Source organism: Mesorhizobium sp. M4B.F.Ca.ET.143.01.1.1, from assembly GCF_004792275.1.
Classification (GTDB): Bacteria; Pseudomonadota; Alphaproteobacteria; order Rhizobiales; family Rhizobiaceae; genus Mesorhizobium; species Mesorhizobium abyssinicae.
The window spans coordinates 451,907-506,868 of sequence record NZ_SRSR01000001.1 but is presented as its reverse complement, the minus strand read 5'-3'; the positions used below and the strand labels follow the sequence as shown (position 1 = coordinate 506,868).

Below are 54,962 nucleotides of genomic sequence, written 5' to 3'. Positions count from 1 at the left end.
CAATTCTGTGCGCGTCGCCGCGCTGTACAAATTTGCCCGGCTCGACGGCTTCGAGGCGCTGCGCGCGCCGCTCGCGGCGTTCTGCTGCGGGCGCGGCATCAAGGGCACGCTGCTGCTTGCGCATGAGGGCATCAACGGCACGGTTGCCGGCAGCGAGGCCGACATCGCCGCGCTGGTCGACCATCTGAACTCCATCGAAGGCCTCGCCGGCCTCGAGGTCAAATACAGCGCCGCCGCCGACATGCCGTTCCACCGCATGAAGGTTCGGCTGAAGCGCGAGATCGTCACCATGGGCGTCGAGGATCTCGATCCGGCGACCAGCGCCGGCACCTATGTCGCGCCCGCCGACTGGAATGCACTGATCTCGGACGAGAACACCATCGTCATCGACACCCGCAATGCCTATGAAGTGTCGATCGGCACCTTCAGGGGCGCGGTCGATCCGGCGACCGCAAGCTTCCGCGAATTCCCGGCCTGGGTCGAGCGGCATCGCGACCAACTCGAAGGCCGCAAGGTGGCGATGTTCTGCACCGGCGGCATACGCTGCGAGAAGGCGACGGCCTATGTGAAGTCGCTCGGCTTCGAGGATGTGTTCCATCTGAAGGGCGGCATCCTCAAATATCTGGAACAGGTGCCCGCCGAAGAGAGCCTGTGGCAAGGCGAATGCTTCGTCTTCGACGAACGTGTGTCGGTGTCGCATGGCCTTGCCGAAGGCGAGGCCGAACTCTGCCGCGCTTGCCGGCATCCGCTGACGGTCGAGGACCGGCTGTCGCCGCGCTATGCGGCCGGCGTGTCCTGCCCGCATTGCCACGAGGTCCGCTCCGACGAGGATCGCGCCCGCTACACCGAACGCCAGCGACAGGTCGAACTGGCCACCGCGCGAGGCAAAGGCCCGCATATCGGCAGCTAGCACCGCTGCCGACCTTCGTCGCATCACCACGCGACGGAGTAGCGGTCGATGACCCACAGCCACGTGCCATCCGCTTGCCGGCGGGCGACCTCGGTGGTGATGGTGCCGTCGGGAAGCCGGGTCGAGGTGAGCGCCAGGTCGCCATTGATCGCCGCGGGCCGCTGTTCGCCGCGCTGGAATTTTCGCCCCGTCGCGATGATCTCGGCGAACAGCGCGCGGATGGCCTCGCGGCCACGCGTTAGATCCTTCTCGCCGCTGTCGATGACGGCGTCGGGCGCGAACAGCGCCACCATGCCGTCGATGTCGCCGGCCCATTGCCGGGCGATCAAAAGACGTTCCAGGTCCTGCGGATCACGCGCCGGCTGGCGGTCCTGCTCATTGGCCATTGCAAGGCTCCTCTCCTCGACAGAACCCAGACTAGGCCAGACCGAGGCCGGTTTCGACACATCGGTTCCAACTTCGAGGCGCGCCCGCATTTGTCGCAAAGCGCCTGCCCGTCATTGTAATGTCAGCATGCGGGACCTACGTCTGCGACGTCCAAACCTGCTCGTCCATGTTTCGGCGCGGGCCCAATTCTGGAGGCATTGATGTTCGATCCCAAGAAGCTTCTCGACGATCTGCTCGGCTCGCAGGTTCCCGGCACCAGCGGCACCGTCCGCGACAAGGCCGGCCAGGCCGTGCAGATGGCCAAGGACAATCCGCTGGCCGCCGGCGCGCTGGCCGCGGTGCTGCTTGGAACGGGAACCGGCCGGCAGGTGACGGGCACCGCCATCAAGCTCGGCGGGCTGGCCGCGATCGGCGGCCTCGCCTACAAGGCCTACCAGAACTACAAGGCCGGCAACGCGCCGGCCGAGACGCCGGCTGCCGGCGAGCCCGAACTCTTGCCGCCGCCCAAGGATACCGCCTTCCACCCCTCGCAGGCCCCGCAAGGCGAGGAGGAGTTCACGCTGACGCTGGTGCGGGCGATGATCTCGGCGGCGAAGGCCGACGGCCATGTCGATGACGAGGAGCGCCAGAAGATCGCCGGCAAGCTGCAGCTCGCCGGCATCGGCACCGAGGCGGAACAATTCCTGATGGCGGAGCTGGAGAGCCCGCTCGACCTGGATACGCTGGTCGCCGGCGCCCAGACCGACGCGCAGAAGCTCGAACTCTATACGGCCTCGCGCCTTACCATCGATCCCGACACGCGCGCCGAACGCGGCTATCTCGACCTGCTTGCTGGCCGTCTCGGCCTGCCGGACGCGCTGGTCGACCACGTCGAGGCGACGGTGTCGGCGGCCAAGGTGCCGGTTTCCGACAAGCCCGGAACCTCGCCCAATCCACGCTGGTGAGGCGGAGGCGGAACAGCCGACGCCGCGCACGGTAACGTCTCGTTAACCGAGGAAGCGCATCATTCTAAGCAGTCGGACCGGCTTTTCCTCCTCCCAAGCCCGGTTCAGATCAGGGCGGTCGCCAATGACCGCCCTTTTTGTCGGGCCTGATGGCTGACAGTTGGCTTGCCATCGCTTGCGTCATTTGCGATGCCAAGTTGCAGCGATGACCGGAGGACACCGATGACTGCCATGACAGAGAAAACCGCCATCGTTACCGGCGCCGGCACAGGCATCGGCAAGCGCGTCGCCACGGCGCTGCTCAGGAACGGCTGGAACACGGTGTTCTGCGGACGCCGCAAAGCGGTGCTGGAGGAAGCGATCGCCGAGGCCGGCAAGACCGAGGCCAAGGCGCTGGCGGTTGCCTGCGACATCAGCAAGGCCGATCAGGTCGACGATCTGTTCGAAACGGTGGTCGAAGCCTTCGGCCGCGTCGACCTGCTCTTCAACAATGCCGGCATGGGCTACAAGTCGACGCCGATCGACGAGATCCCGGTCGAGGTCTGGAACGATATCGTCGGCGTCAACCTCACCGGCTCGTTCCTGTGCGCCCGCGCCGCCTTCGGCGCCATGCGCCGGCAAAAGCCTATGGGCGGCCGCATCATCAACAACGGCTCAGTGTCGGCCTATGCGCCGCGTCCTGGCTCGGTGCCCTACACGGCGACCAAGCACGCCATCACCGGGCTGACCAAGACGCTGGCGCTCGACGGCCGGCCCTACGACATCGCTTGCGGCCAGATCGACATCGGCAATGCGCTGACCGAGATGGCGCAGCCAATGACGGTCGGCGTGCCGCAGGCCAACGGTTCGATCGCCGCCGAGGCGGTGATGGATGTCGAGCGCGTCGCCGACGCCGTCGTCCACATGGCCAGCCTGCCGCTCGACGCCAACGTGCTGTTCATGACGGTGATGGCGACGAAGATGCCGTTCGTCGGGCGCGGGTAGCGCCCGACCTTCCCGCGAGGGAAGCGAGGTCACTTCTTCAGGAAGGTCTCGAGCCGCTCCAGCGCGCGCAAGATGTTCTCCTCGGAATTGGCGTAGGAGAGCCTGATATAGCCTTCGCCGAGAATGCCGAAATCGGGACCGCCGATCAGCGCCACGCCGGCGTCCTCGAGCAGTGCCGAGGCGAGCTTCTTGGCCTTCCAGCCGGTCTTCGAGACATTGGGGAAGGCATAGAAGGCGCCCTTCGGCGTGATGCAGGAAATGCCCGGCAGCGCGTTCAGCCCCTCGACCACGATCTTCCTGCGGTTGTCGAAGGCGCGCATCATCTTTTCGACATCGTCCTGCGGGCCGTCGATCGCGGCGATGCCGGCATACTGGCTCGGCGCGTTGACGCAGGACCAGCAATTGACCGCCAGCTTGCGCACCTTGTCGTAGAGATGCGCGCCCTTGTCGCCGTTCGGCCAGATCGACCAGCCCATGCGCCAGCCGGTCATCGCCCAGGTCTTCGACCAGCCGTTGAGCACGATCAGCCGGTCGTGGATCTGCGGGAAGTTGAGCAGCGAAAAATGCGTCTCGCCGTCATAGGTCATGACGTCGTAGATCTCGTCGGAGAGGATGGCGACATGCGGATGCGCCTCCAGCCCCTTGACCAGTCTCTCGATCTCGGCGCGCGGGGTGACGCCGCCGGTCGGGTTGGCGGGCGAGTTGAGGATCAGCAGCCTGGTCTTCGGGGTGATCAGCGCCAGCGTCTCGTCGGCAGAGAAGGCGAAGCCGTTTTCCTCGCGGATCGGCACCGGCACCGGGGCGGCGCCGGTGAACTCGATCATCGAGCGATAGATCGGAAAGCCGGGATCCGGATACAGGATCTCGGCGCCCGGCTCGCCGAACATCAGGATCGCCGCGAACATGGTCGGCTTGCCGCCGGGCAGGATCATCACGTTCTCCGGTGAGACCTCGACACCAGTGGTGGTCAGCGTGCGGCGCACGACCGCCTCGCGCGTCGCCAGCAGGCCGTTGGCCGGCGTATAGCCATGGTGGCCGTCGCGCAGCGCCTTGATCGCCGCCTCGACGATGTGCTGCGGCGTCTTGAAGTCCGGCTGGCCGATGCCGAGATTGACGATGTCGTGGCCCTGATGGGCAAGTGCGGTGGCGCGCGCCAGCACCGCGAAGGCATTTTCCTCGCCGAGCCGGTCGAAAGCCGCGATCGTGTGGAGCATTTTTCCCGTTCCTGTGGTTCTTACTGTGGGCGAGCGTTTTTGTGAGCGTCCTTCGGCAAAAGTCAAACGGATTGGAGTTTTCGGTGTCGGAAAATCTCAAGGATTGGCAGCCGCGCCCGCGCCCCGAGCGCAAGGTGCTGGAAGGGCGCCATGCCAGGCTCGAACCGCTGAGCGCCGCAAAGCACGGCGACGGCCTCTACGAGGCCTCTTCGGTGTCCGATATCGGTGGCCGCTTCGCCTGGCTGCCCGACTATCCGCCGGAAACCCGCGACGCTTTCCAGCCGTGGCTGGACAAGGTCGAGGCCAGCGAGGATCCGCTGTTCTTCGCCGTCATCGACAAGGCGAGCGGCAAGGTCGCCGGGCGGCAGACGCTGATGCGCATCGACCCTGCCTATGGCGTGATCGAGATCGGCAACATCTATTGGGGGCCGCTGATCTCGCGCAAGCCGGCGGCGACCGAGGCGCAGTTCCTGTTCATGAAATACATCTTCGACGATCTCGGCTATCGCCGCTACGAATGGAAATGCAACAACCGCAACGAGCCGTCGAAGCGCGCCGCCGAGCGTTTCGGCTTCAAGTTCGAGGGCATTTTCCGCCAGCACCTTGTGGTCAAGGGAGAAAACCGCGATACCGCGTGGTACTCGATCATCGACAAGGAATGGCCGGCGCTGCGCGAAGCCTACGAGGCATGGCTCGATCCGGCCAATTTCGACGATGAAGGCCGCCAGAAGCGGCGGCTCGAGGATTTCCGCGCCGCGTCCGGCGCGTAGCAGGAGTTCCGCGATGGCGCACAGCCACGATCATGGGCCTGGAGGGCATGGCCACAGCCATGGCGCGGGCCATGTGCATGGCTCGACCGACAAGAAGCGGGTGCTGATCGCCGCCTGCCTGACCGCCGGCTTCATGGTCGCGGAGGCTCTCGGCGGCCTGCTGACGGGATCGCTGGCGCTGCTTGCCGATGCCGGCCACATGCTTGCCGATGCGATCGCGCTCGGGCTCGCGTGGTATGCCTTCCATCTCGCCGGCCGCCCGGCCACGGTTCGCCTGACCTACGGGTTCGGCCGGGTCAAGACGCTGGTCGCCTACACCAACGGCATCGCCATCTTCGCCATCGCGCTGTGGATCGTCTACGAAGCCTGGGGCCGCCTGATGGCGCCGGCGCCGGTGCTCGGCGGGCCGATGCTGGTGGTCGCGACCGCCGGCCTGCTGGTCAACATCGCCTCTTTCTTCGTGCTGCATGGCGGCGACCGCGAAAGCCTCAACATGCGCGGCGCCATCCTGCATGTGCTGGGCGACCTGCTCGGCTCGGCCGCGGCCATCGCGGCGGCCCTGGTCATCCTGGCGACGGGCTGGACGCCGATCGATCCGATCCTGTCGGTTCTGGTCTCGCTGCTGATCCTGTGGACGGCGTGGTCGCTGATGCGCGAGGCCGCCCATGTGTTGCTCGAAGGCGTGCCGGCGAGCCTCGACCGCGACGTGATCGCCAAGGATCTGGAGGTCGCGGTCAAGGGCGTGCGCGAGGTGCACCACATGCATGTCTGGTCGCTCGACGGTTCGAGCAACATGGCGACGCTGCACGCCTGCCTGAATGACGGGGTCGACGCGCACAGCGCGGTCAGCGCCATCAAGAAGCGGCTCGCCGCCGAGCACGGCATCAGCCATGCCACCGTCGAACCGGAATTCGGGCATTGCGCCGACGATGATGACGATCACGATCACGACCGTGATCACGCGCATCATGCGGCGCCGCATCGCGGTCACTATCACTGATGGATCGCGATACACGCAATGCGGCGCTTGGCGCGTTCTGGGTGCTGCTCCTGTTCGGCATCGCCGCCTATTTCCTGCCGCGGGTGATGCTGGCAGCCGGCAGCGTCTCGACCATCCTGGCCGCCGCCATCGCGGCCGTCTTCATGGTGGCGATTTTCGTGGTCTTCTGGCTGCGTGGCCGCAGCCAGCGCAAGAAGGATCCTTGAGATGCGCGTGTTGATTACGGGCGCCGCCGGCATGGTCGGCCGCAAGCTGATTGCCCGGCTGGCCAAGGACGGGCAGCTGCGCGGCCGCAAGATCAGTGCGCTCGAGCTGCACGATATCGTGGCGCCTGAAGCGCCCGCCATGCCGGGGGTCGATGTCTCCCTCCACACCGGCGACCTTGCCGCGCCGGGCGCCACGGCAAGCCTGCTCGCGGCGCAGCCGGACGTGATCTTCCATCTGGCCGGCATCGTGTCGGGCGAGGCGGAAGCCAATTTCGACCTCGGCTACCGGGTCAATCTCGACGGCACGCGCGCGCTGTTCGACGCCGTGCGTCTGGCGGGGTTTGCGCCGCGCCTCGTCTTCACCTCGTCGATCGCGGTGTTCGGCGCGCCGTTCCCGGATGTCATCCCGGACGAATTCCACCCGACGCCGCTGACCTCCTACGGCACGCAGAAACAGATGAGCGAGGCGCTGCTCGCCGACTATACGCGGCGCGGCTTCTTCGATGGCATCGGCATCAGGCTGCCGACCATCTGCGTGCGGCCAGGCAAGCCGAACAAGGCGGCCTCGGGGTTCTTCTCCGGCATCATCCGGGAGCCGCTCGCCGGCCAGGAGGCGATCCTGCCGGTGCCGCGCTCGGTGCTGCATAGCCACGCCAGCCCGCGCTCGGCGGTGAACTTCCTGATCCACGCGGCGGAGATCGACGGCGCCGCCGTCGGGCCGCGCCGCAACCTCACAATGCCCGGCGTCGCCGTCACCGTCGGCGAGCAGATCGAGGCGCTGGAACGGGTCGCCGGTTCAGATGTGGCGAAGCTGATCCGCGAGCAGCCCGACGACACCATCTGGGCGATCGTCAAAGGCTGGCCGACACGGTTCGAGGCGAAGCGCTCAAGGGAACTTGGGTTCGCCGCCGAGACGAGTTTCGACGAGATCATCCGCGCCCATATCGAGGACGAGCTGGGTAACAAATTGGCGGGTTGATTCGGCGTCAGACGCCGCCGGTCAGGCCGGCCGACAGCAGCAGCAGTCCGACCACGAAGATGAACGCCGCGCCGCCGATCTCGACGAAGGAATGGATGCGGTTGCCCATGCGACCGTCGCCGGCGAAATAGACCGCCCAGTTCTTGGCGGTCACCGCAAGCGTCGCCAGGGCAGAGACGGTGATCGCGGTGCCGATCGACATGGCGAGCACCGACAGCAGGCCGCCCAGCCAGAGCCCGTTGAGCAGGGCAAAGCTCAGCACGATCAGCGCACCGGAGCAGGGGCGGATGCCGACGGCGGCCACCGCCGACCACGCCGTCCGCCAGTCGAAATGGTCGCCCGACAGCAGCGCCGGATCGGGAGCGTGCGAATGGCCGCAGGTCTCGCACACTTCGCCGTCGGCGTGGTCATGATGGTGGTGATCGTGCGCGTGATCGTGCGCGCCGTGGCCATGCGCGTGCGAATGGTGGGCCGCGTGGTCGTCCTGGTCGTGCGTGTGAAGCGCGGCGTGCGAATGACCCGCATGTGAATGCCCTGCGTGCGAATGGCCGGCATCCGAGTGTCCTGCATGCGAGTGACCGGCATGGGCCGCCGAGAGGCTGTAGGCCGTGTCGGCGCCGAACAGGCGGCGGATGGCGGGACCCGCCTTGCGACAGAGCAGCCAGGCGCCGAACAGGGTGACCAGCACGTAGCTCGAGATTTCCAGGAACCATGCCGCGTCGGTCATCGACACCGCGGTGCCGCGCAGCACGAAATAGGCGAGCATCATGACCACGACCGCCGTCAGCCCCTGCAGCAGCGCCGAGACGAAGGACAGCATGATGCCGCGCTTCAGCGCCACCTCATTGGCCACCATGTAGGACGAGATCACCGCCTTGCCGTGTCCGGGGCCGGCGGCGTGGAAGATGCCATAGGCGAAGGAGAGGCCGATCAGCAGCCACAGCTTGCTGCCGTCCTGGCGCATCGCCTTCATCGCGCTAGCCAGCGCATGGTAGAATTCCTGCTGGCGCAGGTTGATCCACATCAGGATATGGGCGAACGGACCGCTGGCGGTGGGCGCCATGCCGTCATTGGTGCCGATGCCGAGCGAGCTCTGCGCATGGGCGACGCCCGGCAGATGGATTATCACCAGGGTGGCGGCCGCAAGGCCGAGCGCCAAGCGGATATTCGTGGGGTATCCCACGAATATCCGCCTAGATTCCCTTGTTTGCCGCAGGTTCCGATCGCAAAACCGCAGGACACTTTTGCGGTACCTGCTTGCGCGCAGCGACGGTTTCATCACCGATCTATCCTTCCGGCGGGCAGTTCAGTTCGAGCTTGGTGGCGAAGATCTTGCTCATGTCGGTGCCTGTCGGATCGTTGAAGAAGGCTTCCGTCAGGGTCTTCTGGTTCTGGGCGATCGCCTCGTCCGGGTCGGGGCGGACGACCTTCCTGGTGCAGGTCGAGGGCAGGCCCTCGACGGTCAGGTTCGAATCGTCGGTGAAGTCGATCGCGGTGTAGAAGGTCGGGTCATAGACGCCGATGTCGATCTTGCCGGTGAGCTTGATCGGGGCCTTCGGTTCGGATTCGAACAGGATGATCAGCTGGTCATTGTCGAAATTGGCCATCAGGTGCGGCGGCGGGGTCATCGCCACATCCTTGCCGTCCTGGGTGACGAGCTGGAAATAGTTGAACTCCGCCAGCGAGGAATGGACGGTGTCGGCCACTTCCTTCAGCTCCTTGTCGTCAAGCTTCAGGTCGGAGTTCTTGTCGAACTCCATCATCACCGTACTCGAAAACAGGTCGTCGAAACGCCAGAGATGGCGCAACGCCTTCACACTTTGGTGATCCTCGCTGAGGATGACGTCGAGTCGCGCTTCGGCGAAGACGTGGGGATGCACCTCGGCCGGTCCGACCGCCGCGAACGTCGCCGCCAAGGCGGAAGACAGCATGATTGCTTGCCGTTTCAGGTGCATTTGCGGATGGCGATTCCGTGGCTTTGGATGGTTGCCCGAGAGTTACCAAAAAGGGGGCGAAATTGGGACCGCGTCGGCTGCCGGCGTGTCAGGCGCTTTCTCGCGTCTTGAACCACTGCACCAGGAAATCGACGAAGACGCGCACCTTTGCCGGCAGATAGCGCCGGTGCGGATAGACGGCGAAGATGCCGCTGCCGGAGAGCAGGCGGTCGTCCAATGCCGTCACCAGACGGCCGCTCTCGATCTCGGGGATGGCGATGAAATCGGGCAGCATGGTGAAGCCAAGGCCGGCAACGGCGGCAGCCCGCGCGGTCATCGGGCTGTTGACCTCGATCGGGCCGGATACCGACACGCTCATCGTCTCGCCGGCGTCGCCCTTGAACGGCCAGTTGGTCAGCCAGCGGCCATTGGTGTCGATGATGCAGGGGATGCGGGCGAGGTCCTGCGGACGCATCGGCATGCCGTGCTTGGCGATTAGGTCCGGAGATGCGCACAGCCTGACCGAAAAGGGCGCAAGGCGCCTCGCGATCAGCGAGGAGTTCTCCAGCCTGGAGATGCGCACGGCGAGGTCGAAGCCCTCCTCGACCAGGTCGACGAAACGGTCATCGAGATGGATGTCGAGCACGATGTCGGGATGCTCCTTGGCGAAGTCGATCAGCGACTGGCCGATCGGCGCGTCGGCGAAGGTACGCGCCGCCGAAAGCTTGATGCGGCCGCGCACATCGCCGGAGGATTCGCGCACCGCATCGGCCAGGCTGTCGACCTCGCGCACGATCTCGGAGGCGCGCCTGTAATAGGTATGGCCGGCCTCGGTCATCGAGAACTGCCTGGTAGTGCGGTTCAGGAGCAAGGCGCCGAGCTCGTCCTCCAGCTCGCGCACATATTTCGACAGCAGCGCCTTGGAGCGGCCGATCTTGCGCGCGGCGGCCGAAAAGCCTTCGGCCTCGACGACGTCGATGAAGGCGCGCATGCGGGTCAACGTGTCCATGGCTCAGGCCTTTCGTGCGGCGTCGAGGAGTTTTCGGCCGAGCCGTATCAGGGCGACATCGCTCCCGGAAGGGCCGAGCAGCGACAGGCCGAACGGCGCGCCGTCGACCGATCCGAGCGGCAGCGTGATCTGCGGGAAGCCGGAGAGGCCGGAGAGGCACAATAGATGCAGCGCCCTTTCGCGGTAGGTCTGCAGCTGTTCCGGCGCGCTGTTGACGAGCGGCGCCGCGCCCGGAACGGTCGGCAGGACGAGAAAGCCATGGCTGCCGAGCAGGGCGGCGAGCTCGGCACGGAAGGCCAGCCGGCGGGTCGTCTCGGTTTCGACCGTCCTGGCATCGACGGCACGGCCAAAAGCAAAACGCTCGTCGACGCCCGGCCCGAGACCGCGCTCGCCGCTGCTGATCCAGTCGCCATGCTCCTGCCATGCCTCGAAGGCCTGCAGGCGGCGAAAGCACCAATAGAGCTCGTCGGGGAAGGAGGTGAAACTGTACTCCACCTGCGCATGCTCGCCGATGACGGAAGCGGCGAGCGCCTTCATCCTGGCATATTCGGCGGCCTCGGCCGGACCCGACACCAAGGCGTCCAGCCAGCCGATCGACAGTGGCAGGTTGAGCGCATGCTGATGCGGGTCGCGGCCGAGCAGCAGCTTGCCGACCGCCTCATAGGTTTCGATGTCGTCGGCGAACCAGCCGAACGTGTCGAAGCTCGGGGCGAGCTTCATGGCGCCGTCGAGCGATATGCGGCCATGCGTGGCGCGCAGCCCGATCAGGCCGCAAAAACTCGCCGGCGCGCGGATCGAGCCGCCGGTGTCGGAGCCGGTGGCGATGTCGGCGAGCTTGCCCGCCACCGCCGCCGCCGATCCCGATGATGAGCCGCCGGTGACGCGCTCGGGCGCGGCCGGGTTCACCGGAAACGGAAAGTGCGCGTTCTGGCCCATCAGCGAGAATGCGAGCTCGTCGGTCTGGGTCTTGCCGACGAATCGCGCGCCGGCATCGAGAATCATCTGCACCGCGGGAGCGGTCCGCGACGCCGCGTGAGCCGCTGCGAACTTGCCTGGATTGCCGCAGCCGGTGCGATAGCCGGCGACGTCGTAGATGTCCTTCACCGCCAGCCTGAGACCAGCCAGCGTGCCCAATTGCGCATGCGCGACAGGCATTTGGCGAAGGTTCAGGAAGGCGTTGAGCGGTCCGTGCGTGCCTGTCATCGTTCGATATCCGGATACGGTAATCCGTAGATTGTTCGATGCCGGAAATTTTACAACCGCAGCTTACGATTTTTATTGATTGTGAAATCCTACGCTCTTATATCGCGCTTGCCCAAAGTCGCACGTGCCTGTGGGTGTCCGCCGATCCTCGAATGGTGAGGGCAATCGGTAAGGTAACTGGAGCCAACCACTCCAGTCGGTCAGTGGCCAACCACAAGATCGAGGACACCTTGAAGCAACGACGGTGCGGGCCTTTCTGGTTCTTTTCCGGTTGTCCAAAGACCGGGGTTACTAAAGAGGCACACCTTCATTGCCGGCAGTGCGGACGGGTCTCCCATCCAAGCCAAGGCAGACAAAGCGAACCGAGGCCGGGCAAGGCCAAGGTTCACCGCCGCGAGACGGCATTTCATGGTTCCGGGGTCTCCACCGGCTGGTTCCATGGATATTCCGTCCCGCCTTTGTCCACCGCGTGTTCGCGAGGCCGACAGCCCGCGTCCCGCAGCCTTATTGCGCGCCGAAAGGCGTTATGGAGAGACCCCGATGGCCACCCAGCGCATCCTTGACTTCCTCGCCACCCGACGTCCGAACGGCCCATGCCTCGTCGTCGACCTCGATGTCGTGCGCGACAATTTCCGCGCCTTCGAGAAGGCGTTGCCCGATTCCAAGATCTACTATGCGGTGAAGGCAAACCCGGCGCCGGAGATCCTGCGCCTGCTTGCTGCGATGGGCTCGTCCTTCGACACCGCATCGGTTGCCGAAGTCGAGATGGCGATGGACGCGGGTGCGCCCGCGGACCGCATTTCCTTCGGCAACACCATCAAGAAGGAGCGTGACATCGCGCGCGCCTTCCATCTCGGCATCCGCCTGTTCGCGGTCGACTGCGTCGAGGAGGTCGAGAAGATCGCCCGCGTCGCACCCGGCGCGCGCGTGTTCTGCCGCGTGCTGACCGACGGCGAGGGCGCCGAATGGCCGCTGTCGCGCAAGTTCGGCTGCGTCCCGGCGATGGCGGTCGACGTGCTGCGCCACGCCAAGGCGCTCGGCCTCGACGCCTATGGCGTGTCGTTCCATGTCGGCTCGCAGCAGACCGATCTCACGGCCTGGGACCGCGCGCTGGGCGATGCCAAGAAGGTGTTCGCGACGCTCGCCGACGAGGGCATCGTGCTCAAGATGGTCAACATGGGCGGCGGCTTTCCGACCCGCTACCTGAAGGACGTGCCGGTGGCGCAGGCCTACGGCCAGGCGATCTTCTCGGCGCTGCGCAAGCATTTCGGCAACGCGCTGCCCGAGACGATCATCGAGCCGGGCCGCGGCATGGTCGGCAATGCCGGCGTCATCAAGTCGGAAGTCGTGCTGATCTCGAAGAAGGCCGACAATGACAATGTGCGCTGGGTGTTCCTCGACATCGGCAAGTTCGGCGGTCTCGCCGAGACCATGGACGAGGCGATCCGCTACCCGATCGTCACCGCGCATGACGGCAGCGAGACCGCGCCTTGCGTGCTCGCCGGCCCGACCTGCGATTCGGCCGACGTGATGTACGAGAAGACGCCCTATCCGCTGCCCCTGTCGCTGACCATCGGCGACGAGGTGCTGATCGAAGGCACCGGCGCCTACACGACGACCTACTCCTCGGTCGCCTTCAACGGCTTCGAGCCGCTCCGATCCTACGTGATCTGACCGGTTCGCAAGGACCGTTCAGATCATCCCAGGTGGGCGCCTGTCGCCCACCCGGGCTCGCTTGTGGAACAGATCTCCGCTCGTGAAGGATCGCGGACATGGACTACCTGATCAAATCGGCCATTGCGGACACCGACATTGCCCCCTCATCCGGCCCTTCGGATCAGCTCTTCTTCGCGGGGGAGAGGAGCCCGATGGCAGCGCTTGCGCCCTCCCTTGCCCAATGGGCACAGGCTGGCTCGCGCGGCGAGCCGGGTGAGGGGGCCTCACAGGCTCCGGCATTCGCCATCGTGGCCGAAAGCGCCGGCGATATCGAAGCGCGCGAGGACCTGCTCGACCGTGCCATGGGGCCTGGGCGGCGCAGGAAGTCGTCGGAGAAGTTGCGGCGCGGCCGCCGGCCGTCGGAAGGCCTGGCCTTCGTCGCGCGCGATGCCTCGGGCGCGGTGCTCGCCACCGTGCGGCTCTGGGATGTAAGCTTGGGCGAGGGCGGTGCGGCGGCACTGCTGCTTGGCCCGCTGGCCGTCGATCCCGCGCTCAAGGGCGCCGGTATCGGCTCGGCGCTGATGCGCCATGCTGTCGCCGAGGCGGCGCGCCTCGGCCATGGCGCGATCCTGCTCGTCGGCGATGCGCCCTACTATGGGCGCTTCGGCTTCTCGGCGGCGAAGACCGGCGCGCTGGCGATGCCCGGCCCCTATGAGCGGCACCGGCTGCTGGCGCTGGAGCTGGTGGAAGGCGTGCTCGACGGCGCGCGCGGCACGCTGAAGGCTGCCGGGCGCAAGCTCAAGTCGCTGCCACTGGTGGCCTGAGACAGAAACGCCGCCCAGCGGGGCGGCGTTTTGCTTGGTTTTTCGAGAAGGTCAGCCGAGCAACTGGCTGAGCGCCATGGCGACGGTCATGTCGCCCTCGATCTTTATCTTGCCGGACATGAAGGCCATGGTCGGGTTGAGGTCGCCGGCGATCAGCGAATCCAGATCGTCGAGCGAAAGCTTGACGGTGCAGTCGGTCGGCGCGTCGGTGGTCGAAACGCTGGCGCCGTCGATGACGATGACGCCGTCGCTGCCGGTATCGAACTTCACCGAATGCTCGAAGCCCGCGCTTGCCACGCGCGACTTGATCCTGTCGGCAATCTCCTGAACGCTCACGGCGGTTCTCCTCATCTCGTTGCGTTTGATGCGCGGCGGCGCTTTGCCCGGCGCATGTCGCGATCACGGTCGCTGACGCATATAGCTTCGCATTGACGTTTACGTCAACGTGGTGGCGATGCGTCATCTCGCATCACCTCGGCAGACCTGTAGGCCGCCGTGCCTCGGCGAGCGATCAATGCTCCGCCTGGAAAGGCTTGGTCATTGCTTGCGCGGTCTCGCCGGCATTCTTGCGGCGGCGCAGCGCGTTGTCGCGGATCTCGTCCTTGGACAGGAAGTTGACCTGGTCGACCAGGACGTCGTGCACCAGCTCGACCCCGACGCGGGCGTTGATGGTGTCGTGGATCGCCTTGCGGAAAGTATCGAGATCGATCGTGTCCTTCTTGGTGAAATCGATCTGCGGGTTGGAATAGAGATAGGAATAGACCTGGTCGGTGATCAGCGCCTGCGCCGGGATCGACAGTTTCTTTATCTGCTCGGGCTCGACCGTGTAGACGAGCTTGGTGAGAAAATAGCCGTCGATCCTGCCGTCGCGGATCAGCGGCACCGAGATGATGTCGGTCTTGACGTAGTCGAGGCCGCCCAGCATCGGCTTCGGCGTCTCGCCGACGCCGGCCTTGCCGGCCGCCTGGAACGAATAGAACACGGCGCCGAGCGTCGCTGCGCAGATCCAGATCGCGGCGGCGATAAACTTGATCACCGGTCGTTTCCCCGCATGGGCCTCGCGGCCGAAGTCATGCCCGGGCCCAGCCGAATTCGCCGGCCGAATAGGTGCCGTCGGCCTCGGCGCGCTGGATGGCGTTCTTCAAGAGATTGGCGACCTCGTTGACGGCGTTGAGATGGGCAAGGATCGCCGCCTCGTTCTTGGCCAGCTTCTGGCGCAGCCGCGCCAGCCCCTCGCGATGCTGCTCCAGGAATTCGATCTCGTTGGCGCCCTTCATGGCACGGGTCAGCTCATAGAGGTAGCGGCTCTTGCGGGCGTTGGAGGCCTTGAGGTCGTAACCTGTGCTGGCGCGGATGCCCGCCGTCTCCTCGTCGACCGCTTCCTCGATGCGGCCGATGATGGCGGCGAGGTTTCCAGGTCGCGCGAACTGGACGGGCGCTTCCGAGGTCCGCGCCGGCAGGTTGGAGAGTTCGGATTGGTCGGCCATGAGGATCCTAAATTTTCGTCTCGGTTTCTATGGTCGTGTCGTCGCCGGTCATCGACCGCGCGGCCTGGCGCTGCAGCTCCTGCACCATCGAGGTCGACAGCCGGGTCTGCTGGTCGACCTCGGTCTTTTCCGGCCCGCCCGAAACCGGGCCGACAGGCACGGTGCGCTTGCCGTCCATGTAGTGGTCGGCAAGCAGCGATCTGGCGATGCCGATGCCGCCGCGCGCGGCCATCGCATTGGCCATCTGCTCGGCCATCTGCGATTTCCACATGTCGCCGGCGAGGCCCTTGCCGTAAACGCCCTCGGTGTCCTTGGGCATCATGTTCTGGATGAAGGTCTGCAGCACCATCGCCTCGAAGCGCTGGAACTTCTTCTCCGGATTTGCCGCCTCGGCCTTGTCCGCCGTGGCGCGGGAAAGCATGGTGCCGGTCGTGGCGACCGAAAACGCGTCGGAGGCGCCGCCGGTGCGTTTCGCCAGTGCGGCCCGCGCGGCCTCGACATCCGTCGGCTCGGCGGCGCGGGCAACGTCCAGAACGATGTCGCTGGGTGGAGAGATTGCCAAAAAAGTCCGCCTCTTGCCGATTTTCGTGGCACGGACAATGGCGCAACAAGCTTGCGGCAGGCTTGCGGAGAGCGAGGCGACGCGATCGGCGCCGGACCGATACGCGCTCGGCCAGAATCCCTCTGCCGGCCAACGCCGCGACACGGCTTCAAGTCTTATTTTTCGAAGTATTAATACGTTAACGGCGCTGCCTCGCTAACGGCCAAATTGGGCAGTTTAGAAACCGCTCATTAACCCGCTCCCCTCATCCTCAAATCCACGCACTGGAGACGTTGATCGTGAAACGCGATGTCGCGCTGATCGCATTCTTGCTGTCGCTTGCCTGCCCGTTCGCTTCCCAGGCCGGGACGATCATGGAAACCAGCGGCAAGGCGTTCGCGCCGCCTGCCTTCTTTTCGTTCTGCAGTCGCCAACCCAGCCTGTGCAGCACCGCCGGGGGAAGGAAGGTCGTTGTCCTGCAGCCGGGACTGAGTTCCGAATTGAAGCAGGTGAACCGCTCGGTCAATTCGCGCATAACAGAGCTCAGCGACCAGGCCACCGTCGGCAAGGAAGACGACTGGCGCGTGCCGACCGTCTCCGGCGATTGCGAGGACATCGCGATCCTGAAGAAGCTCGAACTGATGAAGCGCGGCTGGCCGGCTTCGGCGCTGCTGCTGACCGTGGCAAGCTATCACGGCGAAGGGCATACGGTGCTGACGGTGCGCACCAGCGAGGGCGACCTGGTGCTCGACAATCTCACCAACTCCGTCCGCGACTGGTCCAGCACCCCATACAGCTATTTCGCCCGGCAGGCGCAGGGCAATGGCAAGCGCTGGGAACGGATCGGTGCAGCCAGGCCGGTCAAGGCCACCGCGACGGGCGGCTGACGCTTCTCAGGGCGCCGTCCAGCGCCAAGGCGGAAGCCACCGCTATTCCTGTTCCCGTTTCTGGGCGATCAGATCAAGCCGCTCGCGGTCGGAGCGTTCGCGCTCGTCGCGGCGGCGCACGTCCTTGTAGGCGCGCTCGACCATGTTGGTGCGTGCAGTCGCCGTGGCGATGAGGCCCGCTTCCTGCCTGGCACTTTCCAGGCTGGCCTCCTGGCGCACCAGGGCATTGGCGATGCGGCGATGGTAGAGGTCGGGGAACAGGCCGGCCAGCGACTGGTCCGCGTCGAAATGCTCGACCAGTTCCCTTGCCTCGGCCTCGGCGGTTCCCGCCGCCGCCACGAATGTCGCATGGCGCGTCTCGTGCAGAGCCTTCAGCTGCTCCTGCACCTTGACCAGTTTCCGCAATCGCTCCTTGCGCGTGGTCATCGCTTCACCGGGCGAGCGTCAGTTCGACAAAGCCATCGACGAACAGCGACAGCAAGGTGCCGATGGCGAAATAGAAGATGATCAGCCCGCCGGCGATGACGAAGGGCAGCGAGATGAAATAGACCGGGATCTGCGGCGTCAGCTTGTTGACGAAGCCGATGGTCAGGTTGACCAGGATGGCATAGGCGACGAAGGGGCTGCCGAGGCGGATGACCAGGAAGAAGGCGTCCGACACCGTGTCGGTGACATCGACGAGCGCTGCCTGCGGGTTGAAGAAAACATTGACCGGCGCGACCGCATAGGAGGCGACCAGGGCGCGCACGATCTCGTGGTCGAAATCGAAGACGAAGAGCAGCAGCAGCGCCGAGAACGAGATGATGGCGGCAAGTGCCGCCTGCGGTTCCGGCTCCTCGATCGCCGGCCCGCCCGAGCCGCCATAGCCGATCAGCATGGCGATGGCCGAGCCGATGAAGCGCAGCGCCTCCATGTAGAGCCTTGTCATGGCGCCGATCAGCCCGCCGACCAAAAGCTCGGAGACGATCATCGGCGCCAGGATCTGCGGACGCGGATCGACATAGGGGTAGATGCGGTCCCAGAGGAAGGCGAGCAGGCCGCCGGTGGCGGCGACCGACACGAACAGCCGGACCTGGATCGGCACGCGGGCGCTCGACAGGCCCGGCATCAGCATGAAGCAGGCGCCGATGCGGCAGAAGGCGAGGAAGGCGGCGATGACGACGCCTTGCGAGAGCGCGCTCACGAGATCGTCCCGAGCACCTTGATCTCGACGCCCTTGGCGATCTCGACATGGGAGAGAACGGGGAGCGTGGTGAACAGGCGCTCGATGATCATGCGCACATAGGGCCGCGCGTCGGGCGCGGTGACGAGGACAAAGCGCTCGCCGGCTTCGAGATGCTTGCGGATCGCCTTGGTCGCATCCTGGCCGAATTCCTCGAGCTGGCGCGGGTCGATGTCGAACTCGCGCACCTCGCCCTTGGCGTCGCGCTTGAGGCTCTGGTGGAAGGCGAGGTCCCAGCGGTTGCCGAGGCGCAGCACCTTGAGCATGCCACCCTCGGAAAGATCGCCGCAGATCTGCTGCGCCATGCGGATGCGGACGTGCTCGACGATCTGCTCGGTGCGGCGCACGTGCGGCGCGATCTCGGCGATGGCCTCGATGATCAGGTGCAGGTTGCGGATCGACACGCGCTCGGCAAGCAGGAGCTTCAGCACCGCCTGCAGGCCGGGATAGGAGATGTGCGAGGTGCAGATCTCGTCGGCGAGCTTGCGGTATTCCGGATCCTGCCTCTCGAGCAGCGCTTTCATGTCCTTGTAGGAGAGCAACTGCGGCAGGTTGTTGCGGATCACCTCGGAGAGATGGGTGAGCAGCACCGACATGTTGTCGGCATAGGTGTAGCTCTCGCGCTTGAGGTCCTCGGCGAAGGTCTCCAGCACCGAGAAGGCGCGCATGCCGAAAGCCGGCTCGCGGATCTCCTCGCCTGGCAGGTCCGGCACGTCGCGGGTGCCGAGCAGCACCATGATCTCGCCGACGCGCATCTGGTACTCGGCGACGACCGTGCCGTGGACCTTGATCTGGTAGCTCTTCGGCGGGATGGCGAAGTCGTCGGCGACGCGCACTTCGGGCACGACGAAGCCATATTGCTGGGCGAATTTCTTGCGCATCTTGGCCATGCGGAAGACCAGCTCCTGATGCGACACCAGCAGGCGCGTCGACAGCTGCTTGCCGATCAAGAGCTCGATCTCGGCGGTGGCAAGGGAGGCCTTGACCGAGTTCTTCTCCTCCTCGGCCTTTTTCGCCTTCTCCTCGTCCTTCAGCGCCGCGGCGGCGGCCATGGCGCGGTTGTGGCGCAACGGGATGACGTAGCCGAGACCAGCCATGCCGCCGGCAAGGGCAAAGAACGGGAACAGCGGCAGGCCGGGCATGAGGCCGAGGATGACCAGCAGGAAGGCGGCGACATAGAGCGCGCGCGGGTGAGCGCCAAGCTGGCCGAACACGGCCTGGTTGGCCGAGCCGCGGGTGCCGCCCTTGGAGACCAGCATGCCGGCGGCGAGCGAGACGATCAGCGCCGGAATCTGGGTTACGAGACCATCGCCGACCGACAGCTTGATGAACACGTCGGCGGCTTCGCCCATGCCCATGCCGTGGCGGATGTAGCCGATGGCGATGCCGCCGACGATGTTGATGGCGGTGATGATGAGGCCGGCGATGGCGTCGCCGCGCACGAATTTCGAGGCGCCGTCCATCGAGCCGAAGAAGGAGGATTCCTCTTCCAGCTCGCGGCGGCGCAACTGCGCCGTCTTCTCGTCGATCATGCCGGCGGAGAGGTCGGCGTCGATCGACATCTGCTTGCCGGGAATGGCGTCGAGGGTGAAGCGGGCGCCAACCTCGGCGATACGGGTGGCGCCCTTGGTGATGACGATGAAATTCACCACGATCAGGATCAGGAAGACGATCAGGCCGATGACGAAGTCACTCGACATCACCAGCTTCGAGAAGCCCGAAATGACATAGCCGGCCGCGTGCGTGCCCTCATTGCCGTGCGACAGGATCATACGCGTGGTGGCGATGTTGAGCGACAGCCGGAGCATGGTGGCGATCAGCAGCACGGTCGGGAAGGAGGAGAAGTCGAGCGGCCGCTGGATCCACAGCGCCACCATCAGGATCAGCACCGACAGCGCGATCGAGAAGGCGAGGCCGATGTCGATGAGGAAGGCCGGGATCGGCAGGAACAGCACGGCCAGAATGATGACGATGCCCAGCGCGAAGAAGACGTCGCGGCCGTTCTTGGCCGCCAGGCCTGCCGGGATTGTTTCGCTGATCGCCATATCGTCCTCAAGTCTCCAGCCCGCCGAGTGCGCGGCAGCCTTTCGAGCCTAACCGGCCAAGCTTGCGCGAAGGTGGGAGACTGGCTACTGCCGATGGGCGCGGCATCCTCAGCCGCGCGCAACCTTCAGAAGGGGACCGGCATGCTCGTGATCATCGGCACCATCCGCTTGCCGGCGCACAGGCTGGACGAGGCAAGGCCGGCCATGCAGACGATGGTTTCGGCGAGCCGCGCCGAGCCGGGCTGCCTCGAATATTCCTACGCGCAGGATGTCCTCGACAGCGGGCTGATCCGCGTCACGGAGGTATGGAGCGACAGGGCCGCGCTCGAGGCGCATTTCCGCTCGCCCCACATCGCCGACTGGCGCGCGAGCTGGCCGGCGCTCGGCATCGGCGACCGCAACCTCGTGCTCTACGAAGCCGGCGACGCCAGGCCGACCTGATCGAGCAGCCTGCATCGATATCGTCGCGATTGCCGCAGCGCCCAAATGGCGCCACATGCAGTCGGCATTGCAATTGCCACGCAATGCCGCCGGGCGTATCAGGCCGGCAGCTTTCCATTCCCTTCGGATATCGGCCAACCGCTCCGATGACTGCCACAAACCACAGCCAAGTCTATGCCCGCCGGCTGCGCGCGGTGCTGATCCGATCGATCCCGCTGCTCGAGGCGCGCGGCATCGTCATCGTCGTACTTGCGGGTGTCGTCGGGGTGATGTCGGGCGCGCTTGTCACCGGCATGAGCGAACTGGTGCAAGGCATGCACTGGCTGCTTTACGGCGTGCAGCCGGGCGGCCGGCTGTCGGCGATGTTTTCGCTGGCAAGCCCGATGCAGGCGATGATCCCGGCGATCGGCGGCATCCTGCTTGGGCTGACCGTGATCTGGCTCAGGAAGTGGAAATTCCGCACCCCGGTCGACCCGATCGAGGCCAACGCGCTCTATGGCGGGCGCATGTCGCTCACCGACACGTTCATCATCGTCGGCCAGACGGTGCTGTCCAGCGGCTTCGGCGCCTCGGTCGGGCTGGAGGCCGGCTACACGCAGGTTGGCTCTGGTCTGGCGTCGCGGCTGGCGCGCGCCTTCAGGCTGCGCCGCAACGACGTGCGCATCCTCGTCGGCTGCGGTGCAGCCGGCGCCATCGCCGCCGCCTTCGACGCGCCGCTGACCGGCGCCTTCTACGGCTTCGAGCTGATCATCGGCATCTATTCGGTCGCCAATGTCGCGCCGGTGATGACGGCGGCCATCTGCGCCTCGCTGACGGCGGAAGTGTTTGGCGTCGTGCCGTTTCCGCTGGAACTGTCAGGCCTGCCGGCGCTGACCGCCAGCCAGTACATTCCGTTCCTGCTGCTCGGCCTGCTCGGCGGTGCGGCCTCGATCGCCATCATGCATCTGGTCAGCCTGATCGAGCACGGCTTTGCCCGGCTGTCGATCGATGCGTCGCTGCGGCCCTTCATCGGCGGCATCCTTGTCGGGCTGCTCGGGCTGGTGACGCCGCAGGTGCTGTCCAGCGGCCATGGCGCGCTGCATCGCGAGTTCGCGATGAACTATGGGCTTGGCGTCGTCGCCAGCGTCTTCGTGCTGAAGCTGGCGGCCTCGGCGATCTCGCTCGGCTCGGGGTTTCGCGGCGGCCTGTTCTTCGCCTCGCTGTTCCTCGGCGCGCTGCTCGGCAAGGTCTTCGCCGGCGTGATGGCATTCGCCTCGCCGGCGACCGGCATCGATCCGGCGGTCGCCGCCGTCGTCGGCATGACCTCGCTCGCCGTCGGCGTCGTCGGCGCGCCGCTGACGATGACCTTCCTGGCGCTGGAATCGACGCGCGACCTGACGCTCACCGGCGTTGTGCTGGCGGCCTCGCTCATGGCGGCGATGCTGGTGCGCGAGACTTTCGGCTATTCGTTCTCGACCTGGCGTTTCCACCTGCGCGGCGAGACCATCCGCAGCGCCCACGACGTCGGCTGGATGCGCAGCCTCACGGCCGGCTCGATGATGCGCAAGGATGTTCGCACCATCGATGCCGCGACGACACTTGGCGCCTTCCGCAAGGCGGTGCCGCTGGGCTCGGCGCAGCGCGTCATCGCGGTGGATGACGGCCAGCACTATGTCGGCGTGCTGATCGTGGCGGAACTGCACAGCGAGGTTTCGGATGGCGAGACGCCGGTGCGCGCTCTCGCCCGGTTCAAGGACGCCGTGCTGGTGCCTTCCATGAACGTCCAGACGGCGGCCGAAACCTTCCAGCGCGCCGGTGCCGAGGAACTGGCCGTGGTCGAGGATTTCGCCGATCGCGTCGTGCTTGGCCTTTTGACCGAAAGCCATCTGATGCGGCGCTATGCCGAGGAACTCGACAAAGCGCGACGGGACCTCTCCGGCGAAGGCTAGCGGCTTTCGCCGGCGCCTGCAATGATCAGGCTGACGACAGCACAGCAGACACGACGCCCACCTGATCCCTTCACCCTCCCTCCGGAAATTCTCCCATGCAAGCCAAGCGCAACGGCGACATATCGTTCTGGTATGCGGATATCGGCGGGGTTCCCGCGCCGCGGCCGCCCTTGCCCGGCGATATCGAGGCCGATGTCGCCATCGTCGGCGCCGGCTACACCGGCCTTTGGACCGCCTACTATCTGAAGAAGGCGAGACCGTCGCTGCGCATCGCGCTGATCGAGCGCGAATTCGCCGGCTTCGGCGCGTCGGGCCGCAATGGCGGCTGGCTGTCGGGCGGCTTCACCTGGTCGCGCGAGAAATATCTCAAGACCTCGACCCGGCAAGGTGTCAGCGCCATGCAGGCGGCGATGGCCGGCTGCGTCGACGAGGTGATCCGGGTGGCGGCCGCCGAAGGGATCGATGCCGACATTCGCCGCGTCGACAATCTGACGGTGGCCACCAACCCGGCGCAGCTCGAACGCGCCCGCGAGGAGTGCGAGACGATCCGCGCCTGGGACGTCGATCCGAACCGCGTCGAGATGCTCGATCAAGCGGCGACGCGGGCGCGCATCAATGTCCGCGACGTCCTTGGCGGCTTCGTCGTCCATGGCCAGGCGCGGGTGCAACCGGCCAAGCTGGTGCGCGGCCTTGCCGCCGCCGTCGAGCGGCTGGGTGTGCCGATCTACGAGAAGACGACGGTGACCGCCATCGCCAAGGGCAGCGTGACGACCAACCGCGGCACGGTGCGGGCAGAAACCATCATCCGCGCCACCGAGGGTTTTACGGCCGGCATCCCCGGCGAGGAACGGACCTGGCTGGCGCTCAACAGCGCGCAGATCGTGACCGAGCCGCTGTCGCCTGAGCTGTGGCGCGCGATCGGCTGGGAAGGACATGAGCTGCTCGGCAGTGCCGCCCATGCCTATTGCTATGCCCAGCGCACGCGCGAGGGGCGCATCACCATGGGCGGGCGCGGCGTGCCCTATCGCTACGGCTCGCGCACCGACGTCAACGGCCAGACGCAGCAGGCGACGATCGACCAGCTGCATCAGATCCTGACGACGCTGCTGCCGCAGACGGCGGGCTGCCGCATCGAGCATGCCTGGTGCGGCGTGCTTGGCGTGCCGCGCGATTGGTGCACGACGGTTGGCCTCGACCCGACGACCCGCATCGGCTGGGCCGGCGGCTATGTCGGGCTCGGCGTCTCCAGCTCCAATCTATCGGGGCGCACGCTCGCCGACCTGATCCTTGGCCAGGACACGGAACTGACGCGCCTGCCCTGGGTCAACCGCAAGGTGCGGCGCTGGGAGCCGGAGCCGTTCCGCTGGCTCGGTGTCCATTCGATGTACCAGCTTTACCATCTCGCCGATCGCCGCGAGGCCGCCGGGCTTTCGCACACCTCGAAGCTTGCCGCCCTGGCCGACGCCATCACCGGTCACTAGAGCAGTTCACCGTTTCACGGAAACGGCGGCCTGCTCTAACTCATTGTTTTGACGCAATTCCGGACGGAAAACCGTTCACACTTTTCCTGGAATTGCTCTATTGCGGATCAGCATTTCATGGAGCCCAATTTGATCGATCTTTCGACTTTCCACGACCTCGCCACGGCCGATATCGGGGCGTTCTCGCCGAAGCCGACCTCCATCGAAGGCGACCAGGTCGAGGCGGTGCGCTCGTTCTTCCAATCGCCGGACGGGAGCGTCGATATCGGCATCTGGGAATGCACGCCGGGCCGCTTCACCGCCGATCGCTCGGGCTCGTCGGAGATTTGCCACATCATCTCGGGACGGGTCGAAGTAGCGCGCGCCGATGGCGAAAGGCGCGAGCTCGGCCCGGGCGATCTGCTCGTCCTGCCGCAAGGCTGGAAGGGCGAATGGCTGATCAGGGAGACCACGCGCAAGCTCTACATGATCCAGAGCGCCGCCTGATCGCAGGCGACGATCGACCCGAACCGGGTCAGTGCTCGATCGGCCCCCTCGGTGAGACCAGGGCGGTGCCGGCGGTGGTCGGCCGCTCGATCATGCGGCGCACATGCGGCGGTTCCCCGCCGCTGTGCAATGCCCGGATGCGCTCGCCGACGACGGCGTCGGCATGGGTCGCCCGCCTGTTGTGGCGGATATACTCCAGCCAGGTCGGCGTGTGGTAATGCTCGATCCACACGGATGGATTTTCCAGGTCGCGCGCCAGTGTCCAGTTGCGGGCGCCGTCGCGGCGGCGGATGCGGCCGCGCTCGGCCATGGTGGCGAGGAACTCCGGCACGTCCTCGTCGCGGATGATGTACTCGATCATGACGGCGATCGGGCCGCTGCGCGGCTTGAGGTCGAGCCCCAGATGCGGCTCCTTGAAGCGGTTGAGCGGATCGAGGTTGAGCACCGCATGCTGCGGCAAGGGCAGGACGAGGCCGATGGCGCCACCCGCCAGCATGGTGATGCTGGCCGCGATCAGCGCGGTCTCGGCGCCATGCGCGTCGGCGACGACGCCCCAGACCCAGCTGCCCAGCGCGATGCCGCCGAAGGTCGCCGTCTGGTAGACCGAGAGCACCCGGCCGACCACCCAGCGCGGTGTCGACATCTGCACCGTGACGTTGAAATGCGACAGCGCGAGCACCCAGCAGGCGCCGCCGATGAGCAGACCGAGAGCGGTCTGCCAGGCGTGAAGGCTGACGGCGGCGTTGAGGGCGCAGACGGCGAAGCCGCCAAAGGCCATGCGCACCATCGTCTCCGAGGACAGCAACTGCCTCAGCCGCACGCTGATCAGCGCGCCGCCGACCGCGCCGATGCCGAAGGCGCCGAGCATGATGCCGTAGGTCAAGGCATCGCCCTTGACGACATCGCGCGCCACCAGCGGAAGAAGCGCCAGCACCGCGCCGGCGCTGAAGCCGAAGGCCGAGCCCCGGACCAGCACCTTGCCGATGTTGGGCGACATTGCGACATAGCGCAGGCCGGCGCCCATCGCCGCGCCAAGCGTCTCGCGCGGCAAGGTCTGCGCCGGTATTTCCGGCTTCCAGCGAAACAGCACGATGATCAGCCCGATATAGCTCAGCGCATTGGCGGCGAAGGCCGCGGCGGCGCCCGCGGCGGCGACGATGACGCCGCCGATCGCCGGGCCGACGCTGCGCGTCAGGTTGAAGCCCATCGAGTTCAGCGCTACGGCCGCCGGCACCTTGGAACGCGGCACCATATCGCCGACCGAGGCCTGCCATGACGGGCTGTTCAGCGCCGTGCCGCTGTCGATCAGGAAGGTGAAGGCGAGCAGCGTCCACGGCGTGATCAGGCCGAACCAGGTGAACAGCGTCAGCAGCGCCGAGACGACCAGCATGAAGGTCTGCGCCACCAGCATCACCTTGCGCCGGTTGAAGCTGTCGGCGATGGCGCCGGCGACCAGCGCGAACAGCATGATCGGCAGCGTGGTCGAGGCCTGGACCAGCGCCACCTGGTAGGACGAGGTGGCGATCATGGTCATCATCCAGGCGGCGCCGACGCCCTGGATGAGACCGCCGAAGTTCGACACCAGGCTGGCCGACCAAACGGCCCGGAAGATGCCGTGGCTGAACGGCGCCAGCGCCGAGACGCGTTCGCTGTCCGGCTCGTCATCGATCATCCGCGCTGTCCCGCTTTACACGCCGTTGGCCTGCCGCCGCGAATGTCCTCTCCGGAGATGGAGCATGGCGACGCGGGGCGGACCGTTGCTTGAAAAAGATTATGCTCCAACAACAGGATAGCGAGGCAAAAATGCGTCGTTACGCGGCTAAGCCAATGGTCTGGCGGCCTTGGACCAACCGCCCGGGCGTACGGTTGGGCCGAACCGCTTAACCAGACGCTTCTGCGGCCGCGGCATGCAGCGCATGGGTCAGGTTGCCCGCCGTTTCGCCGCCGGCATGAAGGCGCAGGAACAGTTCCATGCCGACGAGGCGTAGTCGCGAGGCTTCGTCGCGCCTCGCCAGGTCGACAAGGTCCTCGACGGCGGCGGCGGGCCATTTCAGCGCGTCGCGCAGATAGCCGCCGCGCAGCAGGCCCTGGCTGCCCTGGGTGAAGCCGGACGAGATTTCGAAACCCTTCTTCGGTGCGTAGACGTTCTCGCGCGGCAGGTGCTTCTCCGCGACCTTCTTCAATAGCCACTTGCCGGTCCTGCCGCGCAATTTCTGACGCCTCGGCAGATGGATCGCGAAGTCGATCAGCCGGTTTTCGATGAAGGGAACCCTGAGCTCGACCGATGCCGCCATGCTCAGCCGGTCATGCCGGTTGAGCAGGTCCTGCAAATGCGAATAGAGATCGTAGAGACAGCATCCAAGGAAGGCGCGATCGCCGAGCGGCGTCACCGGTTCGAGCCGGTCGAAGATCCTGGTCTGCAGGAAATTGAGCTCTGGCGATAGCGACCTCAGCACGAGATTGCGCTCCGAGGCCGAGCTATTGCCGGTCGATGTCTTGAATGGCGCATGGCGCAGGCGCCCGAACTTGCGATCGAGCCAGCGCTTCGAGCGGAACAGCCGTCCCGGCCAGGACCATGCCTGCCAGGCCCGCATGCTTTCGGCCTGCCATTTGTAACCGCCGAAGAGTTCGTCGGCACCTTCGCCGGTCAGCAGCACCTTGACGCCGTCGGCCCGGCATTGCTCGGCCAGCGCCAGAAGCCCGACATGGCTTGCATGCCAGCCGTCGCTTTCGAGGTGCCAGACCGCTTTCGGCCAGAGCTCGAAGAACCGGTCCCTGTCGACCGGCACCCGGCGCAGCGGGACGCCGGCGCGGCGGCCGGTGCGTTCGGCGTTCTCCGCCTCGCTTCGTCCAAGCCGGGGGTCGACGACATAGCCGTGGATTTCCGGCCTGAAGCGCTTCGAGAGCGCTGTGATCAGACCGGAATCGACGCCGCTGCTGCAGGCCGTGGCGATGCTGGCGTCGGCGATGCAATGGATATCGACGCTGTCCTCGATCAGCGCTTCGAGCTTCGCTATATGCTCGTCGTCGGAGATGCGGTCGCCGGTGATGCGCGCCGCCTCCAGCACATCGAGGACGTGCCAGAAACAGCGCTTCTCGATGCCGGCGTCGGTGATCTTCCAGAGGCCCGCCGGCGGCAGGCGTTCGATGCCGTCGAACAGGCTGAAGCTCGAATCGCGGTGCTGCCAGGCAAGCCGCAAGGTGATCTCGCGCGCGTCGATGCGGCGGCCAAAACCGTTGCTGGCGAGGATCGCCTTGTCCTCGGAAGCGAACAGGATCCGCTCGGCCGTCTCGGCCACCGCCATCGGCTTGATGCCGAGGCGGTCGCGGGCGAGCCACAGGGCGTTGTCGCGCGCGTCGAAATAGGCAAAGGAAAACATGCCGTCGAACAGCGGCACCGCCTTTTCGGGACCCCAATGATGCAGGGCCTGCAGAACCACTTCGGTGTCGGAGACACTGCGGAAAATACAGCCTTCCGTCTCGAGCGCCTGGCGCAGCGAGCGGTAGTTGTAGACCTCGCCATTGTAGGCGAGCACGCCCTTGCCGCATGCGGTCAGCATCGGCTCGCGGGCGGCCGGTGAGGGATCGATGATGGCAAGCCGGCGATGACCCAGGGCCGAGCCGGCTGCTGCTCCAGCTGTCGTGGTCGTCCGGCCCGCGATGCGCCAGCGCCTGCATCATGCCGGCGATGTCCGACAGGTCGCCGGCGCCGATCGGGTCGCGCTTTCGCCAGACGCCGGCTATTCCGCACATGGCCTGCCGGCCGGTTTAGTCTGCCCCATGATTTTCGAAGACCGCCTGAGACCAGTGGCGCCCACGCCGCGCAATTCACAATCTAGCCGCAACCGGGCTGCCCGCAAGCCGTCCGGAGAGCGCAAGGAGCAGGCACTCCGTGTTCCGCGTCAGAAGCCGTGCTCGATGCGCTCGAAGATGACGTTGGTGAAGGCCGATATCTGACCGCCGATGAATGGGCCGGTCAGCGCCACCACCAGCATGATGGCGACGATCTTCGGCACGAAGGTCAGCGTGATTTCCTGGATCTGGGTCAGCGCCTGGATCAGCGCGATGCCGATGCCGACCGCCATCGCAACCAACACCACCGGCGCGGAAGCGGTCAGCACCGTCCACACCGCGTATTGGACGATATCGAGGGCGTCGGCCTCGTTCATGGGTCGTGACCGGAGCCTGTCGCCTAGAGCCGGATGATCTCAGGTCGAGTCGACCTGAAATCTGAATCCGGCTCTAAATCAAAGAGATAGAGCATGATGTCGCCCGAAAACCGCTTCACACTTTTCGGCATCATGCTCTAGCTCGCCGCCTTGACCGAAACGCCCGAGGTGACGGGAACTTCGGTGCCGTTCTGCAGCACCGCGATGAGGCCGCTGCTGGCCAGGCGCACGGAGGCCACCGTGCCCGTCGTCTTGCCGTCGGCGGAGGTGATCGAGCGGCCGATCAGGGCATCGGCCTGCGACAGGGCCGAGGACTGCATGATCTGGTCGAGCTTGGTGTTGGTCTGCACCGATTGCTCGACCTGCGAGAAGGTGGCGAGCTGGGCGACGTACTGTGTCGAGTCCATCGGCTTGGTCGGATCCTGGTTCTTCATCTCGGCGATGAGGAGCTTCAGGAACGACTGGTAGTCGACCGCGGTCTTCGAGGTCGACGTGGTGGTCGAGTTGGCACCGGTCGGTATGGTGGTCGTCATGTCCACGGTCATCGGCATCAAGCTCCTACGGCCAGCGGGCGCGCCGCGCCCGGAATATCGTCATTGCCGCCAAGCGCGCGGCGTTCGAGCGGATAGAGCGCGCGGATCGCCTTCAGCGCCTCATAGACATGGTCCTCGCCGACCATGCGGTCGATCTGCTTCAGCGCGCTGCAAATCTCGCCGTCCTCGAAGCTCGCCAGCAGCATGGGCAGCGAGCGGCGGAACATGTCGCGCGCCTCGGAGGCGCTCGCCGGGTTCATCAGCATGACCTGCAGGATGAAATAGAGCTGCCTGAGCGGGGTCGACGCCTGATCGGCCTGGATGACGTGGCTTTCGAGCAGAAACTGCACGTCGTTCATCAGCTCGATTGTGACCTTGCGGTCGACGCGGATGACGGCGCCGTTGATGTAGATCTTCTCGTTCGGCTTCAGCGATATCTTCAGCGTGTTGGTCATTGGATGCCGTCCCGGATGATCTGGGAGACTTCGATCAGGCCTTCGAAATTGTTGGCGCGGCCCTGGCGGATGTCCTCGGCCTCGCGCAGCAGCCACAGGCCGATGGAGATCAGGTTGGCGCGCAGCTCCTTGGGCAGGGCGTTGTCGCTGGAGCCGAGATCCTCGACGAAGGTGGTCCAGATGCGGTTGGTGAAGTGCAGCGCCTCGATCGCTTCCATGGAATCCTGGCCGACCGCGGCTGCGGCCGACAGCATGTCGATCGAGCGGGTGAGCAATTCCCGCTCGCGGTCCTTGGCGTCGGTGACGGAGTCGGTCTGGATGTCGGCGTAGGAGAATTGATACATCGTCGGGGCTCTGCCGTTCCGGTGGAAGTTTTCAGGTCAGGTAATTCAGAAGGCTGAGCTGCTGCAGGCGCGCGGTCAACGCGAATGAGGTCTCGATATGCTGCGTCAGGTCGGCGATGCGGGTCGCGGCTTCGGCGGGATCGACGCCCTCGAGATCGATGATGTGCTTCTCGAACAGGTCGACCTGGGTCTTCATGCGGTCGCTGGCGTCGGAGACACGTTTCTGGGTTAGGCCGACCTCCGAGCGCACCTGGACGATGCCGCCGATGGCCTCGCCGACCAATGTCTGGGCGCGGCCGACGACGGTGTTCTTGGCGGCATCGCTGATGTTGCCGGAGAACAGGTTGGCGACCATCGCCGCCGCCATGGCGAGCTTGCGGATGCCGTCCTCATTGGCGCTGACCGAGGTCTGCGTGGTTTCGTTCAGCGCGATGCGGCTGGTGATCTGCTCGTCGGTGGCGTTCGACCAGGTGCCTTGCCAGCCCGAGCCGAGGAATTGCGGCTCGACGCTGGTGGTGATGAAGTCGTCCATCTGGGCGGCAGTGATGTTTGCCGCGGCCGGGTCGCTCTGGGTGAAGCCGAAATAGGCGACGAAGGAGGCGTCGAAAGCGGCCTTGGCGGGCGAGCCGGCGGCGGTGAAATCGTCGACCGGCTTGACGTCGGTGTTGGTGCCGGCGAACAGATACTCGCCATTCACGCTGGTGTTGAGGATGCCGGTCATCTGCTGCAGCGCCGACGCGCCGGCCTGCTGGGTGATGCTGGTCGAGGAATCGCCGGACACGGCGCTGGTCAAGGCCGAAAGAAAGTTCTGCGCGACGTCGGAGAGCTGGCCGAGCGCATCCTGCGTCGACGTCAGCCGGGCGGCGACCAGAGCGTTGGAATCGATGATGCCGTTCAGCCGGTCGAGATCGCGCTGGAAGGTCACGGCCTGGGTCGTGCGCCCGCCGAGCGCCAGGCCGACATCGGCGACCTTGCCGGTCGTTGACTCCTTAGTCGCCTTGACCAGATCGGACTGCATGCGCATCTGCTGGTAGCGCATGGCGTTGGATATTGCGGCTGAGGAGACGGCTGTCGCTTTCATCGATTATCCCACGGCATTCATCAGGGCGTCCAGCATGTCGTCGACGGTTTTCATCATGCGGGCGGAGGCCTGGTAGGTGTGTTCGAGGTCGAGCAGCAGCGACATTTCCTGATCGACATTGACGCCGGTGTCGTTGGACAGCGCCTCGGCCGTGCGCGTCGCCAGCGCCTCCTTGGCGTCGGCGGTGGTCGAGGCCTGCTGGCGCACGCCTTCGAACCAGCCGATCGAGTTGGCGGCATAGTCGGCGACGCTGGATGTCGCCGTGATACCGGCGGCGGCATCGAAAGCCATCGGCTGGTCGAGCCGGTCGCCATAGGCGATCAGGAGGTTGGCGTAGGACGAGCCGGAAGTGTTGAGCACATAGGCAGCGCCATTGGCGCCGCCGTCGCGCAGCAGCGCCGGGGTCATGGCGGCGTTGACGCTGATCGAGCCGGCAAGGCCGTCGACCAGCGTGCCGGCGGCGGGAATGGCGGGCGCGCCCGACCAGGTGAACAGGCCGGCGGCATCGGGCTGCGACGAGGAGGTCTCGGCAAAGGCGGTGATAAGCCCGCGGGCGGTCTCGTCGAGCTGGCTCTGCATGGTGGCGGCGACGCCGTCGCGCAAGGTGATCAGGCCGGCGAGCTTGCCGACGGCGCTGGTATTGCCGCCGCTGCCGGCCGAGAGCGGCACGTTGTCGATGGAGATGGTGTTGCCGGGAGTGCCAGCGGTGTAGCCGGACGAGGGCGTGAAGGTCACCGAGCGCGGCACCGTCTCGAACAGTGTCGTGCCGTCCGTGGTGGTGATGACCATGTCGTTGTCGCCGCGCGTGAAGGTCGAAACGGGGACATATTCGGCGATCTTCTTCAGGATCGCGTCGCGCTGGTCGAGCGCGTCGGAAACGTCGGTGCCCGAACGGGTTCCGGAAATGACGGCCTTGTTGGCGTCCTGGAACTGGCTGAGCAGCTTGTTGAGGTCATCGACCGCGGTGGCGATCTGACCGTCGGTCTGGGTGCGGAAATCCTGGATCGCCTGGGTGCCGTCATTCAGCGAGCGCACGACGTCCCTGGCCGCGTCGATGACGCTGGCGCCCAGATTCTGGTTGGACGGGGTCGTCGCATAGAGCTGCAGCGCCTGCTGCAGATTGGCGATCGCGGTCGAGGGCGAGGACGCGTTGTCGACGCCGTTGACGGCCAGCTCCAGCTGGTCCATGCCGCTGTAAAGCGCGCTCTGGCCGCTCCATGCGGAGAGGGCGCTCAAATTCTGCCGGAACAGGAGGTCGCTGGCCGCCCGCTGGATCTCCACCGAGCGGGCGCCCGGCGCCGTGCTGGTGACGACAGCCGTGCGGCGGGCATAGTCGCTATTGGAAGCATCGGCGACGTTGCGCGAGACGATGCTGGTCTGCTTCGAGGTGGTCAGGAGCGCCGACTGTGCGATGCTCAAGGCGGAGGTCAGCGACATGCGGGTCTTTCACGGGCCGAGGCCCGACAGTTATCTCTTCAGGTTGACAAGGACATCCATCAGGTCGGAACCGGTCTGGAAGACTTTCGAATTGGCGGTGTAGCTGCGCTGCGCCGCGATCATGTTGGTCAGTTCCTCGGCGATATCGACGTTGGAATTTTCCAGCGCGCCGGAGACGATCGAGCCGAGCTTGCCTTCATTGGCGAAGCCGATGCGCACCGCGCCGGAATCGGTGCTCTGCGCGTAGACGTTGCCGGGCAGCGCGGTGAGCCGGTCCGGGCTCGTCACGTCGGCCAGCGGGATCTTGTAGAGCGGCTTGGTGGAGCCGTCCTCATATTGCGCGTAGATGATGCCGTCCTGGCCGATCTGGATCTTCTCGATCGTGCTCGGCGCGTTGCCGTTGACTTCGGCCTCGGAAACCGTGAAGCCGGTGCCGAGCTGGGTCAGCTTCGACATGTCGAGGGCGAGGGTGGAGCCGTTCGGCACGGTGAAGGAGATGCCGGTGGTGGCGCCGGTGAGCTTGCCGGTGGTGGTGTCGAAAGTCAGGTTGGCCGAGGCCAGGGCGCCGCCGGTATAGGGGAAGGACGTGCCGGCCGTGGCCTTGGACTGATCGAAGACCGAGACCTCCCAGGCGCCTGAGCCGGTGTTGGTGAAATAGACGTCGAGCAGCACCTTGTTGCCGAGATTGTCGTAGGCGACCAGCGACGACTTCGAGGTGTATTCAGCGGTCGCGCTGTTGCTGGACGGCAAGGCGCCCGCAGGCGGGGTGGCACCCGCCGGCAGATTGCCACTGAAGACGCCTTCGGTGCTCGGCGTCGCGGTCATTTCCTGGTCGGAGATCTGCACCGGCTCCAGGCCCTCGAAACCGTTGGCCGTCGCCGCCGGATCGCCATTGGCGTAGCTGTAGGCCATCAGCTGATAGCCGGCGGCATTGACCAACCTGCCCTGGGCGTCGGCGACGAAGGCGCCGGCGCGGGTCAGATAGGGCGTGCCGCTCGGATCCTGCACGACAAAGAAGCCATCGCCGTTTACGGCAAGGTCGGATACCGAGGTGGTGTATTGCAGCACGCCTTGCGAGCTGATGGCGGAGCGGATCGTCGTCGTGACGCCGCCCGAATTGTAGGCGCCGCCGGTGCCCGGCATGATCAGCGTCGAGAATTCGGCGGAGGAGCGCTTGTAGCCCGTGGTGTCGGAGTTGGCGATGTTGTCGGCGACCGTGGACAGGCGATTGGCCTGCGCGTTCATGCCGGAGACGCCGGTCCGCATCATTCCGTAGAGGCTCATCGAAACGTCTCCTCAATACCCACGACGGTGGGGCCCATGACAGTGGCCGCGAGCCTATGCCGCTTGTCTTGCGCGAGGCTGGCGCGGATTTCGGCCATCAGAACACCAGCCGGTAGCCGAGGAAGCGCTTGGAATCGATCGGATCATGGCCGAGCTTTTCGCGCAGCTTCTTGCGCAGCTTGCTGATGTGGCTTTCCACCACGTTCTCCTCGACCTCCTCGTCGAAGATGCCGTAGATGGCGTTGAAGACCTGGGTCTTGGTGACCCGTCGGCCGCGGTTGCTGGCCAGATATTCGAGGATGCGGCGCTCGCGGCGCGGCAGAGGCAGCGGCTCGCCGTCGATCTCGGGATCGCGGCCGTCCATGAAGATGCGCATCGAACCGACTTCGGTATAGGTCACGTCCTCATGCGCCCGGCGGCGAATGGCGGTGATGCGCGCCAGGATCTCGCGGATGTGAACCGGCTTGCGGATGACGTCGTCGACGCCGCTCTCGAACAGCCGCAGCGTGTTTTCCAGCGAGTGCTGTTCGCTGAGCGCGATGACCGGAGCGCCGGTGCGGTCGCGGATCTGGCGCGGCGAGATCGCGCCCTCGCGGCAGTCGCCGATGAGGAAGGCCCTTACAGAGCGCAGATCGGTGTCGGCCGCGGAGCTCACCCATTCGCCGAACTCGCTGGGCGCGAAGCCCGCGCTGGCGACCCCCTCGCGATCGAAAAGTGAGCTGTAGCCTTCAGTTACGAGCTCACGCTCGTCAACGATCACGATCATCGGCCCGCCCTCCGAATCATCTCATTTGCCCCGTGGAAGGAGGCGTAACCGGTGGCGAGAATCCTGAACAACCGTCATTTCTTGTAGCTATTTTCTTGGGAGTTTTTTGGGGACCCGAAAATAAGCGCGGTCGTATGGGGTGTACCGGAGTGCATCGGCGCGCGCCGCGCAGAACGATGCGGCAAGCGCCGGAGAGGCCGAAAAGCCTCTGTGCGCCTTGGAACATAGGTGCATCTATGGGTTGCAGAATGAGCGGGCGTTGGGCGTCCATTTGCCGAAGCCGGTGGCGACCATGTTGGCGATGACGCGACAGACATAGACCTTCTGCGCGGGGTCGTTGCCGGGGCCGGCATGATAGCGGGCCACCGCCATCGACCAGGTCATGTGGCGGGCATGCAGGCTGACCAGGAAGCGCGCCGCGTAGTCGACATTCTGACGCGGGTCGAGCATGTCTTCGACACTGCGAAAGTGCGACGCGTGGTAATGATGATTGATCTGCATGCAGCCGAGATCGATCAGCGTCTTGCCCTCGCGGCGGGCGCCCTCGAACGTCGCCAGGGCCTCGGCCCGGCTTCGCGGGAAGATGGCTTTTCCCTCTATATTCATGGCGTTAGGTTGAAGGCTGCCTTCCTTGCCGGTCTCCGTCAGGCCAACGGCATAGAGGATGCCGGCCGGCACGCCGTAGCGGTCGGCGGCGCGCAGGATCTCGGGTTCGCAAGGGTTGGCGGCGGCGCTCGCGGCGCTGATGGCGGCGCTAGATAAACATGCCGTCGCCAGTGCGCTCGCGAGCAGGCGAAGCAGCGCGGCCGCTGTCAGGTGTGTCATTGCTGTTGTTCCTTCCCGGCTGCTGACCGCCGGAGCCGGCATTGTTGCCGCTCGAGTTGCCGGGCTGAAAGGCGGATTGCTCGCGGCCTGGCGACATCGGCAGCGAGCTGTTGGCGTCGACGCGCGCGGCTGCTGGCGTTGCTATCGAAGGTTGCAGTACCGTGACCTTGTCGACGTCGAAGCCGAGCCCGCGCAGGGACTTGACGATCGCCTCGCTGTCGGCCGCGAGACGACGATGCGCGTCATGGGTTTCGGGCTTCAGCTCGATCGAAAGTTGCTCTCCTGAAAGCCGCAAGCTGGCCGTGACCATGCCAAGCTCGGCCGGGTGAAGCTCGATCTTCAATATATGTGTCGGAACGGCAACAGAACCGGGCGGTTGGGAACCCGCGGAGGGGGTCGAAAACGCCTGCGGCAAGCCTTTGTCCGACGCCAGCGCGTCGACCAGCGCCGGAGCCGTCTGGTTTAGCGGGTTCTGCGCCGGGGCCGGGAAGCTCTGCTCGGCGACGACGTCGATGCGCGCAGCCGACGACGCCTGTTTTCCTTGCTCGGACGGCGTCGCCGACCGGATTGCTTCAAGGGTTTTCGATGACGATGCCGGTCGCTTCGCCGGCGCTGCCGATACGTCCGCAGGCGTCTGATCCTCAGGCGGCGCCGTGGCGCCGCCATCCTGGCGCGGCAGGTCCTTGAAGACGGCGCTGATGGCTTCCGGCTGCCGCAGCTTGCCGGGAAAGGCCTCGGCGTTCGAGGCACGTTCGGACCGGGAGAAGGCACCGGCATCTTTGGAGTCGGGATCCGAGGTCTGATCGGGTTCTTTCAAGGTGGAAAGCAATCGCCGCGACGATTGCGGCTGGCCGTCAAGCGCCGGCTCCGGCCCGCTGGGCGCGGCATCGTCGCCGTCCGCTCTGGCCGATGGCTGGAAACGGCCGATGTCGCTCAACGCCATCAGCAATGGCAGGCTGTCCTTGAGCGGGCCGGCGTTCGCGGTCTGCGCGGCCGGGTCGGCATCCGCCGAGGCCTTGTCCGCATCGGTATCGGCCTCGTCCTTCACGGCCTTGCCGAGCGCTGACTTTGGCGCGGCGGCTCTGGCCGGAGCATCGCCTTCGGGCTGCGTCTTGCCGGGACTGGCCAGTGCGCGTCTGTTCCATCGCGCATCGGCGGATGCGGTTTCAGCCGGTTGCCCGTTTTCCTGCGCGGGCTGTTTTTCGGCGCCGCGCAGCAGATCGCCGAAGCTCGTGTCCTCGCCCTTCGCGGCCGGCGCGCCCGACCTGGACGCGGCGTGCGTGGGGACAAGTCCCGGGAGGGCCTGGCCGAGGCTGGTGGTCATTTCGGGGCGGCTCCAAGCAGTTGGTCGATCTTGTTGAGTTGGCGGCGCGTCTGCATCATCGCGGCGTCGGTGGCGTCGGACGGATCGAGAGCGGGGGAAGGTTCCGTCGTCGATGCGGGCTGAACCGCCGCCGCCTCTGCCGATGCCGAAGCCACCGCCGGCGCATCGGTTGGAGCCGGAGCCTGCGCCTCCGGCGCGGCCGCTGGCGGGATAGAAGCCGGCGCATCCGGGGATGGCGATGCCAGGGCTTGCATATCCGCCGGCTTCGCGACCGGGCCGGAACCCTCGACCGCCGGCTGCTCGGCCATCGTGCCTTCGACCGGCGGCAGGTCGGCGTCTTCCTGTCTCTCAGCCGCCGCGATCTCGGCTGCGGGCTTCCCGGCTGCGGACTTCTCTGCGTCCGCGTCGTGCTTTTCGACGGCGGGGATTGCCGGTCGCGCGACCACTTCGCCGGCGACGGCCTGCGCGGCATCGAGCAAGGCCCGGTCGCTTTCGGAGAGCTTGGCGCGGTCGATCTTCTCCAGCTTGGCGCGCACATCCTCGATGGTGCTCGACGTCACCGTCGACAGGCTGGAATAGAGCTGAGCGCGTGGGTCGTCCTCATTGCCGTTGCCGTCGCGGCCTTGCTCAGCCCTGGCCGAGGCGAAGCTGGAAAGCTCGGTCAGGCCGTCGATCGCCGCCCGGCGGGCGATGCGCAGATAGATCACCTTCTCGCGCTCGGGATCCATCATCGAGGTGATGTCGGCGAGCTTGTCGTGACTGATCGCCATGTGCAGCGAAATGACGCCGGAGACGAAGGAATCCGCGAATTGGCTGGCATAGGGCGAGTGGAGGTAATTCGACACATATTGGGTGGAAGCCAGCGCGAAGCGGGCCGCGTCGCCTTGCTGCGCGGCGATGCCAACCGAGCGGCGAAGTGCTGCTTCCTCGACCAGAGTGCCCGGGCTGAGCAGCCGCGCGTCGTCGAGCAAAGCGAGGGCCGCCGCCGGCTGGTCGGTGGCGAGCAGCGAGCCCTTGACCAGCGCCAGGAAGGCGCCGAGGTCGGCGGGCAGCGCCATCGGGTCGATCGGCCTCAGCGTTTCGATCGCCTCGGCCGGGCGGCCGTTCAGGTAGCTGATGATGCCCTTGGCGACGGCCAGGCTCCGCGGGTCGGTCTCGGCGCGCGAGGCGGCTGCCTCGACAGTCACGGGATTGCCGCCGCTCATGCCGTAGACGAGCAGGGCGCGAAAGTTCCTCGGTTCCTTGAAATCCCCGGCATCGGCGGCGCGCAGGCGCGCATCGGTCATTTCGAGCAGCTTGGCCTGCATCGGCAGCGCCGCGTGGTCGCCGGCGGCGATGCGGTCCTGCACGAGCTGCAGCGAGCGCACCAGCTGGTAGGGCTGCAGGGCCTCGTCGGCAAAGCTCGCCGACGGCGCTGCGGCGCTCAGCAGCAGGCCGATGGCGCGGCCGATGACGGTCGCAGCTTTCATCCGCCCGTCGCCATCAGAATCTCGATGCGGCGGTTAGCGGCCGCCAGCGGATCGGCAGGATCCTTCGGCTGCCGGTCGGCGAAGCCCGCGACCTCGGTGATGCGGCGCTCGTCGACGCCGCCGCGCACCAGCATGTAGTAGGCCGAATGGGCGCGCGCGGTGGACAGGCGCCAATTGTCGTAGGTGTCGCTTCGGAACGGCCGTGAATCGGTATGGCCGTTGATGCTGATCGTGCCCTTCTGGCTGTTGACGATATGGCCGATCTTTTCCATCGCCAGCACCAGCTCGCGGCGCGGCAAGGCCGAGCCGATCTCGAACATGCCGAAATCCAACTGGTCGGTGATCGAGATGACGACGCCCTTGTCGGTCGCCTCGACCGAGACGCCGTCATGCAGCTTGTCGCCCGGCTTGAAAGCTTCGGCCAGCTGCTGCTTGACCTCGGCCGCAGCCTTGACCGTGGCGGCGCTCGGCGCCTTTTCGCCGACATCGGGTTTTGCCGCCGCTTCGGCCTTCGCGGCTTCCGGCGTTGCGGTCTCGGCCTTCTCGCCGTTGGCGGTTTCGCTTGTCGCGGTTTCGCTTTTTGCAGCTTCGCCCTTGGCGGCCTCGGCCTTGGCGGCTTCGCCTTTTGCAGCCTCGCCCTTGGCGGCTTCGACTTTCGCGGTTTCAGCCTTTGCTGTCTCCGGCTTGGCATCCGCCTTGTCGGGCGCCGTCTTCGCCAGCGGCTCGAGCGGCGCGTCGATCACCGGCGGCGCCGGCGGCACTGCCTTGACCTTCGGCACCTGGGTCTCGGCGACTTTCTCGCCGGGCTTTGCCGGATCGCCCTCGATCTTGGCGCGCTCGGCGCTTTCCTCGGCGCCGGGCGCGGCCACCTGCTGCGACCAGAAATCCGGCGCGAAGGGATCGCGGTAGGACTCGCCGCCGGAGGCGCCGGTCGCCGGGCCGGCATTCTGCGCGCCGCCTTCGCCCTTGGCGCTGACATTCTGCATCACGCCGGTGTCGGTCGCGATCTCCGACAGCACCGCATAGGGATCGGCAAACAGATGCTCGTCGGAAAGGTCGGAGTTCTGCGAGGCTTCCTTGGTCTGCCTGCGGTCAGAGGAGCCGGCGCCGCCCTTGCCGTCCTCGCCGGCCTTGCTGGCGCCGTCCTGCGGATTGTCGGCCGTCAGCCCGACCTTGCTCGGACCGTCGCCGAGATCCTCCAGGCCCTTGCGGCTGGAATTGCGATCGATCAGCTCGACCGGGTTGAAGTAGCTGGCGACGGCCGCCTTGGTCTGCTCGTTGGCGGCGTTGATCAGCCACATCACCAGGAAGAAGCACATCATGGCGGTCATGAAGTCGGCGAAGGCGATCTTCCAGACGCCGCCGTGATGACCGTCGTCGTGGCCGTCATGGTTGCGCTTGACGATGATGATCTCGTGCCTGTCCTCTCCGGCGTCCACCGCGCTCATGACAGAACCTCGGACAGCGAGGCCGACCATTCGGCGATGCGCGTCTCGAACACCGCCTCGTCGACGACGACGGTGAGGTCGAGGCCCTGTGCCTCGACGAAGTCGAGCTGGGCGGCGCGCGGACCGAGCGAGGCCGCCAACGTTTCGAACAGCGACAGCGGGCCGCGCACGGCGATGCGCACCGCCTCGGAGTCGGCGATGGCCTCGCCGATCGTGCGCGCGAGCGCGTCCAGCGAGCGCTTCTGCAGGTCGTCGCTGACCATGCCGCCAATGATGCGGGCAAGGGTGGCGCCGACGAGCTCGGTGACGCGCAGCTCCATGGCATCGATGTGCCTGGCCACGGCCTGGCCGACATCGCCGCCGAAGCTTTCAAGGAAGGCTTTTGCCTCGTCGGCATTGGCCTGGCGCTCGGCGTCGAGCGCGGCCTGATGGGCGACAGCAAGGCGCGCTTCGAGCGCCGTTTCCGCATCGGCGACGGCTTCGGCGATCAAAGTGCCGATGTCGGCCTGCGGCGGTGCTTCGTCGGGCTTGCGTTCGGGCTCGGCGGCGGCCTGCGGCTGGCCGGCACGCGGGCTGCGCGTTCCGAAATCCGGGAGAAGGTCGAAGAGGGCGACTGAGGGCATGGTCTATCCGGCGACTTCCTGGGCGGCCCATTTGCGCAGGATCTGCGCGGTGCGTTCCTCGTTGAGGTCGACCATGCGGGCAAGCCGTTCCTGCGGCGCCGGCCGGATCTTCTGGCGAAGGTCGTCGAGCGGCGTGGAGCCGGCGCGCGCGCCCGGCAAGGCGCCGACGGACGCGGCTGCCGCGTCGGAACCGATTGCCGCCACCGCGGGCTCGGGCGTCGGCAGCGAGCGCTGGACATCGTCGAAGCTCGGGCCGGCGATGGCCGGCTTGGCTGGAGCCGTCAGCGCGGCCGCCATCGGCCTCAGGCCGAAAAAGGCGACCAGGAACACCACGACGATGAAGGCGCCGGCATTGATCAACGTGCCGGTATAGGTCCCGATCGAGGCCAGGATGCCCGGCTGCTCGATCGGTTCGCCATCGAGCCCGTCGATGAACTCGACCGCCGAGACGTCGATGACGTCGCCGCGCTTCTCGTCGAAGCCGGTGGCGGAGGCCACCATCTTCTGGATGTCGGCGACGCGCTTGGCGATCTGCTCCGGCGTGGCGTCCTTGCCGAGAATGGTGGCCAGGCGCTGCTGGTTGACGACGACGGCGACCGACATCTTGGTGACCGAATAGCCGTTGGAGACGGTGGCGATCTTCTTGGAGTTGATCTCGTAGTTGGTGATCTCCTCCTTGCGGTCGTTCTGCGAGGTGGATTGCGGCCCCTCGGTGCTGGCCGCCTGGGTCTCGGGCAGGTTCTGCTCGACGCTGGTCGGGGTCGAGGCCTGCTTCTGATTGCTGTTCTCGTTGGTGCGCACCGACTGCACGGAGCGCTCGACGCGGGACTCCGGATCGAAGATCGTCTCTTCGGTCTGGCGGGTGTCGGTGTTGACGTCGGCCTTGACGCTGGCGCGGAAATTGTCGGGACCGAGATAGGGTGTCAGTGCGCGGCGGATGTTGTCGCCGATCTGCGCTTCGACCGTCTGCTCGACGCCCAGCGTGCGGGCAGCGCTGGTGTTGGACGGGTCGTCGCCGGCGGCCAGAAGGTTGCCGTTGGAATCGAGCACCGTCACCTTGTCGGCCGCCAGGCCTGGGACGGCGGCGGCGACCAGGTGGCGGATCGACATGGCGCTCTTTTCGGCATCGATGCCGGCATAACGGATGACCACCGAGGCCGAGGGCTGCTGCTCGTCGCGGCGGAAATTGGCACGCTCGGACATGACGATGTGGACGCGCGCCGCCTTGATGCCGGCGATCGACTGGATGGTGCGCGCGATCTCGCCCTCCAGGGCGCGCACCCTTGTGATCTGCTGCATGAAGGATGTCAGGCCGAGCGAGCCGACATTGTCGAACAGCTCGTAGCCGGCATTGGCGCTGGTCGGCAGGCCCTTCTCGGCGAGCATCATGCGAGCCTGCGCGGTGGTGCCGGCGGGCACCAGCACGGAGGTGCCGTCGGCGCCGACGTCGAAGCCGATGCCGGCCTCGCCCAGCACCAGGCCGATCTGGTTCACGTCGGAGCGCTCGAGCCCGACGTAGAGCGTCTCGTAGGCGGGACGGTTGAGATAGATCGAGGCCACGCCGATGACGGTCATGACGAGCGCCGCGACGCCACCCAGCATGACGAGGCGCTTGACGCCAAATGCTCTGAGATTCGAGATGATGCTCTGGATCTGTTCCGGCACGTTCCAACGGCTCCCAGCACGACTGTCCGTCGGAACACTAGACCGCGAAGCTTGTGCGAGGATGATAGGCGGAACGCAAAAGGCCGCGCTTGCGGCGCGGCCTTCGATGCAGTGGAAAGATCAGCCGGGATGTCAGCTCTTGAACAGGGCCAGGATCGACTGCGAGTTGCCGTTGGCGATCGACAGCGACTGGATGCCGAGCTGCTGCTGCACCTGCAGCGCCTGCAGGCGGGTCGATTCCTTGTTCATGTCGGCGTCGACCAGCGCGCCAACGCCCTTGTCGATCGAGTCCGAGAGGTTCGACAGGAAGCTCTTCTGGGTGTCGATGCGCGACTTGGCGGCGCCGAGATAGGCCGCGCCCGTCGAGAGCTTGGCAAGCGCCGTTTCAACGCTGCCCAGCGCCGTGTCGATGGCGGTGTCGGTGACTGCAGCGGCGCTTGGGTCGAAGAAGGTCGTGGCGAGCAGGCCGCCGACGATGCCGCCCGTGCCGGCAATATCGAGAACCTGCGTGTCGGCGGCCGCGACATTGATGGTGTCGATGGCGACGGTGGTGCCGGTGCGGTTGTAGGAAGCAACGATCTGCAGGTCGGAGGCGACGAGGCCGTCGTTCTGCAGCAGGTTCGAGCCGGCATAACTGGCATTGGTGACCGACGACTTGATCTGCTCCTGGATGGCCTTGATTTCGGTCGCGATCTTCTGCTGGTTATCCTGGCTGGCGCCGCGGGCGGTGACCAGCTTGGCCTTGATCGCGTCGACCTGGTCCTTGATGTCGGTGATGGCGGTGTAGGCGGTGTCGACCTTGCCGGCGCCGAGGCCGAGCGCGTCCTGCACCGCCGACAGCGCCTTGTTGTCGGAACGCATGCTGGTAGCGATCGACCAGTAGGCGGCGTTGTCGGAAGCGGTGGCGACGCGGTAGCCAGTCGAGATGCGGGCCTGCGTCGTTTCAAGCGCCTTGTTGGTGGCGTTGAGGCTCTGCAGCGCGGTCAGCGCCGCGGCGTTCGTCATGATACTTGCCAAGGTACACCCCTTCTCAAAGCAGGCATGCCTTACGCATGCCGGTCAACCCGTTTGGCGGGGGCGTCATGCCTGTCGACCAACTGGTCTGCCCGTCATAAGTGAATGGTTAACCATAACTAGCGCGACATCGTTAATGGCGCGTTAAAGCCATGCTTTGGCGAGGGAAAATGACAAGGGTTTCACAAATGAAAAATCGGGCCGCGCTGATGGCGCGGCCCGATGCAGATGACTGGAGTTCAGGAGGCGATCAGCCGCGGAAGAGCGACAGGATCGACTGCGAATTGCCGTTGGCGATCGACAGCGCCTGGATGCCGAGCTGCTGCTGGACCTGGAGGGCCTGCAGGCGGGTCGATTCCTTGTTCATGTCGGCATCGACCAGCGAGCCGACGCCCTTGTCGATCGAGTCCGAGAGGTTCGACAGGAAGCTCTTCTGGGTGTCGATGCGCGACTTGGCGGCGCCGAGCGAAGCGGCACCGGTGGACAGCTTGCCAAGCGCCGTTTCAACGCTGCCGAGCGCGGTGTCGATGGCAGTGTCGGCGACAGCGGCAGAGCTCGGATCGAAGAAGGCCGTGGCGAGCAGGCCGCCGACGATGCCGCCCGTGCCGGCGACGTCGAGGACCTGCGTGTCGGCAGCCTTGACGTCGATGGTGTCGATGGTGACGGTCGCGCCGGTGCGGTTGTAGGAAGCGACGATCTTAAGGTCGGACGCGGCGAGGCCGTCGTTCTGCAGCAGGTTCGAGCCGGCGAAGTTGGCGTTGGTGACCGACGACTTGATCTGCGCCTGGATGGCGTTGATTTCGGTCGCGATCTTCTGCTGGTCTTCCTGGCTGGCGCCGCGGGCGGTGACCAGCTTGGACTTGATCAGGTCGACCTGGTCCTTGACGTCGTTGATGGCGGTGTAGGCGGTGTCGACCTTGCCGGCGCCGAGGCCGAGCGAGTCCTGCACGGCCGAGAGCGCCTTGTTGTCCGACTTCATCGAGGTGGCGATCGACCAGTAGGCGGCGTTGTCGGAGGCGGTGGCGACGCGGTAACCAGTCGAAATACGCGACTGGGTGGTCTCCAGCTGCTTGTTGGTGTTGTTCAAGCTCTGCAGCGCGGTCAGCGCCGAGGAATTGGTCATGATACTGGACATGGCTACTCGTACCTTGATTTTACACGTGTTTTTTTGACATACCGGCTTTTCCGGTATGACGGTGCGGCATCATGCCAATGATCGTTGATTGAGATCACCCGCCATCTGGGGGGACTATGCTGGCAAGTCCCTACCAAAGGCCTAAACGCGACGGTTAACCGAAAATATATTGCAGGAAATCTGGGCGCGGCGGCGCGGCGGCGCGGCGCCAGTTACGCAAGGCTGGCGATCAATATCGACAGGTCAGGTGAAGGACCGCACCAGGCTGCCGACAAGCAGGTTCCAGCCGTCGATCAGCACGAAGAACAGGATCTTGAACGGCAGCGACACCACGGTCGGCGGCAGCATCATCATGCCCATCGCCATGGTGATGGTGGCGACGATCAGGTCGATGACCAGGAACGGCAGCACGATCAGGAAGCCGATCTCGAAACCGCGCCGGATTTCGGAGATCATGAAGGCGGGCACCAGGATGCGCAGGTCGACGGTGTCGCGCGAGACGGTCTGGCCGCGTTCGCGGGCAAGGTCGGCGAAGAGGTCGAAATCCTTGTCGCGCACATTGTGCAACATGAAGGTGCGGAACGGGTCCGAGATCTTCTCGAACGCTTCCGCCTGCGTGATCTGGTTGTCCATCAGCGGCTTGACGCCGGTGTTCCAGGCCTGATCGAAGGTCGGCGCCATGACGTAGAAAGTCATGAACAGCGACAGCGAGATCAGGATCAGGTTGGCCGGCGTCGACTGCAGGCCGATGCCGGCGCGCAGGATCGAGAAGGCGATGACGAAGCGGGTGAAGCTCGTCACCATGATCAAAAGCCCCGGCGCCACCGACAGCACGGTGAGCAGGCCGAACATCTGGATCAGGTAGCCGACGGTCGTGCCGTCGGCCTTGCCGATGGCACCGAGATCCAGCTGCTGGGCCGCGGCGACGGAGGTGGCAAGGACCAGGAGCGTGGCGGCGAGAAGGTATTTTCTCATTCGAGCAGCAATGTCCTGATCAGAATCTGTTTGGCATGGCCGCCGCTGCGGATGGCGGCGCGGTCCTCGAGGTCGGCCTTCAGATGCTGGTAGCCGCTGGCGCCCTCGATCTGATGCATCTTCAGCGTGCGCACCAGCGCCAGCAGGTCCTGGTGGATCTGCTCGGTCATTTCCGCCGGCTGCGGCGTGTCGTAGAACACCGATGCCTCAAGCCTTATCCAGACCTCGGCCGGCGACGCCAGGTTGGTGGTTATCGGCGCTAGCTGGACAAGCGTCGGTCCTGCAACTTCCTTGCCGGGCTCGGCGGGCTTCTCGCTGCTGCCTTCGTTTTCCGGAGCGACCGGCACCGAGGCCGGGGCATAGGTGCCCTTCAGATAGCCGCCGGACAGCCAGCCCATGCCGACGGCGGCGACCGTCACCACCAGGAGCATGGCGAATTGGACGACCAGCGATGGTCCCTTCTTCTGCTCGACTTGCTCGACATTGGCCATGGTGTGATTTTCCGAGCCAGCCCGTCCTAGAAGGGGAGAACCTGATCGAGGATCTGCTGGCCATAGGCCGGCTGCTGAAGCTCGCTGACGCGGCCGCGGCCGCCATAGGAAATACGCGCCTCGGCGATGCGCTCGTAGGGGATGGTGTTCTCGGCGCCGATGTCGGACGGACGCACCATGCCGGCGATGGTGAGCACCCTGAGCTCGTAGTTGACGCGCACTTCCTGCGAGCCCCTGATCATCAGATTGCCATTGGGCAGCACTTCGGTGACGACGGCGGCGACGTTGAGCTCGAGGTTTTCGGAACGCTTGATCTCGCCGTCGGCATTGGTTTCGGTGCTGGAGCTGAGGCCGGCATCGCCCTTGCCGCTGGTGCTGTTGCCCTCCCATCCGAGGGTGATGTCATAGCCGAGCTTGCGCGCCGCGGTGCGGCTCCTGTCGTTCTGGTTCTTGAAGTTGGCCTTGTCGTTGAGCTTGATGTTCACGGTCAGGATGTCGCCTTCGCGCAACGCCCTGGGGTCGGTGAACAGCCGGCTCTGGCGATCGTCCCACAGCGAGAATTTCTTGACCGGTGCTGCCGGCGGCTCGGGGTAGCTGTAGGGGGCGTTGACGCTGCCCGTGATGCCGGAGCCGACCGGAGACAGCGAAGGCTCCCTGCCGACCTCCTTGAGATCGGTGCCGCAGCCGGTCAGCGCCGCGACCGCGACCAGGATGAGCATCTTGCACTTCATGACGGATCAACCCTTCGCGCCGCGCTGGCCATGATGCCGGTGAGCGCTGCCGCCGCCTTCTGGTCCATTTCGTTGAGGATGACGCCGGCCTTGCGCGAATCCAGCTTCATCAGGATGGCGGCGGCCAGTTCGACATTGACCATCGCCAGGCGTTCGGCCGCGGCGTCGGGCTTCATGCCGGCATAAATCTTGACGACGCTGTCCTCGGCGCGCGCCAGGAACACTTCGCGCCGCTTCAGCCATTGCTCGTATTCGGCGCGTTTGTCCTCCAGCGCCTTCATGCGCTGGTCGATGCCGGCCTGCAGCTCCTTCAGCTCCTGCGCCTGCAAGGCATAGCGGCGGTCGCGGGCGGCGTCGGCGATGTTGGAGCAGAAGCGCTGGATCTCGCTTTCGTCCGGCGCCTTCTCCCGCTTCAGCTGCTGCGGCGTCGCCGGCGCCTGCCCGCCGGGCAGCACCTGGCGCACCGCTTCCTCGGTGCGGGCCTGGCCGCCGGCGAGAAGCAGCACGACGGCAAGGGTCGAGGCGACCAGCGCCGGCCTGGCGTTGCGGTTGGGTTGGCGGGGAGCGATCATCGGCATGGCCTATTGGAGGACCAGATCGGCCTGCAGGGCGCCGGCCGATTTGATGCCTTGCAGGATGGCAATGATGCCGTCCGGCTTGACGCCGAGACGGTTGAGGCCGGAAACCAGCGTTTCGAGATTTGGTCCGTCGAGCACGGCGACGCGCGCGTCGGGCCGCGTGGCCTCGATGGCGGTGAAGGGCTCGACGGCGGTCACGCCCTTGGAAAAGGGCTCGGGCTGGACGATTTTCGGCGCCTCCGTGATGCGCACCGTGAGCGTGCCATGGCTGATCGCCACGCGCGCGATCTTGACGTTGTTGCCGATGACGATGGTGCCGGTGCGCTCGTCGATGACGACGCGGGCCGGCGTGTCCGATTCCACGACCAGATTCTCGATCTCGGCATAGAAGCGTGCCGCCGAGACGTTCTTCGGTCGCCTGATCTGGACGGTGCGGGCGTCGCGCTCGGCCGCGACGCGCATGCCGAAACGCTGCGCGGTGTAATCGTTGATGGCGTCGGCGATGCGAATGGCGGTCGAGAAGTCGGGGTTGCGCAATTGCAGCGTCAACACGCCCTGATCGTCGAATTCGGCCGGCACCGCGCGTTCGACGATGGCGCCGTTGGGGACGCGGCCCGCCGTCGGCACGCCTTGCGTCAATTGCTCCGCCTGGCCCTGGGCGGTGAAACCGCCGACGATCACCGAGCCCTGGCCCACGGCATAGATTTCGCCATCGGCCGCCTTCAGCGGCGTCATCACCAGCGTGCCGCCGGCAAGCGAGGTGGCGTCGCCCATCGAGGAAACGTCGATGTCGATGCGGGCTCCCGATTGCACGAAGGGCGGCATGTTGGCGGTGACGATGACGGCTGCGACGTTCTTGGCGCGCGCGCTGCCGCCTTCGGTGGCGATGCCGAGATTCTCCAGCATGGCGCGGATCGACTGTTCGGTGAAAGGCGAATTGCGCAGGCTGTCGCCGGTTCCCGCCAGGCCGATGACCAAGCCGTAGCCGACGAGCTGGTTGTCGCGCGCGCTCTGCAGCTGGGCGATGTCCTTGATGCGCGCCGCGACCTGGCCGGGCGGCAGCGTGCTTGGCCCGGTCGAAACGCGGAACATCCGCGTCGTGGTGGCGGGATCGTATTCCGGGTCGTTGACGGCGTCGCCATTCTTCGCGGCAAGCTCGCGCTTCGCCTTCGGCGTCAGCCCGTCGGCCAGTGCCGGCTGCAGCCCAAGCGCAGCCGCCAGAAGCAAGGCAAGTCCGCGCATCATGAGGCGCCGACCATGATGGTGCCGTCGCCCATCACCGTGCCGGATATGATCTTGCCGCTGTCGACATTTCGGACCTTGACCAGGTCGCCGGCGGCGCCCGGCTGCAAGGTGACGCCGGAAGCCGAAATGGTCAGGGCGCCGGCGGTGAAATAGATCTGCACCGCCGCGCCCTGTTCGACCAGCCAGGCGTCGCGGATGGCGGCGGTCGGGATATAGCGGCCGGGCAGCAGCGTGCGCTTGGCAACCTTGCCCTGGAGTTCCTGCGCGAGGGTGGCGACGGCGTCGGGCTTGTGCTTGCCGGGAACGAGCGTCACCTGCTTCAGCGCGGCAAGGTCGATCGTCTCGCCAGGATAGATGACCCGGTTTGGGATCAGCACGACCTCGCCGCTCTGCCTGGCATTCTGGGCGGCGAGCTGATTGGCGCTCTGGTTGCCGGCCTGATTGTCGCCGGCGTCCTGGGCAAACGCCGGCACGCCGCCGGCCACCAGCGCGAAGGCCAGCGCGGCGCGGCGGAGCAGGGAGCGGTGGGCCGGCGCAATCATGATCCGCTACCTGATGTTCTTGGACACGACCGAGGCCATGTCGTCGGCGGCCTGGATGACCTTCGAGTTCATCTCATAGGCGCGCTGCGCCGAGATCAGTTCGGTGATCTCCTTGACGGGATCGACGTTGGACGATTCCAGATAGCCCTGTTCGATCGTGGCGAAGCCGGGGTCGCCGGGCACGCCGACATTGGCCGGGCCGGAAGCCGCCGTCTCCTGGAACAGGTTGTCGCCGAGCGGCGCCAGGCCCGCCTCGTTGGCGAAATTGGCGAGCTGCAGCTGGCCGAGAAGCTGGAGATCGGTCTGGCCTTCGATGCGGGCGAAGACCTGGCCGGTCTTGTTGACGATGACCTCGACCGCGTCCGTCGGCACGGTAATGGCAGGGACGACATTGGCGCCATCGACCGTCACCAGCTGCCCCGTGGCGTTGGTGTTGAAGGCGCCGGCGCGGCTGTAGAGCGTGCCGCCGTCGGCGCCTTCGATCTGGAACCAGCCCCGGCCGGTCAGCGCGAGGTCGAAGCTGTTGCCGGTGCTGGTCAGCTCGCCCTGGGTATGGACGTTGCGCACGGCCGTCGTCTTGACGCCGAGGCCGATCGAGACGCCTTCCGGCACCAGCGAGGTGTTGGAACGGTTGGGCACGCCCTGCGTGCGGTCGACCTGATAGAGCAGGTCGGAGAATTCGGCGCGGGCGCGCTTGTAGCCGGTGGTGTTGATGTTGGCGATGTTGTTGGCGATGACTTCCAGGTTGGTCTGCTGGGCGTTCATGCCGGTGGCGGCGATAGCGAGTGCTTTCATGACGCGGTCCTAGATACTCATGCGGCTGATTTCGAGGTAGGCGGAGACGACCTTGTCGCGGATGGCGATGGTCGTCTGCAGGGCCTGCTGGGCGCTCATCACCGCGTCGACCACCTGGCGTGTGTCGGCGTCGCCCCGCAGCGCCTGGATCGATACCTGTTCGGCATTCTGCAAGGTGTTGACGGTCTTCGACGCCGCCTGGCTCAGCGCCTCTGCGAAGGAGGTGCCGACGGTGTCGGTCGCGGCCTGCGGCGAAACGATGCCCTGCAAGGCGCCGGTCGCCGCGTCGGCGCCGTCGGTTGCCGGCTTGAGCTGGAGCGCGCCAATGTTGCCGATGCCGCTGATCATTGCTGGTTCCTCATCAGGTCGATGGTCATGGAAATCAGGTCGCGCGCCTGCTTGATGACCTGCAGATTGGCCTCATAGGAGCGGTTGGCCTCGGTCATGTCGGCCATTTCGATCAGCACGTTGACGTTGGGCATCTTGACGTAGCCCTTCTCGTCGGCGGCTTCGTTGCCGGGCTGGAACTCGATGGGAAAATCGGAGGGATCGCGCGCCACCGAGCTGACCTCCACGAGCTGGCCGCCGGTCGAGCGGTCGAGTTCGGAAGCGAAGCTGATGGTTTTGCGGCGATAGGGGTCTGCGCCCGGCGCCGTGCCGGTCGATTGCGCGTTGGCAAGGTTTTCCGACACCACGCGCAGGCGCTCGGACTGGGCGCCCAGGCCGGACGCGGCGACTTTGAGAGCTGCGGTCAGCGCGTCCATGGTCAGCTCTTCACCGCCATCATCATCATGGAGTGGAAGGCTTTGACGATCGCGGTGTTGAGCTCGAAGGAGCGGCGGACCTCACCGGCCTTCATCAACTCGTCTTCCACCACCACGCTGTTCTTCGACGGCATGATCGAGCCGGTGCTTTCCTCCGGCTTGATGCTGAAACCAGCATTCGTCGCCTCGCCGCCGAGATGCCCGGCCTGGGTGGCCTGCAGCGACACCGCGGTGCGGTCGAGGACCTTCTCGAACGGCTCGACATCGCCCGCCGTGTAGCCCGGCGTGTTGGCGTTGGCGATGTTGGACGCAATGGCCGACTGGCGCACGGCCAGCCACTGCGACTGCTTCGTGGCGAGATCGAAAAGGTTGACGGGCTCCATGGGAATCTCCGGACGGGGTTCCCAGAGACTAGGCCGCCAGTCTTGCGCGGACCTTGCGCGGGGCCGGCATGGCGCAGCGCCGCGCGACCGGCCCGCGCGCCGCTATCTGGAGAGGTCGATCACCTGGTCGGTGCTGGTGACCATGACCCATTTGCCGCCGCGTTGCTCAATCGACGAGACGATGCTGGAATCCGGCAGCTTTGAGCCGCGCTGGACGATCCACAGGCCGGCGTCGTCCTCGATCATGGCGCGGCCGTTGGCAACATGCACCATGCGGAACTTGGGATCGGCCGGAAAGGGCTGCTGGTCGACGCCCGGCGCCTCAGCGGGATCCTCGGGGTCCTGCAGCGTGCCGGTGGCGAACAGGTCGACATCGGGAACATCCTTGGCCGTCAGCGGCTGGCCGGGATTTTCCATTTGTGAGCCACCGCTGACGCGTCCGGCATTGCTGCCGCTGCCGCCGAACTTGATGGCCTGCACGCCGAACTGTTCCTGGTTGAAGAAGATGTACCAGGGAAACAGCGCGCAGATCAGGCCGAGCGTGACGCCGAGCGCCGCGACGACGAAATCGCTGCGCCGGTCGGGCTTCTTGCCCAGCCGCGGAAATTCCGCCTTTGGCGGCGTGGGCCAGTCCGTGCGCGGGAACAGGTCATCGATCAGCGAATCGCGGCTGGCCTGGATCGTCTCGGCGGCTTCAACCTGGGCAGCCGCGGGCAAATCATCCCCGGCGGTCCTGGCAGGCCCGGCGGTCCTCGGAAGGGCGGGCTTCGCCGCCTTGGCCAGGACGGCCCCGGTCTTGGCCGCGACCTTGGCGGCCATGGCGCGCGCGGCCTTTGCTGTGGCGGATCGTGCTTCCTCGGCCAAGGCGTCTTCCTTGGCCCTGGCGTCGTCGATCATCTCGCGCAGCAGGCGCTCGGTATATTGGCGCTCACTCTCCTGCATCGCCATTCTGCTTTCCCTTCAGGTAGCGGGCGAGGTCGGCGAACGGATCGACGGACGCGCGGTCCTTCGGCGACTGCGTCAGCGCCTCGTAGATCAGCGGCACCTGGCGCACGGCGATGTCGAGCTCGGCGTCGGCGCCGCCCTGGTAGGCGCCGAGCAAGCGGATGTCGCGCGTGTCCTCGAAGCGCGAGATCATCGACTTCAGCCTGGTCACCAGCATCCGCTGCTCGGCGCTCCAGGCCTTGTCGGCCAGGCGCGAGATCGACGACAGCGGGTTGACCGGCGGATAGCGGCCCTGTTCGGCGATCGCGCGATCGAGCACGACATGGCCATCGAGGATGCCGCGCACGGAATCGGCGACCGGATCGTTGTGGTCGTCGCCGTCGACCAGCACCGAAATGATGGCCGTGATCGACCCCCTGCCTTTGACTCCGGGGCCCTCGGCGCCAGGTCCGGCGCGCTCGAGCAGCTTGGGCAGGTCAGTGAACACGGAAGCCGGATAGCCGCGCGCGACCGGCGGCTCGCCGGTTCCGGTCGCCACCTCGCGCAGCGCATGGGCAAAGCGCGTGATCGAATCGAGCACCAGGAGCACGCGGTGGCCCTGGTCGCGGAAATGCTCGGCGACGCGCATGGCGGTGTCCGGCGCGCGCCGGCGCATCATGGCGGTCTCGTCGCTGGTCGCAACCACGGCCACGGTCTTGGCCATGCTTTCGGCGCCGATCGTGTCCTCGAGGAATTCGCGCACCTCGCGGCCGCGCTCGCCGATCAGGGCGACGACGACCGTATCGAAGGCATCGGCGCCCGCCAGCATGGCGAGCAGCGTCGACTTGCCGACGCCGGAGCCGGCAAAGATGCCGAGGCGCTGGCCGAAACAGAGCGGCGTGAAGATGTCGATGACCCTGACCCCGGTCATGAAGGCGGTGCCGACGCGCTGCCGCGCCATGGCGCCCGGGGTCGTGGCATCCTCGCCCGGCGTGGATGCGGGCCTGACCAGCGGCGGGCCGCCGTCGATGGCGCGTGTCAGCGCGTCGATGGCGCGCCCGCGCCACGAGGCATGCGGCGTCACGGCCAGCGGTCCGCGGCGAAACACGGCGTCGCCCATGCCGGCGTCGGCACTGCGCTCGAAGGGGGCCACAACCACCTCGTCGCGGCCGATCTTGACGATTTCGCCGCGACGCGTGCCGGCATGGCCTCGCTGCTCGACGATATCGCCCAGCCTGGCGATGTCGGAAAGGCCGCGCACCTTGTAGTGGGTCGGCGAGATCTCGGCGACGCGACCGCCGCGCCGGAGAAGGGACTCGGCGCGGTCGAAGCGGCGCAGGACGCGTTCCAGGGCGGCAAGCCGGTCGGCAGGTGCTGCTTCCGGCTGCTTTTCCAGAGCGCGCAGCGAGGGTGGGCTGGTCGACATGCCTTTACTTGGAGCCGAGCGTCTTGATCGCGTCGTCGGTCGTGGAATCGGTCTGGCGCATCAGCGCCGCCGTGTTCTCGAAGGCGCGCTGGACCATGATCAGCCGGGTCATTTCCTGCACCGGATTGACGTTGGATTCCTCGAGGAAACCCTGCGCCACGCCGACGTCGGAGCGATCGGTCACAGGTTCAGGCGTCCGCGCGGGCACGATGCCGGAATTGCCGTAGCGGACGAAATTCTGCCCTGGGTCGAAATTGTAGAGGCCGATGGCGCCGACCAGCTGGTCGTTCTGCCTGAGCGAGCCATCGGCGCCGGCCTTGGGCGGTCCGTTGCGAGGGTCGAGCTGGATCGGCGCGCCGCCGCCGTCGAGCACCGGATAGCCTTCGATCGACATAAGCTCGCCGTTCTCGTTCATCGAGAAGCGGCCGTCGCGGGTCATCACCGTGCCGCCCGGCGTCTCGATGGCGAACCAGGCATCGCCCTGGATGGCGAAGTCGAAAGGATTGCCGGTCTCGGTCATCGAGCCGTGCGCCGTCGAAAGATAGGTGTTGCCCGAGGAGGCGAAGGAGACCGACTTCGGCCCGGTGCCGGAGACGACATCCTCGAATTTCACGCCGGTGGCGCGAAAGCCGATGGTCGAGGCATTGGCGACATTGTCGGCGATGGTGTCGAGCCGGCGCTCGAGCGCGATCTGCGAGGAGAGGGCGACGTAAAGGCTGTCCTGCATGGTGTTCTCAGAATTTCAGTTTCTGCATGGCCATCATCAGATCGGTCGAGATGCCCACCGTGGTCGGCTGGGAAAAGAGCACGCTGACCGATGTCGTTGCCGTCGAGGTCGGGTTGTTGATCTCCCACAGGCTGGTGAAGCGGGTCAGGAACTTGTTCAGCTTGTCGGTGTCCTTGAAATCGGCGATGTCGAGCTTCTGCTCGAACAGCTGCGCCTGCTTGTCGATCTCGGCCGCGGCGAAGGAATCGGGCAGGCCGAGGGCGGTGCGCACCACGCTGGCAAGCGCAGTGTCGGCCAGCACGTCGTACCAGTTGGTGATGTCGGGCGCCTTGCGCTGGAAGTAGAGTGCCAGCCGCACGCCTTGATTGGTCTCGCCGGCGTTCTCCTCCAGGGTCTGGCGCATGTATTTGTCGACCGCCCCTTGCTGGGCGGAGGGAAAGAGCGTGGCGGTCGAGCCGTAGGCGGCGAAGTTGAACGCCTTGACGAAGGCGGCGTAGCGCTTGTCGCTCAACTTGTTGGCGAAGCTGTCCGAATCCGAGACGCCTTCCTTGAGCGCCTTGACCATGAAAGCCTTGGCATAGGCCATGTCGCCCAGGCCGTATGCCTTCATGGCATAGGTGAACAGGCGGGTGTCCTTGACGAAGTCGTCGATGGTTTTGATGTTGCCGATATTGGCGAGATAGTAGTCGGTGTCACGCTTGACGACGGGCTGCGCCTCAACCTGGTCGATCGCCTTGGGGATGTCCTTGGCGATAAGCTGGTAGCTCGTATAAGTGTTCAACACGCTGTGCGCCTCCGGCCGAAGCTATTCCAGGAAAATACAGTCACTTCCTTGCGCGAAGCTGAATCGGCCCCGCAACCCGCGAGCCGGACCTCGCGGGGTTGAAGCCTCGTCGATTCAAGCCTCACACAAGGCACGTGGATTATCGGTTGGGACCTGCGGTGACATGCGGAAGGATCTTGCGTGGGCATTCTGATCGGACTGGTGGTGACGCTCGGCTGCGTCCTCGGCGGCTTCATGGCCATGGGCGGCCATCTGCACGTGCTGATGCAGCCCTGGGAAGCGGTGGTCATCTGCGGCGCGGCGCTCGGCACCTTCCTCGTCGCCAACCCGATGAAGACCGTCAAGGACACCGGCAAGGGCATTCTCGAAGCGTTCAAGCAGGCGGTGCCGAAGGAACGGGATTATCTGGAGACGCTCGGCGTGCTGCACAGCCTGATGCGCGAATTGCGCTCCAAGTCGCGCAGCGAGGTCGAGGCGCACATCGACA

Annotated in this window: 60 protein-coding genes (2 of these 60 running past the window's edge); 15 read left to right on the top strand and 45 right to left on the bottom strand. The window is 65.9% G+C overall.

Annotated elements, in window-relative coordinates; all coding sequences use genetic code 11:
- Positions 1–910, top strand: the 3' portion of a protein-coding gene (locus EN786_RS02420) for a rhodanese-related sulfurtransferase (protein WP_127393550.1). 20 nt of this gene lie to the left of the window's left edge; only the last 910 of its 930 coding nucleotides appear in the window; the start codon falls outside the window, past its left edge; the stop codon is at positions 908–910.
- A gap of 23 nt (positions 911–933) precedes the next feature.
- On the opposite strand, the gene EN786_RS02415 is transcribed toward EN786_RS02420, so the two are convergent.
- On the bottom strand, positions 934–1,296 hold the full coding sequence (locus tag EN786_RS02415) for a nuclear transport factor 2 family protein (protein WP_127311956.1): 363 nt from the start codon (positions 1,294–1,296) through the stop codon (positions 934–936).
- A 201-nt stretch (positions 1,297–1,497) separates the two neighbouring features.
- On the opposite strand from EN786_RS02415, the gene EN786_RS02410 reads away from it, so the two are divergent.
- Both EN786_RS02410 and EN786_RS02405 read left to right on the top strand, forming a co-directional pair.
- Positions 1,498–2,241: a tellurite resistance TerB family protein gene (locus EN786_RS02410; RefSeq protein WP_127285380.1), complete on the top strand. Its 744-nt coding sequence runs from the start codon at positions 1,498–1,500 to the stop codon at positions 2,239–2,241.
- A 231-nt stretch (positions 2,242–2,472) separates the two neighbouring features.
- Positions 2,473–3,225, top strand: a complete 753-nt coding sequence (locus EN786_RS02405) for an SDR family oxidoreductase (RefSeq protein ID WP_127311958.1) — start codon at positions 2,473–2,475, stop codon at positions 3,223–3,225.
- Positions 3,226–3,254: 29 nt separating this feature from the next.
- On the opposite strand, the gene EN786_RS02400 is transcribed toward EN786_RS02405, so the two are convergent.
- Positions 3,255–4,439, bottom strand: a complete 1,185-nt coding sequence (locus tag EN786_RS02400) for a pyridoxal phosphate-dependent aminotransferase (protein ID WP_135907951.1) — start codon at positions 4,437–4,439, stop codon at positions 3,255–3,257.
- A gap of 83 nt (positions 4,440–4,522) precedes the next feature.
- On the opposite strand from EN786_RS02400, the gene EN786_RS02395 reads away from it, so the two are divergent.
- The 4 genes from EN786_RS02395 to denD are packed head-to-tail and all read left to right on the top strand — an operon-like array spanning position 4,523 to position 7,394.
- A complete protein-coding gene (locus EN786_RS02395) occupies positions 4,523–5,209 on the top strand; it encodes a GNAT family protein (protein WP_127285382.1) in 687 nt (228 codons plus the stop codon).
- Positions 5,210–5,222: 13 nt separating this feature from the next.
- On the top strand, positions 5,223–6,209 hold the full coding sequence (locus EN786_RS02390) for a cation diffusion facilitator family transporter (protein WP_127285383.1): 987 nt from the start codon (positions 5,223–5,225) through the stop codon (positions 6,207–6,209).
- Positions 6,209–6,415: a hypothetical protein gene (locus tag EN786_RS02385; RefSeq protein ID WP_127285384.1), complete on the top strand. Its 207-nt coding sequence runs from the start codon at positions 6,209–6,211 to the stop codon at positions 6,413–6,415. Before EN786_RS02390 ends, EN786_RS02385 begins: the two co-directional genes overlap by 1 nt.
- Position 6,416: 1 nt before the next feature.
- Positions 6,417–7,394, top strand: coding sequence for a D-erythronate dehydrogenase (gene denD, locus EN786_RS02380; protein ID WP_127285385.1), 978 nt, complete (start codon positions 6,417–6,419; stop codon positions 7,392–7,394).
- A 7-nt stretch (positions 7,395–7,401) separates the two neighbouring features.
- Here the strand turns inward: denD and EN786_RS02375 are convergent, their stop codons facing one another.
- The 4 genes from EN786_RS02375 to EN786_RS02360 all read right to left on the bottom strand — a co-directional run bounded on the left by EN786_RS02375 (position 7,402) and on the right by EN786_RS02360 (position 11,540).
- Positions 7,402–8,577, bottom strand: coding sequence for a nickel/cobalt transporter (locus tag EN786_RS02375; RefSeq protein ID WP_246688714.1), 1,176 nt, complete (start codon positions 8,575–8,577; stop codon positions 7,402–7,404).
- Between the two features lie 103 nt (positions 8,578–8,680).
- Positions 8,681–9,349, bottom strand: coding sequence for a DUF1007 family protein (locus EN786_RS02370; RefSeq protein ID WP_127285386.1), 669 nt, complete (start codon positions 9,347–9,349; stop codon positions 8,681–8,683).
- Positions 9,350–9,437: 88 nt separating this feature from the next.
- Positions 9,438–10,337, bottom strand: a complete 900-nt coding sequence (locus EN786_RS02365) for a LysR family transcriptional regulator (protein ID WP_127285387.1) — start codon at positions 10,335–10,337, stop codon at positions 9,438–9,440.
- A gap of 3 nt (positions 10,338–10,340) precedes the next feature.
- Positions 10,341–11,540, bottom strand: a complete 1,200-nt coding sequence (locus EN786_RS02360; protein ID WP_127285388.1) for an amidase — start codon at positions 11,538–11,540, stop codon at positions 10,341–10,343.
- Positions 11,541–12,080: 540 nt separating this feature from the next.
- Between EN786_RS02360 and odc2 the strand changes: the two genes are divergently transcribed.
- On the top strand, positions 12,081–13,214 hold the full coding sequence (odc2, locus tag EN786_RS02355) for an ornithine/lysine decarboxylase (RefSeq protein ID WP_127311543.1): 1,134 nt from the start codon (positions 12,081–12,083) through the stop codon (positions 13,212–13,214).
- 98 nt (positions 13,215–13,312) lie between these two features.
- Entirely contained in the window at positions 13,313–14,020 is a 708-nt protein-coding gene (locus tag EN786_RS02350) for an N-acetyltransferase (protein ID WP_320319539.1), read from the top strand.
- A 51-nt stretch (positions 14,021–14,071) separates the two neighbouring features.
- Here EN786_RS02350 and EN786_RS02345 read toward each other — a convergent pair whose 3' ends face one another.
- The 4 genes from EN786_RS02345 to EN786_RS02330 all read right to left on the bottom strand — a co-directional run bounded on the left by EN786_RS02345 (position 14,072) and on the right by EN786_RS02330 (position 16,069).
- Positions 14,072–14,356, bottom strand: a complete 285-nt coding sequence (locus EN786_RS02345) for an SCP2 sterol-binding domain-containing protein (RefSeq protein WP_127310776.1) — start codon at positions 14,354–14,356, stop codon at positions 14,072–14,074.
- Positions 14,357–14,531: 175 nt separating this feature from the next.
- Positions 14,532–15,056, bottom strand: a complete 525-nt coding sequence (locus tag EN786_RS02340) for a hypothetical protein (protein WP_127286090.1) — start codon at positions 15,054–15,056, stop codon at positions 14,532–14,534.
- A 34-nt stretch (positions 15,057–15,090) separates the two neighbouring features.
- Positions 15,091–15,507, bottom strand: a complete 417-nt coding sequence (locus EN786_RS02335) for a hypothetical protein (protein ID WP_127286091.1) — start codon at positions 15,505–15,507, stop codon at positions 15,091–15,093.
- A gap of 7 nt (positions 15,508–15,514) precedes the next feature.
- A complete protein-coding gene (locus EN786_RS02330; protein WP_245478340.1) occupies positions 15,515–16,069 on the bottom strand; it encodes a rod-binding protein in 555 nt (184 codons plus the stop codon).
- A 278-nt stretch (positions 16,070–16,347) separates the two neighbouring features.
- On the opposite strand from EN786_RS02330, the gene EN786_RS02325 reads away from it, so the two are divergent.
- Complete coding sequence (locus EN786_RS02325; protein ID WP_127286092.1) at positions 16,348–16,935, top strand: transglutaminase-like cysteine peptidase; 588 nt, start codon at positions 16,348–16,350, stop codon at positions 16,933–16,935.
- A gap of 42 nt (positions 16,936–16,977) precedes the next feature.
- On the opposite strand, the gene EN786_RS02320 is transcribed toward EN786_RS02325, so the two are convergent.
- Genes EN786_RS02320 through flhA form a run of 3 tightly spaced genes read right to left on the bottom strand, consistent with a single transcriptional unit; the run spans position 16,978 to position 20,202 of the window.
- Entirely contained in the window at positions 16,978–17,361 is a 384-nt protein-coding gene (locus tag EN786_RS02320) for a hypothetical protein (protein ID WP_127310775.1), read from the bottom strand.
- 4 nt (positions 17,362–17,365) lie between these two features.
- On the bottom strand, positions 17,366–18,118 hold the full coding sequence (fliR, locus tag EN786_RS02315; RefSeq protein WP_127286094.1) for a flagellar biosynthetic protein FliR: 753 nt from the start codon (positions 18,116–18,118) through the stop codon (positions 17,366–17,368).
- Complete coding sequence (gene flhA, locus EN786_RS02310) at positions 18,115–20,202, bottom strand: flagellar biosynthesis protein FlhA (protein WP_127286095.1); 2,088 nt, start codon at positions 20,200–20,202, stop codon at positions 18,115–18,117. Before flhA ends, fliR begins: the two co-directional genes overlap by 4 nt.
- Positions 20,203–20,343: 141 nt before the next feature.
- On the opposite strand from flhA, the gene EN786_RS02305 reads away from it, so the two are divergent.
- The 4 genes from EN786_RS02305 to EN786_RS02290 all read left to right on the top strand — a co-directional run bounded on the left by EN786_RS02305 (position 20,344) and on the right by EN786_RS02290 (position 24,538).
- Positions 20,344–20,643 carry a putative quinol monooxygenase gene (locus EN786_RS02305; protein ID WP_127286096.1) on the top strand — a complete coding sequence of 100 codons (300 nt, stop codon included), beginning with the start codon at positions 20,344–20,346 and terminating at the stop codon, positions 20,641–20,643.
- Between the two features lie 146 nt (positions 20,644–20,789).
- Complete coding sequence (locus tag EN786_RS02300) at positions 20,790–22,571, top strand: chloride channel protein (protein WP_127286097.1); 1,782 nt, start codon at positions 20,790–20,792, stop codon at positions 22,569–22,571.
- Between the two features lie 95 nt (positions 22,572–22,666).
- Entirely contained in the window at positions 22,667–24,052 is a 1,386-nt protein-coding gene (locus EN786_RS02295; RefSeq protein WP_127310774.1) for an FAD-binding oxidoreductase, read from the top strand.
- A gap of 117 nt (positions 24,053–24,169) precedes the next feature.
- Positions 24,170–24,538 carry a cupin domain-containing protein gene (locus EN786_RS02290; RefSeq protein WP_127310773.1) on the top strand — a complete coding sequence of 123 codons (369 nt, stop codon included), beginning with the start codon at positions 24,170–24,172 and terminating at the stop codon, positions 24,536–24,538.
- A gap of 28 nt (positions 24,539–24,566) precedes the next feature.
- Here the strand turns inward: EN786_RS02290 and EN786_RS02285 are convergent, their stop codons facing one another.
- From EN786_RS02285 to EN786_RS02130, 32 genes are all read right to left on the bottom strand, one after another.
- Positions 24,567–26,210, bottom strand: a complete 1,644-nt coding sequence (locus EN786_RS02285) for an MFS transporter (protein WP_135907950.1) — start codon at positions 26,208–26,210, stop codon at positions 24,567–24,569.
- A gap of 208 nt (positions 26,211–26,418) precedes the next feature.
- A complete protein-coding gene (gene asnB / locus EN786_RS02280; RefSeq protein ID WP_281405012.1) occupies positions 26,419–28,152 on the bottom strand; it encodes an asparagine synthase (glutamine-hydrolyzing) in 1,734 nt (577 codons plus the stop codon).
- A 288-nt stretch (positions 28,153–28,440) separates the two neighbouring features.
- Positions 28,441–28,707, bottom strand: a complete 267-nt coding sequence (gene fliQ / locus EN786_RS02275; RefSeq protein ID WP_126058467.1) for a flagellar biosynthesis protein FliQ — start codon at positions 28,705–28,707, stop codon at positions 28,441–28,443.
- Positions 28,708–28,844: 137 nt separating this feature from the next.
- The gene (flgD, locus tag EN786_RS02270) at positions 28,845–29,252 is read right to left on the bottom strand and encodes a flagellar hook assembly protein FlgD (RefSeq protein ID WP_127310921.1); all 408 of its coding nucleotides are present in this window, start codon (positions 29,250–29,252) and stop codon (positions 28,845–28,847) included.
- Positions 29,253–29,257: 5 nt separating this feature from the next.
- Entirely contained in the window at positions 29,258–29,695 is a 438-nt protein-coding gene (gene flbT, locus EN786_RS02265; RefSeq protein ID WP_127310922.1) for a flagellar biosynthesis repressor FlbT, read from the bottom strand.
- Positions 29,692–30,039 (bottom strand): flagellar biosynthesis regulator FlaF, encoded by a 348-nt coding sequence (gene flaF / locus EN786_RS02260; protein ID WP_127310923.1) that lies wholly within the window; start codon positions 30,037–30,039, stop codon positions 29,692–29,694. Before flaF ends, flbT begins: the two co-directional genes overlap by 4 nt.
- Before the next feature lie 31 nt (positions 30,040–30,070).
- A complete protein-coding gene (locus tag EN786_RS02255) occupies positions 30,071–31,120 on the bottom strand; it encodes a flagellar hook-associated family protein (protein WP_127310924.1) in 1,050 nt (349 codons plus the stop codon).
- Between the two features lie 3 nt (positions 31,121–31,123).
- Positions 31,124–32,557, bottom strand: coding sequence for a flagellar hook-associated protein FlgK (gene flgK / locus EN786_RS02250; RefSeq protein WP_127310925.1), 1,434 nt, complete (start codon positions 32,555–32,557; stop codon positions 31,124–31,126).
- A gap of 30 nt (positions 32,558–32,587) precedes the next feature.
- A complete protein-coding gene (locus EN786_RS02245) occupies positions 32,588–33,841 on the bottom strand; it encodes a flagellar hook protein FlgE (RefSeq protein WP_127310926.1) in 1,254 nt (417 codons plus the stop codon).
- Positions 33,842–33,938: 97 nt separating this feature from the next.
- Positions 33,939–34,607 (bottom strand): response regulator transcription factor, encoded by a 669-nt coding sequence (locus tag EN786_RS02240; protein ID WP_126058474.1) that lies wholly within the window; start codon positions 34,605–34,607, stop codon positions 33,939–33,941.
- Positions 34,608–34,841: 234 nt separating this feature from the next.
- Positions 34,842–35,432 carry a transglycosylase SLT domain-containing protein gene (locus EN786_RS02235; RefSeq protein ID WP_245478362.1) on the bottom strand — a complete coding sequence of 197 codons (591 nt, stop codon included), beginning with the start codon at positions 35,430–35,432 and terminating at the stop codon, positions 34,842–34,844.
- Positions 35,362–36,756, bottom strand: coding sequence for a flagellar hook-length control protein FliK (locus EN786_RS02230; RefSeq protein WP_135907947.1), 1,395 nt, complete (start codon positions 36,754–36,756; stop codon positions 35,362–35,364). The genes EN786_RS02235 and EN786_RS02230 overlap by 71 nt, the downstream gene beginning before the upstream one ends.
- Positions 36,753–38,225, bottom strand: a complete 1,473-nt coding sequence (locus tag EN786_RS02225; protein WP_127312076.1) for a chemotaxis protein MotC — start codon at positions 38,223–38,225, stop codon at positions 36,753–36,755. Before EN786_RS02225 ends, EN786_RS02230 begins: the two co-directional genes overlap by 4 nt.
- Positions 38,222–39,673: a MotB family protein gene (locus EN786_RS02220; protein WP_127285010.1), complete on the bottom strand. Its 1,452-nt coding sequence runs from the start codon at positions 39,671–39,673 to the stop codon at positions 38,222–38,224. Before EN786_RS02220 ends, EN786_RS02225 begins: the two co-directional genes overlap by 4 nt.
- Positions 39,670–40,296, bottom strand: coding sequence for a hypothetical protein (locus EN786_RS02215; RefSeq protein ID WP_127285011.1), 627 nt, complete (start codon positions 40,294–40,296; stop codon positions 39,670–39,672). The genes EN786_RS02220 and EN786_RS02215 overlap by 4 nt, the downstream gene beginning before the upstream one ends.
- A 3-nt stretch (positions 40,297–40,299) precedes the next feature.
- Positions 40,300–41,961, bottom strand: a complete 1,662-nt coding sequence (fliF, locus tag EN786_RS02210) for a flagellar basal-body MS-ring/collar protein FliF (protein ID WP_135907945.1) — start codon at positions 41,959–41,961, stop codon at positions 40,300–40,302.
- Between the two features lie 132 nt (positions 41,962–42,093).
- Complete coding sequence (locus EN786_RS02205; protein ID WP_126058480.1) at positions 42,094–42,978, bottom strand: flagellin; 885 nt, start codon at positions 42,976–42,978, stop codon at positions 42,094–42,096.
- 247 nt (positions 42,979–43,225) lie between these two features.
- Positions 43,226–44,110, bottom strand: a complete 885-nt coding sequence (locus EN786_RS02200) for a flagellin (RefSeq protein ID WP_127285014.1) — start codon at positions 44,108–44,110, stop codon at positions 43,226–43,228.
- A 243-nt stretch (positions 44,111–44,353) separates the two neighbouring features.
- The gene (gene fliP / locus EN786_RS02195; RefSeq protein WP_126058482.1) at positions 44,354–45,085 is read right to left on the bottom strand and encodes a flagellar type III secretion system pore protein FliP; all 732 of its coding nucleotides are present in this window, start codon (positions 45,083–45,085) and stop codon (positions 44,354–44,356) included.
- Entirely contained in the window at positions 45,082–45,576 is a 495-nt protein-coding gene (locus tag EN786_RS02190; RefSeq protein ID WP_127311789.1) for a flagellar basal body-associated FliL family protein, read from the bottom strand. The genes fliP and EN786_RS02190 overlap by 4 nt, the downstream gene beginning before the upstream one ends.
- A gap of 26 nt (positions 45,577–45,602) precedes the next feature.
- Positions 45,603–46,307 (bottom strand): flagellar basal body L-ring protein FlgH, encoded by a 705-nt coding sequence (gene flgH, locus EN786_RS02185; protein ID WP_127285016.1) that lies wholly within the window; start codon positions 46,305–46,307, stop codon positions 45,603–45,605.
- Positions 46,304–46,885, bottom strand: a complete 582-nt coding sequence (locus EN786_RS02180) for a MotE family protein (RefSeq protein WP_127285017.1) — start codon at positions 46,883–46,885, stop codon at positions 46,304–46,306. Before EN786_RS02180 ends, flgH begins: the two co-directional genes overlap by 4 nt.
- A gap of 3 nt (positions 46,886–46,888) precedes the next feature.
- The gene (locus tag EN786_RS02175; protein ID WP_127285018.1) at positions 46,889–48,130 is read right to left on the bottom strand and encodes a flagellar basal body P-ring protein FlgI; all 1,242 of its coding nucleotides are present in this window, start codon (positions 48,128–48,130) and stop codon (positions 46,889–46,891) included.
- On the bottom strand, positions 48,127–48,672 hold the full coding sequence (flgA, locus tag EN786_RS02170) for a flagellar basal body P-ring formation chaperone FlgA (protein WP_127311693.1): 546 nt from the start codon (positions 48,670–48,672) through the stop codon (positions 48,127–48,129). The genes EN786_RS02175 and flgA overlap by 4 nt, the downstream gene beginning before the upstream one ends.
- Positions 48,673–48,678: 6 nt before the next feature.
- Complete coding sequence (gene flgG, locus EN786_RS02165) at positions 48,679–49,467, bottom strand: flagellar basal-body rod protein FlgG (RefSeq protein ID WP_127311692.1); 789 nt, start codon at positions 49,465–49,467, stop codon at positions 48,679–48,681.
- A 9-nt stretch (positions 49,468–49,476) separates the two neighbouring features.
- Positions 49,477–49,815 carry a flagellar hook-basal body complex protein FliE gene (locus EN786_RS02160; RefSeq protein WP_127285021.1) on the bottom strand — a complete coding sequence of 113 codons (339 nt, stop codon included), beginning with the start codon at positions 49,813–49,815 and terminating at the stop codon, positions 49,477–49,479.
- The gene (flgC, locus tag EN786_RS02155; protein ID WP_127311691.1) at positions 49,812–50,231 is read right to left on the bottom strand and encodes a flagellar basal body rod protein FlgC; all 420 of its coding nucleotides are present in this window, start codon (positions 50,229–50,231) and stop codon (positions 49,812–49,814) included. The genes EN786_RS02160 and flgC overlap by 4 nt, the downstream gene beginning before the upstream one ends.
- Before the next feature lie 2 nt (positions 50,232–50,233).
- A complete protein-coding gene (gene flgB / locus EN786_RS02150; RefSeq protein WP_127311690.1) occupies positions 50,234–50,614 on the bottom strand; it encodes a flagellar basal body rod protein FlgB in 381 nt (126 codons plus the stop codon).
- A 102-nt stretch (positions 50,615–50,716) separates the two neighbouring features.
- Positions 50,717–51,562 (bottom strand): hypothetical protein, encoded by an 846-nt coding sequence (locus tag EN786_RS02145; RefSeq protein ID WP_127311689.1) that lies wholly within the window; start codon positions 51,560–51,562, stop codon positions 50,717–50,719.
- Complete coding sequence (gene fliI / locus EN786_RS02140; protein WP_135907943.1) at positions 51,543–52,964, bottom strand: flagellar protein export ATPase FliI; 1,422 nt, start codon at positions 52,962–52,964, stop codon at positions 51,543–51,545. The genes EN786_RS02145 and fliI overlap by 20 nt, the downstream gene beginning before the upstream one ends.
- A 4-nt stretch (positions 52,965–52,968) precedes the next feature.
- Positions 52,969–53,691, bottom strand: coding sequence for a flagellar basal-body rod protein FlgF (flgF, locus tag EN786_RS02135; RefSeq protein WP_127283906.1), 723 nt, complete (start codon positions 53,689–53,691; stop codon positions 52,969–52,971).
- Positions 53,692–53,698: 7 nt separating this feature from the next.
- Positions 53,699–54,475 carry a DUF1217 domain-containing protein gene (locus EN786_RS02130; RefSeq protein ID WP_189340727.1) on the bottom strand — a complete coding sequence of 259 codons (777 nt, stop codon included), beginning with the start codon at positions 54,473–54,475 and terminating at the stop codon, positions 53,699–53,701.
- 180 nt (positions 54,476–54,655) lie between these two features.
- On the opposite strand from EN786_RS02130, the gene motA reads away from it, so the two are divergent.
- Positions 54,656–54,962: the beginning of a flagellar motor stator protein MotA gene (motA, locus tag EN786_RS02125; protein WP_126087864.1), read on the top strand. The gene runs 569 nt beyond the window's last position; only the first 307 of its 876 coding nucleotides appear in the window; the start codon lies at positions 54,656–54,658; the stop codon falls past the right edge of the window.

Excerpts from the sequence above, each read along its gene's own strand:
- odc2 (WP_127311543.1), top strand. The coding sequence starts at position 12,081 with ATGGCCACCCAGCGCATCCTTGACTTCCTCGCCACCCGACGTCCGAAC.
- EN786_RS02370 (WP_127285386.1), bottom strand. The coding sequence starts at position 9,349 with ATGCACCTGAAACGGCAAGCAATCATGCTGTCTTCCGCCTTGGCGGCG.
- EN786_RS02365 (WP_127285387.1), bottom strand. The coding sequence starts at position 10,337 with ATGGACACGTTGACCCGCATGCGCGCCTTCATCGACGTCGTCGAGGCC.
- flaF (WP_127310923.1), bottom strand. The coding sequence starts at position 30,039 with ATGTATCAATTCTCCTACGCCGACATCCAGACCGACTCCGTCACCGAC.
- EN786_RS02200 (WP_127285014.1), bottom strand. The coding sequence starts at position 44,110 with ATGTCCAGTATCATGACCAATTCCTCGGCGCTGACCGCGCTGCAGAGC.
- flbT (WP_127310922.1), bottom strand. The coding sequence starts at position 29,695 with ATGACCAACACGCTGAAGATATCGCTGAAGCCGAACGAGAAGATCTAC.
- EN786_RS02400 (WP_135907951.1), bottom strand. The coding sequence starts at position 4,439 with ATGCTCCACACGATCGCGGCTTTCGACCGGCTCGGCGAGGAAAATGCC.
- fliQ (WP_126058467.1), bottom strand. The coding sequence starts at position 28,707 with ATGAACGAGGCCGACGCCCTCGATATCGTCCAATACGCGGTGTGGACG.
- EN786_RS02225 (WP_127312076.1), bottom strand. The coding sequence starts at position 38,225 with ATGAAAGCTGCGACCGTCATCGGCCGCGCCATCGGCCTGCTGCTGAGC.
- flgG (WP_127311692.1), bottom strand. The coding sequence starts at position 49,467 with ATGAAAGCACTCGCTATCGCCGCCACCGGCATGAACGCCCAGCAGACC.
- EN786_RS02190 (WP_127311789.1), bottom strand. The coding sequence starts at position 45,576 with ATGGCCAATGTCGAGCAAGTCGAGCAGAAGAAGGGACCATCGCTGGTC.
- EN786_RS02235 (WP_245478362.1), bottom strand. The coding sequence starts at position 35,432 with ATGACACACCTGACAGCGGCCGCGCTGCTTCGCCTGCTCGCGAGCGCA.
- EN786_RS02405 (WP_127311958.1), top strand. The coding sequence starts at position 2,473 with ATGACAGAGAAAACCGCCATCGTTACCGGCGCCGGCACAGGCATCGGC.
- EN786_RS02305 (WP_127286096.1), top strand. The coding sequence starts at position 20,344 with ATGCTCGTGATCATCGGCACCATCCGCTTGCCGGCGCACAGGCTGGAC.
- EN786_RS02350 (WP_320319539.1), top strand. The coding sequence starts at position 13,313 with ATGGACTACCTGATCAAATCGGCCATTGCGGACACCGACATTGCCCCC.
- EN786_RS02245 (WP_127310926.1), bottom strand. The coding sequence starts at position 33,841 with ATGAGCCTCTACGGAATGATGCGGACCGGCGTCTCCGGCATGAACGCG.
- EN786_RS02410 (WP_127285380.1), top strand. The coding sequence starts at position 1,498 with ATGTTCGATCCCAAGAAGCTTCTCGACGATCTGCTCGGCTCGCAGGTT.
- EN786_RS02230 (WP_135907947.1), bottom strand. The coding sequence starts at position 36,756 with ATGACCACCAGCCTCGGCCAGGCCCTCCCGGGACTTGTCCCCACGCAC.
- flhA (WP_127286095.1), bottom strand. The coding sequence starts at position 20,202 with ATGGCGATCAGCGAAACAATCCCGGCAGGCCTGGCGGCCAAGAACGGC.
- flgF (WP_127283906.1), bottom strand. The coding sequence starts at position 53,691 with ATGCAGGACAGCCTTTACGTCGCCCTCTCCTCGCAGATCGCGCTCGAG.
- EN786_RS02385 (WP_127285384.1), top strand. The coding sequence starts at position 6,209 with ATGGATCGCGATACACGCAATGCGGCGCTTGGCGCGTTCTGGGTGCTG.
- EN786_RS02335 (WP_127286091.1), bottom strand. The coding sequence starts at position 15,507 with ATGGCCGACCAATCCGAACTCTCCAACCTGCCGGCGCGGACCTCGGAA.
- EN786_RS02300 (WP_127286097.1), top strand. The coding sequence starts at position 20,790 with ATGACTGCCACAAACCACAGCCAAGTCTATGCCCGCCGGCTGCGCGCG.
- EN786_RS02240 (WP_126058474.1), bottom strand. The coding sequence starts at position 34,607 with ATGATCGTGATCGTTGACGAGCGTGAGCTCGTAACTGAAGGCTACAGC.
- EN786_RS02390 (WP_127285383.1), top strand. The coding sequence starts at position 5,223 with ATGGCGCACAGCCACGATCATGGGCCTGGAGGGCATGGCCACAGCCAT.
- EN786_RS02160 (WP_127285021.1), bottom strand. The coding sequence starts at position 49,815 with ATGATCAGCGGCATCGGCAACATTGGCGCGCTCCAGCTCAAGCCGGCA.
- EN786_RS02415 (WP_127311956.1), bottom strand. The coding sequence starts at position 1,296 with ATGGCCAATGAGCAGGACCGCCAGCCGGCGCGTGATCCGCAGGACCTG.
- EN786_RS02285 (WP_135907950.1), bottom strand. The coding sequence starts at position 26,210 with ATGATCGATGACGAGCCGGACAGCGAACGCGTCTCGGCGCTGGCGCCG.
- flgK (WP_127310925.1), bottom strand. The coding sequence starts at position 32,557 with ATGTCGCTGACCTCCGCCTTGAGCATCGCACAGTCGGCGCTCCTGACC.
- fliI (WP_135907943.1), bottom strand. The coding sequence starts at position 52,964 with ATGTCGACCAGCCCACCCTCGCTGCGCGCTCTGGAAAAGCAGCCGGAA.
- EN786_RS02360 (WP_127285388.1), bottom strand. The coding sequence starts at position 11,540 with ATGACAGGCACGCACGGACCGCTCAACGCCTTCCTGAACCTTCGCCAA.
- flgA (WP_127311693.1), bottom strand. The coding sequence starts at position 48,672 with ATGATTGCGCCGGCCCACCGCTCCCTGCTCCGCCGCGCCGCGCTGGCC.
- EN786_RS02290 (WP_127310773.1), top strand. The coding sequence starts at position 24,170 with ATGGAGCCCAATTTGATCGATCTTTCGACTTTCCACGACCTCGCCACG.
- flgD (WP_127310921.1), bottom strand. The coding sequence starts at position 29,252 with ATGACCGTGGACATGACGACCACCATACCGACCGGTGCCAACTCGACC.
- EN786_RS02220 (WP_127285010.1), bottom strand. The coding sequence starts at position 39,673 with ATGAGCGCGGTGGACGCCGGAGAGGACAGGCACGAGATCATCATCGTC.
- EN786_RS02175 (WP_127285018.1), bottom strand. The coding sequence starts at position 48,130 with ATGATGCGCGGACTTGCCTTGCTTCTGGCGGCTGCGCTTGGGCTGCAG.
- flgH (WP_127285016.1), bottom strand. The coding sequence starts at position 46,307 with ATGAAGTGCAAGATGCTCATCCTGGTCGCGGTCGCGGCGCTGACCGGC.
- flgB (WP_127311690.1), bottom strand. The coding sequence starts at position 50,614 with ATGGAGCCCGTCAACCTTTTCGATCTCGCCACGAAGCAGTCGCAGTGG.
- EN786_RS02255 (WP_127310924.1), bottom strand. The coding sequence starts at position 31,120 with ATGAAAGCGACAGCCGTCTCCTCAGCCGCAATATCCAACGCCATGCGC.
- EN786_RS02320 (WP_127310775.1), bottom strand. The coding sequence starts at position 17,361 with ATGACCACGCGCAAGGAGCGATTGCGGAAACTGGTCAAGGTGCAGGAG.
- flgC (WP_127311691.1), bottom strand. The coding sequence starts at position 50,231 with ATGGACGCGCTGACCGCAGCTCTCAAAGTCGCCGCGTCCGGCCTGGGC.
- EN786_RS02180 (WP_127285017.1), bottom strand. The coding sequence starts at position 46,885 with ATGCCGATGATCGCTCCCCGCCAACCCAACCGCAACGCCAGGCCGGCG.
- denD (WP_127285385.1), top strand. The coding sequence starts at position 6,417 with ATGCGCGTGTTGATTACGGGCGCCGCCGGCATGGTCGGCCGCAAGCTG.
- EN786_RS02215 (WP_127285011.1), bottom strand. The coding sequence starts at position 40,296 with ATGCCCTCAGTCGCCCTCTTCGACCTTCTCCCGGATTTCGGAACGCGC.
- EN786_RS02145 (WP_127311689.1), bottom strand. The coding sequence starts at position 51,562 with ATGGCGATGCAGGAGAGTGAGCGCCAATATACCGAGCGCCTGCTGCGC.
- EN786_RS02295 (WP_127310774.1), top strand. The coding sequence starts at position 22,667 with ATGCAAGCCAAGCGCAACGGCGACATATCGTTCTGGTATGCGGATATC.
- fliP (WP_126058482.1), bottom strand. The coding sequence starts at position 45,085 with ATGAGAAAATACCTTCTCGCCGCCACGCTCCTGGTCCTTGCCACCTCC.